Raw genomic sequence first — 46302 nt, 5'->3', positions numbered from 1 at the left:
ATTTTTTTGAACTAAATATGGCAGGAAAAAGGCAAAAAAATAGCTGAGACAGTTTTCTGTATCAGCTATTTTTATTAAGGCTTGAAGGTGACCAATAGATGGTCATAAACAAAGTTAGTTAAATAAACCTTTTAATGTTTTCTCTAAATCTTTTGCTTCTTCTTTTAAGTCACCCTTGGATATTTTTTTACCTGAAAGAATGTCTTTTGCTTTATCTTTGATGACTTGTTCTGCTTTATCTTTTACCGCTTTTTTAGTTGCGTCTATTTGCGCTTTTAATGCGCCTTCAGTATCTAAAGCAAAGGTTGGTTTTGCGAAAGTCCCTTTGATACGCAATGGTATAGAGATGCCATTTAGATCCACATAACTGGTACTTTCATCTGTTTTCGATAATGGTGTCACACCTAATTTATAGTCGATCGTTTGCTCAATAGTATTGGCAATGCCGGTACCATCTAAACGAATAACAGGAGATAACATGGTCAGTTTTTGATTATTAGCAATACCTTTTTCTAAGGTAAAGTCACCTAATAATGAAGCAAAATCTGTTTTCTTAACCAGTTTATCCGGTGCAATTGTTTTACCTTGTATTTTTGCTTTTAAAACACGTATTTCGTGAGAAAGGTTAATCCCATATAATTCTCCATCGAGTATTTTAAAGTCACCTTTGGCAACTATACCTTGTTGAATTTTGCTTGCTGTTAAACCTTGCCCACTAGCGACTAAGTTCATACTTGCATTACCACTTAATAGATCTACCTTGGCTGCATCTTTCAATAGTTGTATTAATGTTATATTGCTAATACTGGTTGTGGCTTTGTATGTGTTTTTACCACCGCTTTCATCAACCCAAGCATCAATATTTAATGAACCATCATAGAGTTTTGCAGTTAACGGTTTAAGCGTTGCTCTGCCATCTTTTACGGTTAAGTTATTGGTGATTTTACCGATTTTTATATCTTGATAAAGTACGCCAGCAATACTTAAATCACCTTTAATATCCAAGGTTTTTAGACTGCTTAAGTCAGGCTCAACTTCTTTTTCTGTGGTTGGTGCTTTTTCACCTGTGTTACCAGACTCTGTTGTTGTACTTGAAGCCAAATAGGGATTTAAGTCCCATACATTACCTTTCAAGTTATAACGGATAACAGGCACCGCTTGTTGGATGAAGCTTAATTCTCCGCCTAACTCTATATCATTAACTGTTGTTTGCAGCTTATTAAGGTTAAGTTTTTGCTTGGCAAGATCGTAGTTGATTTCACTGCTAATAGTACTGTTGATTTTTTCTTTACTGATGCTTGGGGCATTCAATTCACTGATCATTTTGAATTGATTAATTATGATTTTCTCAAAATTACTGACATTCATTTGTTTAAATGAAAGGTTCACATTGCCCTGTATTTGCTCACCTGTGATTTTATTTTTAAGTTCAAACTTATCTATCGTCGCTGTTTTTTTATTGATATCAGCTGCCAGATTTGTTTGTAAGTTAGTTTCTAACTTATTATTTTCTAGACTGCTGCCGGTTAAACTGCTGGTCATGATCAGTTTGCCCAGAGTGAGTTGGCTAAGGTCTTTAATATTAATATCACTACTGTTGATATAAATATCGCCTTCCAAGAATGACCCTGAAAATTGATTATTAATGGTGATAGCTTTGATATCTAATTGCTTGTTGCCAACTTGGTATTTTAAACCACTTTTAAATTTGGTATTTAAGGCGCTACCTGATAATGCGTCTGCAAGTACGTCACTTTCAATGGTTAAGTTAGTGAGTTCAACAACACTTAATGCGGCATCCACAAATAGATCTGTTTCTAATGATATATCTGCTTCAACTTGTGCATTTTTTAGGGTGCTGTTTAAGCTGAAATGAGCTGTTTGATCAAAAGCAAACTCGCTCAGTGTCATGCTATTAATGTCAACTTCCTGTGTTTCACTTTTTTGGTGGTCGATCACCTTTAATTGCGCATTAGTGATATTCAAGCCAGACAGTACAAATTGCGACAGATCTAAGGGAGCTGATGATTCGCTAGGCTCTTCTGTCGATATTTCTTCTTCTGGTGCGTTAACAGTTTGTGTTGCTTCTTCAGGTTGTAAGTTATCTAGATTTGATAAACCATCTTTATTGGTGATTAAGTTAAATTCGACACCATCTAAGATAATTTCGCCAACTTCTAATTTTCCTTTTAATAAAGGTAATACGCTGATAGAAATTGCAGTTTCTTTGACGTTTAATAGTGTCTTTTCTTTAAACTCTGGGCTATTGAATAGGGTAATTTGACCACTTTGGAAACCTAATAGAGGGTATAAACTCCAACTTAAATCGCCTGCGATGACCAAATCTCTATTTACTGACTTCTTAACTTGATCTTGAATCTGCTGTTTGTAATCATTAGGGTCAATGAAAGTGACAACAATAATGACGATTAATAATAAAAGCACAATCAAAGCTGCTGCTATCTTTAAAAATAATTTCATTAAACATATCCTCTTTAGGGAAGTGGTATTGATTGAATAAAGCATAGTGTAATGGGTTAAGCCGATATGATCATCATTTGATTATTTATTAGTGCTAAACTTGTGCGATTAATGAGCAGTTTTTTGTAAATAGTTGCATCTAATAGGTTTTTTGTGTCGTATTAGTCCGATATCTTTATAAGGCTTATTTTTACGCGCAATGTTTCCAAATTGTCATTCACTTACTATTTGTCATGCAGTTGTTAATTATATTGATGACTTATAGCCTTTTATATTGGTACTTATACCCATTTATATAGGGCTTAATTTTTGACTCTGGTTGCGCACTCATTGTTCCAGTTTCTGCCTTATTCACTAAGTTCAAAACTTCTTCTGCGCAGAGGTTATTTATAGCAATTATCGTAAAAGTTATTCACATTGTGCGATACTGCTGCCAATGATTATTAATAATGAGGATTTTGTGTCAAATAACTCTGTACCAATACCTAGTATAAGTGAAGCCTGCTCACTGCTACCTAATTCCAAGGTAAGTAATGAAGTGGCATATACAAAGATTAAAGTGGCGACCTTTAATCTCTTCAATTATTTAGCACCACCTGATGCTTTCTATGATTTTGACCGTATTTATTCCGCACAGCAGTGGCAAAAAAAGCAACAATGGATAACAACCTATTTAACAACACATGAGCCAGATGTGATTGGCTTTCAGGAAGTTTTTAGTGTCGAGTCGTTGCAGGCGTTAGTAAAAGAGGCGGGCTACCAATACTTTGCTGTGATTGATCAACCGACTGTGATAGATGATTTTATCTATCGTGATCCTGTGGTTGCTTTAGCCAGTAAATTTCCAATTAAAGTTATTTCTACCGTTGCTGTCGATACTGAACTTGCTCTGAAATTAGGATTAACAGCCGACTTTAGTTTTAGTCGCAAAGTGTTAAGAGCTACCGTTGAATTGCCTCATATAGGTGACAGTGATTGTTATGTGGTGCATTTTAAATCAAAACGAGCATCTTGGCAGGCACAAGTAGATAAATTAACCTCATTAGAAGGTAATGTGCTTGAGCAGTTTAAAGCACAAGTTGCAGGAGGGTGGGCGTCCTCTATTCAACGTGGTAGTGAAGCAACATTATTAATGATGAAAATGTTAGAGAGACGTGCAAAAAAGGGTAATGCGATGATATTGATGGGAGACTTTAATAACCCATTAAGCGATGGTATTTTAGCGCACTTAGTAACCCCGAATTTACTTTTTAATAATGACCAAACGCAGCAAAAGCTAGTCAAGTTTTATACGTTACGAGATGCCTGGGACTTATATAAAGACAATCATTCAGCTGATACTAAAGTACTGTTAACACGTGCCGCCACCCATTATTTTGGGCAAGGTAGTTCAGTGTTAGATTATATTTTATTATCCAGTGAGTTTGATGCTGCAGATCAATCCAGTTATTTCGAAGTAAGTGATTATATTAATACGGACAAACATTTAATTAATCCAAGTTTTGATATCGATGGAGAAAGCACTGACCATGCTGTGGTAAGTATTACGTTAACATTGCGTCAATAAATGAACGCTATCGGATTGGCGTCTTTTTAATGCAAAAAGCCAGAACAATTTGTTCTGGCTTTTTTAATCTAATGGTTGTTCTTTTTTGTTTTTTATAACAAATGAAAGACGATTGATTAAGCGTTATGCTTACGAATAACCGTTAACATTTCTTTTAAAAGTTTTGGATTAGCTGCAACAACATCACCTGATTTAAAGTAATCATTGCCACCGTTAAAGTCAGTCATCATAGCGCCAGATTCTTTTAATAATAATTCGCCAGCCGCGATATCCCAAGGTTTTAAACCAAATTCCCAGAAACCGTCCATACGACCAGCAGCAACGTAAGCTAGGTCAAGTGCAGCACTACCGCCACGACGCATATCAGCAACATCCTTAAAGAAATCTTGGAAGATGTTTAAGTACGTTTCTATGTTGTATTTTTGTTTGAACGGGAAACCTGTTGCTAACAAAGTACCGGTTAATTTTGGCACTGTGCTAGTACGTGTACGGTAACCATTGATTTGTGCGCTTTGGCCACGAGCTGCTGAGAATAATTCATTGCGGATAGGATCAAAAACAACGCCGACTTCAGTACGACCTTTGATTTTTAATGCAATTGAAACGGCAAAATGAGGAATACCGTGAATGAAGTTTGATGTCCCATCTAGTGGGTCAATAATCCATTGGTGATCGGTGTCTGCACCGTTATCAATACCTGACTCTTCAGCAATGATACTGTGGTCTGGGTATGATTTACGTAATGTACCAATAATTGCTAATTCAGCTTCTTTATCAACGCTGCTTACATAGTCGTTAAGTGATTTTTCTTCAACTTCAACAGACTCTAAATTTTCATAACCTTTTACAATTACTTTACCCGCATTACGCGCAGCACGAATCGCAATATTTAACATTGGATGCATAGGATCACCATTAGATTTTAAAAGAACATGAAGGGAGATTCCTTCGGCGCGAAATTATACACAGGTCACATAATTGTGCAATATTTTAATTGCTTGAAAATTCATCTATTAAATGGAGTTTTAGTTTAAAATGGCCAATTACAGTGGTTTAGTTGTTATACAAACAGTGCTAAACTTTGCGCTCAAAAATTTACTCTTCACGAAGGAAAAACGATGCTAGACAACGTTCGCATTATATTAATTGGTACCTCTCACCCTGGCAACATTGGCAGCGCTGCTAGAGCAATGAAAACAATGGGCTTGACTGATTTAGTGTTGATCGATCCTGAATGTGAAATCGATGGTAAATCGGTTGCTCTTTCAGCTGGTGCCAGCGATGTATTAAAAAATCATAAAGTCTATAAAACACTCGATCAAGGTATCGAAGATTGTGGATTGGTCGTTGGTGCAAGTGCTCGCCCTAGAACCCTTGATTGGCCTATGTTAGACCCAAGAGAAATGGGTGTTAAAGTGGCGAGCGAAGGGAAGAAACACAAAGTGGCATTAGTGTTTGGTCGTGAAAATAGTGGTTTAACCAATGATGAACTTCAGAAGTGTCATTTTCATGTGTTTATTCCTGCAAATCCAGACTATAGCTCACTCAACTTAGCAATGGCCGTTCAAACATTAAGCTATGAAGTACGAATGGCATTTTTAGCCTCAGAAGCATTTCCTGAGGTTGTCGAGGAGTACCCAAGAGCTGCTGACTTCGAAGGTATGCTGGAACACTTACAAAAAACATTGTTTCAAATCGGCTTTATCGTACCCGCTCATCCAGGCTTGGTGATGGATAAGTTACGTCGTTTTTTGAATCGTGCCCGTCCTGAAATCAATGAGTTAAGAATGCTTAGAGGTATTTTTAGTAGCATGCAAAAATCCATAGAAAGTGCAGAAAAAGATGTGCTAAAAGATGCAAGCATCAACAAAAAATAAAACCTACTAAAGTGTAGGGCTTTTTACTTGACTAAAATTGTCAGGTATTTATACTAAGTGCATTAAGTCATTCGTTTTAACCGATATGGTTGTAAAACACTTATTATAGCGAACTCTACTATGAAATTAACTTCAAAAGGCCGTTATGCGGTCACTGCGATGCTAGATGTTGCAATAAAAGAGCACAATGGCCCAGTGCCCCTTGCTGAGATCTCTGAGCGCCAAGGAATATCGCTTTCTTATCTGGAGCAATTATTTTCAAAGCTTAGGCAAAAAGAGCTGGTAAGTAGTGTGCGCGGCCCCGGTGGCGGTTATAAGTTGGGCAAAAGCAAGTCAGAGATTTCAGTGTCAATGATTATTGATGCCGTAAATGAAAGCGTTGATGTGCGTAAATGCTCAGGTAAAGGTGGTTGTCAAGAAGATGGCGTACAGTGCTTGACGCATTCTTTATGGGAACAATTAAGTACCAGAATTAGTTCATTTTTAGACGGCATAACATTAGATGAATTAATGGCTAGTGAACATGTACAGCATGTTTCTGAACAACAAAATAATAAATTTACTAATAACGAACTGCTTAATATTATCTCTAAATAAGGGCAGTGGAGAAAAAAATGAAATTACCGATTTATCTTGATTATTCAGCAACTACCCCCGTTGATCCTCGTGTTGTTGAAAAAATGGTGCAGTATTTATCAGTAGATGGCGACTTTGGTAACCCAGCGTCACGTTCTCACCGTTTTGGTTGGCAGGCTGAAGAAGCCGTTGATATTGCTCGTGAGCAAATTGCCGACTTATTAAATGCAGATTCTCGTGAAATAGTTTTCACATCAGGCGCTACTGAATCAAATAACCTTGCAATTAAAGGTGCTGCACATTTTTACCAGAAAAAAGGTAAACATATTATTACCGCTAAAACTGAGCATAAAGCCGTTTTAGATACTTGTCGTCAATTAGAGCGTGAAGGTTTTGAAGTTACTTACCTTGACCCAAAAGAAGATGGCATCGTAACACCTGAACAATTAAAAGAAGCATTACGTGACGACACGGTATTAGTAAGCTTGATGCATGTGAATAACGAAATTGGTGTTATTCAAGACATTGCAGCATATGGTGAATTATGTCGTGCCAATAAGACTATTTTACACGTGGATGCAGCACAAAGTGCCGGTAAAATTGAAATTGACGTACAAAAAATGAAAGTGGATTTAATCTCTTTCTCTGGTCATAAAATTTACGGTCCTAAAGGTATCGGTGCATTATATGTTAGCCGTAAACCGCGTATTCGTTTAGAAGCACAAATGCATGGTGGTGGGCACGAGCGTGGTATGCGCAGTGGTACATTAGCAACGCATCAAATTGTAGCAATGGGTGAAGCATTCCGAATCGCAAAAGAAGAGATGGCAAGCGAAAACGAACGTGTTCTAGCATTACGTAATCGTCTATTAAATGGCGTTAATGATATGGAAGAAGTGTATGTGAACGGTTCGTTGGAAAATCGTGTTGCAGGCAATATTAATATCAGCTTTAACTATGTTGAAGGTGAGTCATTAGTAATGGCACTGAAAGACTTAGCTGTTTCTTCTGGTAGTGCGTGTACTTCTGCGAGTTTAGAGCCTTCATATGTTTTACGTGCAATTGGTCGCGATGACGAATTAGCACATAGTTCAATCCGTTTTAGTATTGGCCGTTTCACTACTGAAGCTGAGATTGATTACGCTATTAAAATTATCCGTGAAAACATCGGCCGTTTACGTGATATGTCGCCGTTATGGGATATGTACAAAGAAGGTATCGACATAAACAGTATTGAATGGTCTCATCATTAATCAATACCGACGTAAACACTATTAAAAGAATATAAGGAATACAATCATGGCTTATAGCGAAAAAGTAATCGACCATTATGAAAATCCACGTAACGTTGGTTCATTTGATAAAGATGATAAAAGCGTTGCAACGGGTATGGTTGGCGCACCAGCTTGTGGTGACGTAATGAAGTTACAACTTAAAATTGATGCCAACGGTATCATCGAAGACGCTAAGTTTAAAACTTATGGTTGTGGTAGTGCAATTGCTTCTAGCTCATTAGTCACTGAATGGGTGAAAGGTAAATCATTAGAAGAAGCTGGAAAAATTTCTAACACTGAAATCTCTGCAGAGCTTGCTTTACCTCCTGTAAAAATTCATTGTTCTATTCTTGCAGAAGATGCAATTAAAGCGGCAATTGAAGATTACAAAAGTAAAAATGCTTAAAAAACATAGCTAAGTGATAGTGTTGTGCTATCAATTAGCGTGTTTATGAATTAAATAAACGGAGTCGATTTTGGCTATTACACTGACAGAACCTGCTGCAAAGCATGTATCAAATTTTTTAAAAAACCGTGGTAAAGGCCTAGGCTTACGGATCGGTGTTAAAACTTCAGGCTGCTCTGGAATGGCTTATGTACTTGAGTTTGTAGATGTTCTAAACGACGATGATGAAATGTTCACCGACCAAGGTGTCAATATTATTGTTGATAAAAAAAGCTTACTTTATTTAGATGGTACTGAGTTAGATTTTGTTAAAGAAGGTCTTAACGAAGGTTTTGAATTTAACAATCCTAATACCAATGGTGAATGTGGTTGTGGTGAAAGCTTTAGCGTATAAAAAACGCAAGTCTCGATATTATTGAAGTCTGACTAATACACTAGTATGGTCGGACTTTATTGTTTTATTATTATCAAGTTAGGAAATCGTTTTGGACTATTTTGATTTATTTTCTCTACCTGTTGAATTTTCTGTCGATCAAACTCGGTTATCTCAAACTTACCGTGACTTACAAAAACAATTCCATCCAGATAAATTCACCATGCAAGATGATCGCACGCGCCTGCAAGCTATGCAAAAAAGCACAGAAATTAATGATGCTTTTCAAACCTTAAAAGACAGTTGCTTGCGTGCTCAGTACATACTGAAATTGAGTGGGTTAGATATTGAATTAGAACAGCGTACCCTTCAGGATACTGGTTTCTTAATTCAACAAATGGAGTGGCGAGAAAAAGTTGCTAACTTCACCGAAGATGATGAACAAGCAATAGAAGAGTTCAATCAAGATATCTCTGCTTTAGTTAAAGGTTTAGAAGCAGAAATTGAAACTGCATTACAAGCAGAACAATTAGAAACTACGGCAAACCTTATCCGCAAATTAAAATTCATGCTAAAACTTCAAGTTGAGCTTGAGTTATTAGAAGAAAAATTATTCGATTAGTAATACTCGAAAAATAATAGGATTATCAACGCATGGCATTACTTCAAATTGCAGAACCTGGTCAATCAGCAGCACCCCATCAACATAAACTCGCAGCGGGTATTGATTTAGGTACCACCAATTCATTAGTCGCTACCGTGCGCAGCGGTGAAGCAACAACGCTTGAGGATATTGAGCAGCAAGATATGCTGCCATCAGTCGTTAACTATGCTTTATCTGCAGAAAATACGCCGCAAGTTTTAGTTGGTAAAAGCGCTTTAGAAAAATCGGTAAGTGATCCTCTTAATACCTTAGTGTCAGCAAAACGCTTAATGGGTAAGTCTTTGGCTGACCTAGATCAAACACATCTTCCCTATGAATTTTCTGCTCATGAAAGTGGCTTAGCACAAATCAATACCATATGCGGCCCTATCAATGCAGTACAAGCTTCTTCTGAAATACTTAAAGTGTTGGCACAACGTGCAACAGAATCTTTACAAGGTGACTTGAGTGGGGTGGTTATCACAGTACCTGCTTATTTTGACGATGCACAACGTCAAGGTACAAAAGATGCCGCTCGTTTAGCCGGTTTACATGTATTACGTTTGTTAAATGAACCCACTGCTGCCGCTATTGCCTACGGGTTAGACTCAGGTAAAGAAGGTCTGATTGCTGTCTATGACCTAGGTGGCGGTACCTTTGATATTTCAGTTTTACACTTACATAAAGGTGTTTTTGAAGTATTAGCTACGGGTGGAGACTCTGCATTAGGCGGCGATGATTTTGATGCTGAAATTGCAAAATGGATCCAAGTACAAGCGGGGATTGAAGGTAAAGTTTCTCCTCAGGTACAGCAGGAGTTATCAAAAGTTTCTCGCGCAGCTAAACAAGCACTTTCCGATGCAGATCAAGTTGACATTGCATTGCAACAAGCTGGTTGGACTGGCACGTTAAGTAAAGATGTTTTTGAAACCTTAATTGCTAAATTAGTTAAGAAAACAGTACGTGCGTGTAAACGTGCATTAAAAGATGCCAATGTTGTACTTGAAGACGTGGTTGAAGTGGTCATGGTGGGCGGTTCAACCCGAGTACCATTAGTACGTTCAGCTGTTTCTGAGTTCTTTGGTAGAACATTATTAACCAGTATTGATCCGGATAAAGTAGTGGCCATTGGTGCGGCTATTCAAGCTGATATTTTAGTGGGTAACAAACCTGATTCTGAAATGTTATTACTTGATGTTTTACCGCTATCCTTGGGATTAGAAACGATGGGAGGACTCGTCGAAAAAGTGATCCCTCGTAATACGACTATACCCGTAGCGCGTGCACAGGAATTTACTACTTTTAAAGATGGCCAAACGGCTATGATGATCCACGTATTACAGGGTGAACGAGAATTAGTCAGTGATTGTCGTTCTTTAGCTAAATTTGTATTAACTGATATTCCGCCAATGGCCGCGGGTGCAGCACATATTCGTGTTACGTTCCAAGTGGATGCTGATGGGTTATTAAGTGTGACTGCGATGGAAATATCATCGGGTGTTCAGGCTTATATTGAAGTCAAACCAACTTACGGCTTAAGCGATGAGCAGGTAATGACGATGTTGTCCGATTCAATGACATTTGCGGAAAAAGATATTCAAGCCCGTATGTTAGTTGAGCAACAGGTTGAAGCTAAACGCGTCGTTGAAAATTTACAAGCGGCAATGAAAAAAGATGGCGAGCAATTACTTAATGAGCAAGAGTATGAACAAATAACGATAGCAATTGATGCATTAATTACTCTCTCTGATGGCGATGATATCGATGCGATTAAAGAAGCTATTAAAGCAATCGATAAATTAACGGACCACTATGCAGAGCGCCGTATGGATGTATCAATCAAAGCTGCTTTAACGGGTCATACCGTTGACGAAATTTAAGCTAAATTCAATAAATTAGAAAGGTTTTAAGATGCCAAAAGTTATATTTTTACCGCATGCAGAGTTGTGTCCAGATGGTTTGGTTGTTGAAGCAAAGGATGGCGAAACCATTTTAGATGTGGCTTTAAAGAATAAAATTCATATTGAACATGCCTGTGAAAAATCATGTGCTTGTACAACTTGTCATGTCATTGTACGTGAAGGCTTTGATTCATTAGAAGAAAGTGATGAATTAGAAGATGATATGCTAGATAAAGCATGGGGCCTTGAGCCTGAGTCTCGCTTAGGTTGTCAAGCGTGTTTACATGGCGAAGACTTAGTAGTTGAAATTCCAAAGTATACGGTTAATATCGTGTCGGAAGGGCATTAATTTTTATCTAATAAATTAAACTAAAGTTAATGATTAAATTTTTGTTGTCGTATTATTTTTAGGAGCGCTGAAATGAACTTAAAATGGATAGACTCTTTAGATATTGCATTAGCGTTAATTGATAAATATCCAGAGCAAGATCCGCTAGCAATACGCTTTACAGATTTACGTGATTGGGTATTAGCTTTAGAGGAATTTGATGATGACCCTGAACATTGTAGTGAACGTATTTTAGAAGCAATTCAACTTTGTTGGATTGATGAAAATGATTAATGTAATCAATTAATAAACGCGAGCCTAGGCTCGCGTTTTTGCCAATTAAGGAATCTTATGAGCCAGCCATTTTTAGTTAATTTATCTGATCAAAAAGCGCATCCAATTTGGGGGGAGAGCGCTCTTTTATCTTTTGATCAGCAACAAGCGACGATACATATTGATTATATCAATGATGTTTTATCACAGGTACAAAGTGCAGCGCGTAAATTAGATAATATGTCATTACCCAATATAAAATTAACTGGAGAGCAGTGGAATTCTGATTTGTGTTGGGCATTTTGCCAAGGTTTCTATAATGCAAAAACAGGCGCTAACGTTGAATTTCCTGAATTAGATGATGAAGCAATTAGTGCGCTAAAAAACAAAAAATTAATCAGCGAATGGGTTAGAGAAACTATCAATCTAGGGCCTGCATTAGTTACTCCTGAAGTGTTGTGTGAAAAAGCGTGTCTATTATTAGAACAAGTTTGTGCTGATAAAGTGCCTTTAAAATACAAACTGATTTTTGGTGAACAACTCAATGCCGATGGTTATGTTGGTATTTATGAGGTAGGTAAAGGCAGTACTAATATGCCATGCATGTTGCAACTGGATTACAATCCAAGTGGAGATCAAGATGCGCCCGTTGATTTTGCGTTAGTGGGTAAAGGGATCACTTTTGATTCTGGTGGTTACAGTTTAAAACCAAGTGCATCTATGGCTGCCATGAAAAGTGATATGGGCGGCGCAGCAACAGTCACTGGTGCTTTAGCATTAGCAGCTGCCAATGGTTTACAAAAGCGCGTTAAATTGTATTTATGCTGTGCAGAAAATATGGTGAGTGGCACAGCCTTTAAACTAGGTGATGTAATTAATTATAAAAATGGTGTTAGCGTTGAAGTGTTAAATACTGATGCAGAAGGGCGTTTAGTGTTGGCCGATGGTTTAATTGCCGCACAAGAAGATGGTGCAAAGCTGATCATCGATGCAGCAACGTTAACAGGTGCGGCTAAAGCGGCTGTTGGGCGTGATTATAACTGTATTCTAAGTATGGACGATGAGTTCACTGAGTCTGCATTAGAAGCTGCAAAAGATAGCAATGAAAAATTATGGCGTCTACCACTAGCCCCTTTCCACTTGCAACAAATTAGTTCTGCATTTGCTGATATTGCCAATATTCATAGTGGCGGAGAAAGCATGGCAGGCGCTTCTACCGCAGCTGCATTCCTTGCTAAGTTTGTTGAAAAACCTGAGCAGAACTGGGTTCACTTTGATCTGTCTGGTAGTTACCAATTGGCTGCAAACGGCCTATGGTCTGTTGGTGGCAAAGGGCACGGAATTGAAACAATCAGTACTCTTTTATTAAAAGATTAGTTAACGTTTCTTGACTTGCTTTGGCTTGAAGCTGTAATTGCAAGCCAATGAAATAAAAGCCAATATCTTGTGCGAGGTATTGGCTTTTTTCGTTTTAAGACTCATATTTTTTGGGGCTTAAATATCGTTAATGTAAGTTATCCCTACCCCATTAAGACTGCGAATAATTATTGCACAGGAAAAATGAGCCAATTTAAAGTAGTCATGCGTAAAAAGTTGTTCTCTTTGCAAAATATCTAACGCAGAAAAGATGCATTTTAATCAGCAAGATTGAGCTACTATTTAGCGGAATCGATATCAAATATCTAACCAAATAAGCTGCGCGCATTTGTAAGAGTAAAAATGTCAAAGTTATTTAATATTTGTCATTGAATATTGATAATTTTTTTTTGACGCGTGGAATCTGCTTTAAAAGTACGTATAATGCGCGTTAATTTTAGGTATTTAACCTACATTAGTATTATTTAAGTGAGAGACGTGATTATGGTCAGTAAAGCATTGATTTTAATGTTCAGTATGTTGTATTTAGCGGGCTGTTCATCGGTTTCTATTGGTCCTATTGAGGCAGGGGAAGACAGTTATGTTATAAGCAAACAGCCTGCGACTTTTTCAAGTGAAGAAGATGATTTATTAGCCTCTATTCTGGCACAAGCAAACGCTTATTGTTTAGAGAAAAAGCTTAATATGGAAGTTAAACATCTCAATGAATACACCGGATTTTTTGGTAATGATACCAAAACAACCTTAGTTTTTGCTTGTTTGAGTGAAAAGAATGAAACCTATCAGCCTATTGCTCCCGTGGTTATTGCAACGCCCGTTGCGCCAGTTCAACCAACTACGCCGGTTCCTGAGCCAGAAGAACCTAAATTTTTTCCACAGGAAAAGTTAACTAACTACGCTTTTTAAATTGTTTTAGGGTTTAAGCTTTGGAACTTTTTATTTATTGTTTTTTATTAAGCACCTTAATATAAATTCGAGGTGTTTAATAATAGAACCTTTCCAGAGGCTCTAATCTAAGCCTCTGACTTAGTTATTTTAATGCACTGAATTTAGCATAAATGATTAATCTAGCGAATATCAACACCACTCCCAGCCCCATAAATAGGCAATAATTTTAATAGTAAAACTCCTATTTTATCATCTGTTTTACGGTTATTTATGCTATTATCTGAAGCTATTTTTTATCCCCCGTATATCATTAATAGATTAGAGCGTTTTACACATGATCCCAAATTTAAACCATCAAGAGAATATCAAGCAGGATACTTTTGCGTTTATCAAAGCATTAAGCGAAAGTGATTATGCAGGTGAAATTGCAAAAAGTTATGCTAGCCGCTTAGCTGTTGCAACGGATAACAGTGTTTATCAATGCCTTCCGCAGGCAGTTATTTACCCTAAGTCGACGCAAGATATTATTACCCTTTGCCAACTTGCCCAACAATCCGAATTTGCAGATATACGCTTTTCACCGCGCGGTGGTGGTACGGGAACTAACGGTCAGTCTCTGACTAATGATATTGTTTTAGATTTATCTAAGCATATGAATAACATCCTTGAGATCAATCCTAAAGGAGGTTGGGTTCGAGTACAAACTGGCGTTGTGAAGGATCAATTAAATGATTATTTAAAACCGCATGGTTTATTCTTCTCCCCAGAGCTCTCAACGAGTAATCGTGCAACGATTGGCGGTATGATCAGTAATGACGCATCGGGACAAGGGTCTTTGGCTTACGGTAAAACCAGTGACCATGTTTTAGCATTAACTTCGGTCCTTATTGACGGTAGTTTATTAAAAAGTAAACCTTTGGCCGCGGTTGATTTGATAGAGCAAGTCGAACGAGAAGACTCAATAGGTGCGATTTATCGTCAGGTTATCGAAACTTGTGAATCTCAGCAGGACAATATTGAAAACACTTTCCCTAAGTTAAATCGTTTTCTAACCGGTTATGATTTAAAGCATGTTTATGACCATGAATCTGGCACTGTGGATTTAACGCGTATTTTATGTGGAGCGGAAGGCTCTTTAGCTTTTATTACTGAAGCAACATTACATGTACAACCTATTCCTACTTATCGTACGTTATTCAATATTAAATATGATAGTTTTCAATCTGCATTACAAAATGCGCCTTTTTTAGTTAAAGCGGATGCATTATCTGTAGAAACAGTTGATTCAAAAGTTTTAAATTTGGCAAAACAAGATATTGTATGGCATAGCGTAAAAGACCTCATTACCGATGTGCCAGGACAAGTATTAGATGGTATTAATATTGTTGAATTTGCTGAATCGGATCAAACCATACAACAACAAAAAATTGATGCGCTTATCGTGATGCTGGACGGTTTAATTAGCAATAAAGAAGCGGGTGTTATTGGTTATCAAATTTGTAGTGATTTAGCAGATATTAATAAAATTTACGGTATGCGTAAAAAAGCGGTTGGGTTATTAGGTAAAGCAGATACTCGTGCTAAACCCATTCCATTCGCTGAGGATACTTGTGTTCCTCCAGAAAATTTAGCGCCTTATATCAATGAATTTCGCCAATTGTTAGATGACAATGGATTACATTATGGCATGTTTGGTCATGTTGATGCTGGTGTATTGCATGTTCGCCCAGCCTTAGATCTTTGTGATCCTGAACAAGAAAAGCTGATGCGTGAAATTTCAGATAAAGTGGTGGCATTAACGGCTAAATATAAGGGCCTGATGTGGGGTGAGCATGGTAAAGGGTTTAGAAGTGAATACGGCCCTGAATTTTTTGGTGAAGTGTTATTTAATGAGCTGCGAAAAATTAAAGCTGCTTTTGATCCAAATAATAGAGTTAATCCAGGTAAAATTTGTACCCCTTTAAATTCAACTGAACAGTTAGTGAGTGTTGACGCGGTTAAACGAGGCACATTCGACCGTCAAATCCCGATTGAAGTACGAGAAAGTTATTCGCAAGCACTTGATTGTAATGGTAATGGATTGTGTTTTAACTACGATACAAAATCGCCAATGTGCCCCTCGGTTAAAGTCACTAAAGATCGTGTACATTCACCTAAAGGCCGTGCTGGTCTAATGCGTGAATGGTTACGTCAATTAGCGAATAATGACATTGATGTATTAGCATTAGAAAGTGACCTTTATGCGGGTAAAAATGCCAGTATTTTCACTAAGTTTAAAAATACCTTAGCTAAACGTAACGGCGAATATGATTTCTCACATGAAGTGATGGAGGCAATGCAAGGTTGTTTAGCATGTAAAGCATGTACGTCCCAGTGTCCTATACAGGTGGATGTCCCGACGTTCAGGTCACGCTTCATTCACTTGTATCACGATCGCTATTTACGTCCTGTTAAAGACTACCTAGTCGCTTATGTTGAGCTATACGCGCCGATAATGGGCACTATGCCGAGATTTTTTAACTTCTTCACTGGGTTAAAAGTCACTTCGACTTTAACGGAGAAAGTAGTGGGTATGGTAGATATTCCACAACTCTCTACACCGACTCTAAAATCTACATTAAATCAACATGATATTACTGAGTTTGATTTAACTAAATTACAGGCATTAAGTGCAACTGAGCGTGAAAACTATGTGTTAATAGTACAGGACCCGTTCACTACTTATTATGATGCCGATGTGGTTCGTGATTTAATACTCACGGTCAAAAAGCTTGGTTATAAGCCAGTATTACTGCCTTTTAAACCAAATGGTAAAGCGCAGCATATTAAAGGCTTTTTGGGTCAATTCGCTAAAACAGCTAAAGACTCGGCCGCATTTTTGAATCAAATGGCTGAGCTGTCTATCCCTATGGTTGGTACTGACCCTGCAATGGTGCTTTGTTACCGTGACGAATATAAAAAAGCGCTAGGTAATGAGCGTGGTGAATTTAATGTTCAACTGTTTCAAGAATGGTTAAAACCACGTTTGAAGGGGAATGTTAAACCTGCTAGTAATGCAGACTTTTACTTATTAGGACATTGTACTGAAAAAACTGCAGAGCCAATGGCGGGCAATGATTGGGTGACGATTTTTAAACATTTTGGCGGTTCATTATCAGAAGTTGCAGTTGGATGTTGTGGTATGGCTGGTACTTACGGCCACGATGCAGGTAAACTAGCTGATTCAAAAGCAATTTATAGCTTAAGTTGGGAAGCTGAAATTGCTAAACGAGAACGTGCTCAATGCTTAGCAACTGGATATTCCTGTCGTAGCCAAGTTAAACGTATTGAGGGCGAAACACTAAAGCACCCAGTACAAGCTTTATTAAGTTTATTATAAATAACCTCAGTGCTAGATTTAAATAAAAAGGCACTTTTGTTATCTAGGATTGAGATAAAACATTAACGTTAAATGATAGCTAATATAATCACCAATAAATAATAGTTAATCTAAGGGGCACGATGAGTATTTGGAAGAAAAGCACTGATTTAGCTCGATTAAATGCAATCAGTAAAGATACGATTATTGCACTATTAGGTATTGAATATACTAAAATTGGTGACAATTTTATTGAAGCAGTTATGCCTGTTGATACACGAACACATCAACCTCATGGTTTGTTACACGGCGGCGCATCAGTTGTGCTTGCTGAAACACTCGGTAGTGTGGCTGCTAATTTAGTAGTTGCAGATGACAAGGTTTGTGTTGGCTTAGAAGTTAATGCTAATCATGTTAGAAGTATTAAAAAAGGCACTGTGACAGGGACTGCAACGGCGGTCCACATTGGTTACAGTACGCAGATTTGGCAAATAGAAATTTGTAATGAGCGCCAACAGTTAATCTGCACCTCACGATTAACTGTAGCGGTTATTGATAAACCCAAACAATAAACACCTCATACAATGAGGCGTATTTAAAAAGAGAGAATTATGATTAAAGTAGGCACTTATAACGAACTTAAGATCGTTAAAGAAGTGGATTTTGGCCTGTATTTAGATGCAGGTTCTCATTTAGGTGAAGTTTTATTACCTAAACGTTACGTCACTGAAAGTATGCAAATAGGGCAAACTATTTCAGTATTTTTATATTTTGATTCTGAAGACCGTTTGATCGCGACGACACAACATGTAAAAGCGATGGCGGGTGAATTTGCGTCATTAAAAGTAGTCGATACAAACCGCGCAGGTGCATTTTTAGATTGGGGCCTACCAAAAGATTTGTTAGTGCCATTCAATCAGCAGAAAGTAGCTATGAAAACGGGCTTAGGATACATAGTCTATGTATACCAAGACGATATCAGTGAGCGACTATTAGCTTCGTCTAAGTTGGATCGATTTTTAGATAAAGTGCCTGCAAACTATAAAGTGGGTGAAAAGGTTGATTTATTGATTGCAGATCGTACCGACATTGGCTTTAAAGCGATTATTAATAACTTACATTGGGGCGTTATTTTTGAAAGTGATGTGTTCGGTGATTTGGGTATTGGCAAAAAATGTAAAGGTTACATCAGACGTATTCGTGAAGATGGCAAAATTGACCTGAGTTTAACGCAAACTGGTTATGCAAAAATGGACGGATTGTCAGATCGTATTTTATTAACCATGAGACAACACGATGGATTCTTGCCATTATCAGATAAAAGTAGCCCTGAGCAAATTGCGAAAATTTTAAAAATGAGCAAGGGCAACTTTAAAAAGGCAATAGGTCAGTTATATAAAAATGGCGATATAGTGATTGCTGATAACGGCATTACTGTCTCTAATAAATAATCACTTTTTATAGCGGCCTGATGTTTGCACTGATTTTGCAACACTGGCGACGTCTGTTGTTGGGGCAGGTGGTTAATATTAAAGAAAAGCGCTGAGGCGATTTTTTGTTTGAAGTGATGTAGTAAAAAAAGGGAATACTAGTCCAGCTAGTAACCTGAGCATTGCTATTCATTAAACAGAGTATTTCTGTGTAGCATCACTTTTACCCAGTAATTACCTACTGGGTAAATTCCATTAATTTTAGCTAAGTTCCGGTGATTTCAATATAAATAAGTCATCGGCATAAAATCGCTCTGCACTACTTGCTTGCCACCATTGTTGCCAACACTTGTTGAGATCTTTATTTTCTATTAATGCATTTAATGTCAGTGGTTTTGCAAAGCTATTGACGGATATTTGACCGCCATTGGATGTGCGTTGCTTGATCATCTGAGGAATCAGTTTGGTAGGATCGTCTAGCCCCATACTACCCACCAGTTCAAAAAAACTAGCCATGGTATTGGTATGATAGTTTTTAACTCGTTCACTTTTTACTGCTATATCGAGAGCTTCAGATCTTGCTTGATCCTGTGTCGCAACTCCCGTTGGACAAAGGTTAGTATTACAATGTCTGGATTGGATACAACCTAATGCTAACATCATGGTTCGTGCCGCATTAACAAGGTCAGCCCCAGCTGCTATTTTAGCTAGTAGATCAAAACTAGACGCTGTTTTGCCAGAGGCAATAATCTTGATTTTGTCGCGTAATCCAACTCCTATTAAGGCATTATTAACGACACTAATTCCCTCTAAGCATACTAAGCCTAATCTATTTGAGAATTCAACGGGCGCGGCTCCTGTTCCACCTTCTGCACCATCAACAGTAATAAAGTCCGGCGTAATGCCGGTTTCTATCATTGCTTTACAGATACTGAGAAACTCCGCTGGATTGCCGACGCATAATTTGAATCCGACAGGTTTACCACCACTCAATTCACGTAATTGCTGAACAAAATTTAATAGCGCTTTAGGTGACGTGCATTCAGGATTAACAGCAGGTGAAACACAATCGTGATCTTTTGATATCTGTCTAATACGTGCAATTTCATCGGTAATCTTTGCCTTAGGTAATACCCCTCCGTGGCCAGGTTTTGCACCTTGAGAAAGCTTTATTTCAATCATTTTTATTTGTGTTAGTGAGGCTGTTTTTGTAAAACTGTCTGGGTTAAATCGACCATTTTCATCACGGCAACCAAATAAGCCAGAGCCAATTTGCCACACAATATCACCGCCATGTTTAAGGTGATAAGGGCTTGCTGCACCTTCACCTGTATTATGGTAACACCCTGCTTTTTTAGCACCTAGGTTAAGTGCTTCAATTGCATTGGGGCTTAGTGAGCCAAAGCTCATAGCAGAAATGTTGAAATATGATGTGGAGTAGGGTTGTTTGCAGTTTGCTTCTCCTATCAACACCCGCTTAGCGTCGGGTTTGACATGAGCAGGAGACAGTGAATGCCATAAGCTTAAATAATTATCTTCCATCAAATTGCGTTGGGTACCAAAAGCAATGGTATCGCGTTGGTTTTTAGATCGTTGATAAATAAGCGTGCGTTGTTCTCGGTTAAAGGGCATCTCTTCGGTGTCATTGGCTATAAAATACTGTTGAATTTCAACTCGGTAAGATTCTAGAAAATAGCGTAAATAGGCAACAACGGGATAAAGACGATTGAGTGTGTGCGGGCTACGAAAAATATCGTAGAGACCAATAGCAGTATATGCCAATGTAAATAGAAGTATGATCAAACTAAATACATTTTGAGTCTGCGTATAAAAGTAGACTGCTGAAAAATTACCAAGAGAGGCAATCAGCCAAAGCACTTTTTGCATTATGGTCATAGATTATTCCTATATGTATGAGGGGCAATTAACTTTAATAGCGAACTATAAAGCCAACTGAAACTAAGTTAAGTTGGCTAAGTATAAAGTATCTATCTAGGACGTTGCTATTTAAGGCTGTTTATTGGTTCGAAAATGTTAATTAAAACCACTAAACTATATTTTTAGCCTCAAACTAGCAGCAGTATTAAATAGTTAAAATATTAGTAAGTTATCTATATACCAATTATCCACCTAACTACTTAACTGACCACTAGCCATAATGCGACAAACATCATCATTGAACCGGCGATGCGGTTTAATATTTTTACGCTGCTTTGCTGTTGTAATAGATGGCGTAACGTTTTGCCACCCGTTGCATAAAGCAACATACAAATTAACTCAAAACATAATATTACGGCAATCAATTGGGAGGCTTGCGGTAATAACGCACTATCTGGATTAATAAAAGGAGGCAATAAAGAGATCATGAATGCCCAACCTTTAGGGTTCGCAATTGCTGTAATGAACCCTTGGCTTATTAGTGCGCTTCGCTTAATTGCTTGGTTATCGACGGGAGTGGAGGGGATCGCCATTTTACCGCGCGAGCGCCACATTTGAATACCTAGATATAATAGATACACACCACCTGCATATTTAAGGATTAAAAATAAGTTTGGTCTTGCTAATAATAGGGTAGCGACACCTATTAATGCTGATAATGCGACTAAACCAACACCAACTAATTCGCCCATCATCATCCATAAACTACGGCGAATACCAATCGTCATACCTAACGTCATTGCAAGTGTCATGCACATCCCTGGCGTGATAGAAACGGCAAAAAAAGTAGGAATAAATAAAAGCAGTAAATTGTTATCCATAAATATCTCGAACATATATTGAGGAGGTTAGTCGTAAATAGAATGACCCGTGTATTTTTTAAGTGATGTTTATTACCAAGATTGTACTTTAATCAGTAACTGAAGTCCTGCATAAATAATTGATTTAAAGCTTAAATGTTTGTTATTTTTTTCAGTAGAGCGCTCAACTTAACTATCCGCGATTACGTTGTTATTAGGTCATTAAATCGCTTTTTTTGTTAAATGATTCACCAAATCAGCTAGCTGATTAGGTTCTTTACTCACTTTGTATCTCGAAATATAAAAAAACCGACAATTTCCTCAAGCTTATTTGATTCTTATCGCATTATATTTTTAATCAGTCTCTACACTAACTATTACTTATTATTAGTTTTAGCAAAATTGAGTCGCTAGTTTGCTATTTTGAGCTAACACAGGAGTGTGCAGCTAATAAAAAGTGCCCAAAGATAATGGATACGATGGGCTTAGGCGATGAAGTGATTATTTCGGTTATTTACCAATATCTACAATCAACATATGGATTGGTAAGGGACCAAAGTACTTCAGTCGCACTATTAATCAAGGGCTTATATTAAAATAGAAGCTTAAAAAGGGAGGTTTGAATTATGATTGAATCAATCTTGAGAGATTGGGTTGAATGGTTTGGTTACTTTGCGTCATTGGTTGTATTAATTTCTCTTACTATGACCTCGATTATTAAATTACGTTTTATAAATCTTATCGGTTGTTTACTGTTTGCTACTTTTGCTTATTTCATTGACTCATGGCCTACCTTGGCGATGAATCTTGGCATCGCTGCGATTAACTTGTACTTCTTATATGGCATCTATTCCACTAAAGAACAATTTAAAATAGTGTCAACTAACATTGACTCAGAGTTTTTGTGGCACTTCATTCGTCATAATGAACAACAAATAATGATGCAAAGTTCTATTCAGCAGCTGTGCCAAGCGAATCAGGTTTTTTATCTACTGAGAGACAACAATATCGCTGGTTTATTGATTGGAACCGTTAAAAAAGATGGTTGTTTTGATATCTATTTAGACTATGTGCTACCACGTTATCGGGATTATAAATTAGGCGCTTATTATTTTAAAACTCATCGCCATTTTTTAAAGGAAAAAGGTGTTAAGTCTCTAAATGTGACGGTTTTAGATCCTGTGCATCAGGACTATTTAATTAAAATGGGTTTTACTGTGGATCCTGCTAATAATGCTCACTTCCAAAAAGTGTTATAGCTAGCCTCTGCTGGAGATTAATTTGGAGGTTAAGTTGGAGAATAAGTTGAAAGTTAAGCTCTAAATTAACCTCAAGATAAGCAAGGCGATTCAGCACAGTTAATTCTGTGGGTTCCTGTGCTAATCTATCTTCCAATAAGCCGTTATTGGTTTGATAGTTTGCCTTGAACTGTACGAATTAACCATGCTGATATATTCAAACTTAACGTGTTTAGATTTAAATATTAAAAATAGATTAAAATCATAAAAACGTTCTTTTCCGTTATTCCGAATTGAGGCTAAATAACCTCAATTTTTTCCCAAGCTTGTTCTCATTGAGCTGCCGAACTGTTAAGCCATCTATCAATGCCTGATAAGGTTTTAAAAATAGCTGATGTAATTTGTTTAGCTATCAACAGCACTGTTATATAATTATGATGTGAATTTAGGCATTGAAAAATCTAAGCTGTTATTTTGGTGATCATCAAAATGAACAGAGTTTTATGCTTAGCGGAATATCAAATTTATTTTTTAACACACTTTCGAGTGTGTTTTTTTATATCAATTTTTATGACTTAAATGTTGAATTCGCCCCGCATATAAGTGAAGAATGGAGAAACTTGTGGAAATACTGTTTGGATTTGTTGGCCTATTTTGCTTGATAGCGATTGCCGTGATGTTTTCAAGTGATCGTCATGCTATCAACTTTAGAACAGTCAGTGGAGCATTTATATTACAAGCATTTATTCCTGCATTAGTGATCTTTACGCCATGGGGGGCTAATTTTCTACAGGCGATGTCCGCTGCGGTTCAGGGTGTTATTGATAGCGCCAATGCTGGAGTTAGCTTTTTATTTGGTGGTTTAGTCTCGGGGAAAATGTTCGAAATCTTTGGTGCTGGCGGTTTTGTTTTTGCCTTTAGAGTCTTGCCTATTATCATTTTCTTCGCCTCATTGATGGCGGTGCTTTATTACCTAGGTATTATGCAGGTAATTATTAAAATTTTCGGCGGTTTTTTACAAAAAGTATTAGGTACCAGTCGCAGTGAGTCAATGTCTGCTGCGGCTAATGTTTTTGTTGGGCAAACGGAAGCACCATTGGTCGTTAAACCTTATATTAAAAATATGACTCGTTCTGAACTGTTTGCTGTTATGTGTGGTGGGTTAGCATCCGTAGCGGGATCTGTATTGGTAGGGTATGCGTCGCTAGGAGTGAGTTTAGATTACCTTATTGCCGCTTCGTTTATGGCTGCGCCCGGTGGTTTATTAATGGCAAAACTGCTTGAACCTGAAACAGAAAAAACCAAAATTGATTTTGATGAAGTTGAGTTACAAGATGAAGATAACCTTGCTCAACCCGTTAATGTGATTGATGCTGCGGCAAGTGGTGCTGCTTCAGGTCTTAAGCTTGCTCTTAATGTAGGTGCTATGCTGATCGCTTTTATTGCACTGATTGCTTTAATTAACGATATTTTGGGAGTTGTTGGTGGTGTGATTGGTATACAAGCATTAACCTTAGAATCTATTTTAGGTTATTTGTTTGCTCCAATCGCTATTATATTGGGGATCCCATGGTTTGAAGCACTAGAAGCAGGAAGTTTATTGGGGCAAAAGTTAGTGGTTAATGAATTTGTCGCTTATATCGAATTTATTAATGTGCGAGATATACTCAGCGAACATACACAGGTTATTTTAACCGTCGCATTATGTGGTTTTGCTAATTTGTCATCAATGGCTATATTGTTAGGTGGCTTGAGTGTTATTGCGCCTAGCCGTCGTGCTGATATTGCACGTCTAGGTCTAAAGGCAATATTAGCTGGTACGTTATCTAACTTTATGAGTGCGACATTGGTAGGTATTTTCTTTGCATTGAGTATTATTTAGTAGCGACCGAATAGAGCCGCTACATTGGATAACAATTAACCCCACCTCTTATTATTTTAATCTAAGATTTGAAAAAGTTGATGAGTTACTGTTGCAGTTCCTGTAATCGAATATCATCACGTCTGAACTCTTCAATTTTGGCGCTATAACGTGCTTGATCCAGCTTATTGTCTGCATAAGCTAATGCGCTACCCATTTGTTGTGACGCCTCTCTAAAACGGCCTAATAACGCGAGATATTCTGCTCGCATAGCATGCTCCTTTGATTTGTTTAACATTTTTTTGTAAAGAGTAATGGCTATCTTATGAGCGAGGACATGTTTAGGATGAGAACGTACAAAGAACTCTAATTTCTTTTCAGCTAATACATATTGTTGATCTTGCTGCAAAGCAATGACTAAGTTGAGCAGGATAACTTCATTACCTGACAAATTATTATCGTATGACATCAATAATTGTATTGCATCTTTTTCCTTATTGGTTGCTAAGGCAATATCTGCTGCTAAATCGATATAAAATAGATTATTAATATCATCATTCAACAACTTCTGATTAATTTCCTGTGCTTTGTCATAATCTTTGTTTTTAAAATAAGCCAATGCTAAACCATACTCTGCAGCCTGTTTAAGTTGATACTTGTGGTTTTGTAACTCACCTTGATACTTGTTAATTAAAACCGGAGCATTCAGGCGATAATACCTGACAAAGATGCGTGCCTTACTTAGCTGATAATTCAAGCTGTTATTGATATTTGTTTTTTTTAATTGGCTAGCGCGTAAACGTGCTTCGGACAAGCGAGCTTCTGGTAAAGGGTGAGTTGATAGCATTTGTGGAGGTAGACTTGCATATTTATACTTTTCAGCCAATTTACCAAAAAAATCAGCCATTCCATAGGGATCGTAACCCGCTGCGGCGAGGGTTTGAATACCGATCCGATCCGCTTCAAACTCATTTTGGCGAGTATAGTTAATTTGGCTTTGCATGTTGATGGCCATTGTCGATGTTAATGCGGCGATACCTGCGGCGGGAGAGACTAAAGCGAGTAAAATAGAACCCGCCATGGCGGCCATAGAAGCGGGGTTGCTAATCGATTGTTGCTCTAACATTCGTGCTAAATGGCGTTGTGTAATATGCGCTACTTCATGTGCAATTACGCTGGCAAGTTCACTTTCCGTTGCTGCATAGAGGAATAACCCTGTATTGATTTTTACATTTCCGCCTAAAAAAGCGGCTGCATTAATTTCATCATCCTCGACTAGAAAGAATTTAAAGGGGAGCTTTACTGAATCTGCGTTGGCCACAATATTTTGCCCAAGCGTTGCAATATAATTATTTAAAACTGGATCATCAATAATGGGTAATGATTGGTTTGCCATCATATTAAAAGCCCAACCATACTGTTTTTCTTTTTCGATAGTGAGCACACCAGAGCCAACCGTTCCTATTTCAGGTAGGTCATTGTTGGCTAGGCTATTAGGAGACAGGCATAAGAGAAAAAAACACACCGCAAATAGTTTTAATTTGTAAAGCATTCTTTACTCCAGTTTATTTTATTTATTTAAAAGTTATTTAAATTAGCCTATTACAACATTCTCGATATCAAAGATGTTGATAGCATCATATCATCCAACTCGATTAATGGGTGCCTTACACATTAAAAAAGAGGGCTCTCATTATTTTACAAGCAACCTATTTTGTTTTTTCCTGAGTATTTATTGGCAACTATTTAAATTAACAAGATGGTACAATTAATGTTTTATAACGTTATAAGTTACTTCTATGTACTGTTTAGATTTACGTAATATACGTTGTCCATTAGCATTAGTTTTATTAAAGCAAACTTTAATTAAGACTGAGCATTCAGTGGACATTAAAATTCTTTTCTCTAACCAAGCTGCAATGCAAGATCTACGATTATATTTGGATAAAAAAAACTATTGCTATAGCTGCGATCAAACTACATTATTAGTTAAGTTGAGTGATTAATCGTACTTGCACATGTTAGATAACTTGTGGCTTGTTTTAAGCTCTGCGATTCAGGTTATTTTTAAAGCGCATCACCAGTGTCTATTACTCTGTAAAATGACACCTTGTAATTAATATAAGGATCAATATTGAATGTTTATGCAACTATTTCAATGGTATAAGACACGTTTCTCTGACCCCAATTTAAGTGTTTTGTTCCTTTTATTACTGTTTTCTTTTATCGTCATCTACCTTTTCGGGAATATACTGACTCCGTTATTTGTGGCGATTGTCTTGGCTTATTTATTAGATTGGCCTGTTACTCATTTAATGCGTTTCAAAATCAATAGAACATTAGCGACCTTGATAGTGATGGTGTTATTTATTTCAGTTGCTATGTTTGCTTTTTTGGGGGTGTTACCGACTATATTCAAACAAGGCGCCGCCTTTATTCGTGATTTACCGACCATGTTAAACCAGGGACAGGCTTATATTTTAACGTTGCCAACGCAATATCCCGAAGCTATTGATCCGGTGACTATTACGCATATTATTGGCACTATAAAAAGTTATTTATTAGAGCGTGGTGGGTTTCTCCTATCTCAATCATTTGCGTCTTTATTAGATATTGCCGCACTGTTAGTTTATGCCATTTTAGTACCATTAATGATGCTATTTATGCTTAAGGATAAAAACCAATTAATTAAAAGTAGCACGCGTTTCTTGCCTAAAAATCGCAAATTAGCTGCACAAGTCTGGTCGGAAATGAATGGTCAAATAATGAATTATATTCGCGGTAAAATAACCGAGATCTTGATCGTTGGAGTCGCGACTTATTTTACCTTTTTTATTATGGACTTAAGATACTCTGCTTTATTAGCGTTATTGGTCGGACTTTCGGTGCTCATTCCTTATATCGGTGCGGCAGCGGTTACAGTGCCTGTTGCAGTGGTGGCTCTATTCCAATGGGGGATCTCTCCTGAATTTGCCTATTTGATGATAGCCTATGGCATTATTCAAGCGCTTGATGGTAACTTAATTGTACCGATTCTATTTTCAGAGGCGGTTAACTTACACCCTGTTGTGATTATTATTTCTGTACTTATTTTTGGTGGGTTATGGGGATTCTGGGGAGTGTTTTTTGCTATTCCTTTAGCCACATTAGTTAAAGCGGTTTTAAATGCATGGCCGAACACGCAAACTGAAATAGAAGAAGGTTTATCTCTTGAATCGTCAACAATTATTAAATAAATGTTAAAGAATATGAATAACTTGCCGCTAAGCTAGTGCAGGCAAAAAGTGTTTCTTATTCAAATATTTAAATCGATAGAAATAAAGAATAATAAATAGAAAAATTAAAATTAATCATTAGTTTACAAGGAAAATTGTATGTTAGAAATCGGTAGCAGCGCGCCAAATTTTTCATTACCAGATCAGAATAATTCAATTGTTAATTTAAGTGATTATCTTGGTAAAAAAGTGTTGGTGTATTTTTATCCTAGAGCATCAACACCTGGCTGTACGACACAAGCTTGTGCCTTAAGAGATAGTAAAGATGAGCTAACGGATTTAAATGTTGTGGTATTAGGTATCAGCCCTGACACGCCCAAAAAATTAACAAACTTTATCAATAAACAATCGCTAAACTTTACCTTACTTGGCGATGAAGATCATAGCACCTGTGAAGACTATGGTGTTTGGCAGTTGAAGAAGTTTATGGGTAGAGAGAATATGGGCGTAGTGAGAACATCATTCTTAATCGACGAACAGGGAAATCTTGAGCATATCTTCAACAAGTTTAAAACTAAAGACCATCACGAAGTTGTCCTCAACTATTTAAATTCAAAAGCATAAGTCAGTTACTTAAATTCTAAATATGAAGTAAGCAACGTGTCATTATTTGTGTTGCTGCTTTAAGTAGCAGTTCAAATAAATAGTTAAGCAGTGACTTAAACAATTATCTCAACACTAAAGCCATAAATAATTATTTATGGCTTTAGTGTTATTAGTAGGGGCGTATTTACTGGTTTATTCTAATCTGCAAAGCATCTAAAAAACTATTCAATCCATAAAATTATAATTATATGAAGAGTCACTCGTAAAACTCTTCAGGGAAAAAGCATGACTGTAAAAGCTAAAATGTTGTTGTTAATAGGGTTGCTATTTGCAACTTCAATATTATTGGTATCGGGGGTTGGTTTTAATAATTTCAAATCATCTTCTACGGAAAATTATATTGCTAAACTCGATAATCAATCGTTTTTAATTTCTAAAGCCGTCGAACAAAAAATGGAACGTTATTTTGATGTGCTAAATTTGATCGCGAATGATATTGAAATTGATGAAACAGGGTTACTCGATATAGATAAGACAGTTTCAACGTTACATCTGATGAAAAAGAATCTAGGGGTGCTTGAAGCTTACGTTGCGACTAAGGATGCAAAAACTTATTCCGATGCAGCCGATGGTTTGATTGAAGGGTTTAACGCAAAAGAACAAAAGCGTGAATGGTACCTTCGTGCATTTAATGGCGAAGAAAAAATTATTACTACACCCTATATGAGTAACTTTGGCGGTGCAGTGATGGCATTAGTGGTGCCTGTAAAACGTAATGGAAAAATAATAGGGGCATTATGCGTTGATATTGGTATTAATCAGGTGACCGATTTCATTAAAAAATTAACTCCTGAGAATAATATTTTTGTTAGTCGTGAAGATGGTTACTTATTGGCGGCAAAAGATAGTGAGTTAATTGGGAAAAATATATATCACATTCGTCCTTCTTATCAAGAATTTAAAAATGATCGCGTAAGCCACCATGATTATAGTTTTGAAGGCGCTGAGTATGACGTAGCCGCAACACGTATTGAAGGTATGAACTGGACAGTTTGGGCATGGAGTAGTTGGGATAATATCAATGAAGCATCGAATGATAATCTTGCAACCAGTTTATGGATGGCATTAGCTTTTATCATTATTTCTCTATATAGCATTTATCTCATTATTATTAAGTTAATGTATCGTCCTATTGGTGGAGAACCTGCTGATATCGAAGCGATTGTACAAAAAATAGCGAGTGGCGATCTAAAATCAATTACCCCTGCTAATGGCCAAGAAACAGGTGTATATAGAGCCGTATTAACCATGGTAAGTAGCCTGAAGGGAATTATTGAAAATATTAATCTCTCATCAGGACAGCTTAATAGTGTGTCAACTATGATGTCAGAGTCGGCTTTGAGTGTTAATAGCAGTTCAGAGTCGCAGATGGTGCAATTAGAGCAAACATCCACGGCGATGAATGAAATGACGGTTACAGTTGATGAAGTAGCACGTAACGCTTTGCAAGCTTCTTCAGCTGCTGATGAAGCAAATCATCAATCTACCCAAGGCATTAACGTTGTGCTTGATATGAATACTGATATTTCAACCTTAGTTAGCGGTATTACCAGCGTGCAACAGGTGATGACTAAATTAGAAGGTGAAATTGATGATATTGGCAGTATTATTGAGGTTATACGTAGTATTTCTGATCAAACTAACTTATTAGCGTTAAATGCAGCCATTGAAGCGGCAAGAGCCGGTGAGCATGGGCGAGGGTTTGCCGTGGTAGCTGATGAGGTTAGAAGCCTTGCAAATAGAACACAGGAAAGCACTACAGAAATTCAAGCGATGATAAGTAGCTTACAAAATGAGTCTAAAAACTCAGTTGAGTTGATGCAAGTGAACGTGAATAATGCGCAGATGACGGCTGAGAAATCACAACAAGCGAATAATGCTTTAGAGCAAATACGCCAAGCGATTTCAGTGATTCAAGATATGAATAATCAAATTGCTACTTCTGCAGAAGAACAAACCTTGGTAGCCGGTGATATAAACGAGAGTATTGTTGAAATAAATGATATTGCTAAAGTCACTTTTGAAGGTTCTGCGAATAATAGTAAAAGATCTGAAGAGTTATCAACCATTGCTACGGTATTGAGCAAGTCAGTTGAAGTATTTAAAATCTAGGCGATCTTATTTAACGTAAAAGATCCTAGAAAAAATAAAGCCCAACAAGCGAAAATTTTGTTGGGCTTTATATTTGCGATTTATTGCAGTTAGTTTTTAATTTAATTAGCTGTTTAAATACTAACGATGACTATCAACTATCAACTTCGACGACTACTAATTATTGTCAGTCAACAGTGCAATTTCAGACCTAAAAGTCTAGTCATGCTTATTCAAGTTTGATTGGACTAACAAAACCTTCTGGTTTAAGTGCTAGTAAGTCACAGTCTAATTTATCAATTACTTGTTCTGCGGTATTGCCGAGTAATGTTAATCCTAAACCTGAGCGGCCCACAGTGCCTAAAATAACTAATTCTGCTTTAATATCACAGGCAACAGAGCTGATCACATCTTCTGGTAAACCTTGATGCAAGTGGATATTTTTTTCATCTACTTGGTATTTTCGAGCATAATCACTCAAGGTTTGTTGATGGAATTTTTTTAATCCATCTTCATAATGAATAGGATCAAATTCAGGTAGCTCCATCATAATATTCATAGGAGGGCTTGGGTAAGCATTAACTACATGAATATTTGAATTGATCATCGCTGCAATGTCATTCGCTTCACTTAAAATTGTTTCATTAAGATCATGGTGCTCGGTATCTTGAATACTTTTACAGTCAATAGCACATAAAATTTTACCATTTTCAGGCCATGATTTAGCTTTAACTAATAAAAGTGGTACTGGGCATTTACGTAATAAATTCCAATCCGTCGGCGTGAATAAAATAGCACTAAGACGAGAGTGAGGGTGTGTTGATTTAATTAATAAATCATAACCTTCTTTTAATATTGATTGAATTGCTGCTTGGAAAGGTCGGTTATGCCAGTGTACCTGGCAACCAATGCTTAATCCTTGTTCACGATAAGGCGCAGCTAGCGTTTCTAACCATTCTCTGTTGTCACGTATAACAAGCGACTGCATGGCATGTCGTTCTTCCATGGAGCTTAAAGAGGTCATTTCATAGGTAAGGTCATAGCAACATAGGAATAATGTTATTTTTGCATTTTTTCCTTTTTGTGCAATTTCGACTGCACGTTGCAATGCGGGTTGTTGCTCTTGAGTTGGATCTATATAAACTAAAATATTACGGTATTTGAGCATGTTAGCCTCCGAGATTTAATAAATCACTTAACTCTAATTTAGAACAAATGGAGGCAAACATATAGTGATATTAGCCAGAAAAATCAAATTAAATCAGTTTCTGGCTATTTAAAATTGGAAATGGAGGAGATGTTAAATTTATGTTATTGGCCTGCTAACTCAGCGAGTTGCGGTTCATCTAATATTGTGATGTATTTACCTTTAACTGCAATCATGCCATTTTTTTGGAAACGACCTAACAAGCGACTGATAGTTTCTACAGTTAACCCTAAGTAGTTACCAATATCGCCACGTGTCATTGATAATCTAAATTCTCTTGGAGAGAAACCGCGAGCAGAATAACGCACTGATAAATTATGAATGAATGAAGCTAATCTTTCTTCTGCATTTTTCTTCGAAAGCAGTAAGATCATATTTTGATCGCCAACGATTTCATTACTCATTAAACGCAAGATTTGTTGTCTTAGTTTAGGCATCGTCGTTGATAAATCATCTAGCGTATCGTAAGGTATTTCGCATATCATTGCCGTTTCAAGAGCTTGTGCAAAACTTGGATGACTACCAGAACTAATACCATCAAAACCTACTAAATCTCCAGCTAAATGAAAAGCCGTAATTTGCTCATCGCCTTGTTCAGTAATTGTGTAAGATTTTAAAGTCCCTGAGCGAATGGCATATAAACACTTCATATCTTCGCCAGCTTTAAAAATTTCTTGTCCTTTTTGAATCGGTTTTTTACGTTCTATAATGTCATCTAAACGATCTAATTCAGACTCATTAAGAGAGTAGGGAATGCATAGCTGACTAATACTACAATCTTGACAATGTATTGAACTACCAGCGGCTTGTACTCGACCTGAGTTATTTTTTTCCATATTCCACTCTTAAATTTGTTGATTTCAATCAATTATAACATCTTATAGCGGTTATTATAAAGTGACTTTGAATACCTAAAGCTACATAAAGGCTTGTCTTAATCGATGCTGTGATGAATCTCTACCTAATTCGATGCAGATTAACTTAATTGTTTGTAGGCAATATACAGTGTTTGTAAGGCAAATAGGGCAAGTATAAGCCCGCTGCTATACCTAAACCATTGCTTGTTGAGGATCGTTTTTAATCGATGACTTAATGAGCCAACTAACATCATGGCTGGTAAAGTACCAAGGCCAAAACCTAGCATTATTAAAAAGCCATTGACGGCATCCGCAGTACTGATTGCCCAGACCAAAGTAGAATAAACTAAACCACAAGGTAGCCAACCCCACAAAAAACCCAGAGGAAATGCTAAAAGAGGGTGCTTAAGAGGTAAAAAATATTGTGCCAGCGGTTTAATGAAACGCCATATTAATTGCCCTGCTCTTTCTACAATTATCAGTCCATTCCATAGGCGTGCAATATAACATGCCAGTAATAACATCATTATTGCCGCAAAGATGCGCAGATAAATAAGTGATTCTTTACCACCCATCCAGATGATGAGGACACTACTACTTGCAGCAAAGATAAAACCAGCAATAGAATAACTGCTAATGCGGCCTAAGTTATACAAGAGTAATGATAACAATCCATTTTTTTGTGTAGGACTGATTGAAAAGCTTAAGGCACTAGCAATACCTGAGCACATACCGATACAGTGTCCTGCCCCTAAAACTCCAATTAAGAAGGCGCTGAAAAAGTCATTAACGAGCATCGGAAGGTTTACCACTTTTTTTCTTCGCCGTACTTATCGTTGCGCTTATCGTTGTATTCATTGGCGTGTTGTTTTCAGTACTCTGTTCACTATTTTCTGTATCAGTAAGGTCTGCTTGTGGAGTTTTACTCGGGGTCATATCCTCATCAAAAAGAATATTTACACCTTCTCTATCTAAATCATCATATTGATTAGATTTTACTGCCCAAAAAAAGACCAGTACAGCGATTGCAACAAAGATCATGGCAATCGGTATCAACACATAAATTATACTCATTTTAGTAACCTTAAAGAGTTGCTCACTACAATTAGAGAGCTAAAGGACATACCTAACACTGCTACATAGGGGGGAACTAAGCCCATGATGGCAAGTGGAACAATAATAATATTGTAGCCGATTGCCCAACCGAGATTTTCTTTAATAATGGTTGTCGTTTTTTTAGCGTTCGTTGTTAATAAGCTTATCTTCTGTAAATCTGAGCCGAGTAGGATCACATCTGCACTATTTTTTGCAATATCAGTACCACTAGCAAGCGCAACTGAAACATGCGCGCCAGCTAATACCGGAGCATCGTTGATTCCATCGCCAATCATCATTACTGGTTGTGATTGTTGTAATGTTTGAATATAAGCTAATTTTTGTTGTGGGCTGACCCCCTTTACAACATGTTTAATATTTAACTGCTTAGCTACTTCTTCACTTTTGTTAGAAATGTCACCGGTTAACAAGGTGACATCTAAATGTTTTTGTTGGCAAAAATTTATTAACCCAGCCGCAGAATCTCGTAATTGATCTCCCAACTCAAATATCGCTGCTAATTGGTCATCAATAGTTAAATAAATTAATAACTCTTGGCTCGATAATGCATGCTCTACTTTACAAAACTTAGCATGACCTAACTTAATATTATGTACTTCTTGTAGCTGGCTCCAAGTTGCTTGCATACCTTGGCTTGGCATATTTTTAATGTTGTTTAGTGACAATTTCTGACTTTGTAATTGTGTAAAAGCAATCGCGATAGGGTGTTCTGAATTAGCTTCTAAATTAGCTGCTAAATCGATACATATTTGTTGTTGATTAACCGATTTTGGAAAGCACTTATGATTGAGGGTATGGGTATTTAAGAGTTTAAAGTTACCCTGTGTCAATGTGCCCGTTTTATCCAATACAACATGTTTAATATTATTAACCGTTTCTAACACATGGTGCTGTTTGATGAGAATGCCATGTTTGTTTAATTGAGCTGTAGCACAGGTCAGTGCAGTGGGGGTCGCGAGCGATAATGCACAGGGGCAGGTTGCTACTAAGACTGATAAGGTGATCCAAAAAGCTTGTTCTGAATCAATGATACTCCAGCCAATATAAGTGAGTGTAGCGGTCACTAACAATGCACCAACAAAATAACGAGACACTGTGTCTGCCATTACTTCAATACGTGGTTTACACAATTGAGCACTATTTTGTAATGCTATGATGTCAGAAATAAGTGTGTTGTTACCGACTTTAATTACTTCAATGGTCAGAATGCCGTTGATATTAACCGTACCAGCATAAACATTATCCTGTGACTTTTTAAATACAGGTAAATGCTCACCAGTTAACATGGATTCTTCGATGTTACTCTGTCCATCAATAATTTTTCCATCAATAGCAATCGTTTCTCCAGGCTTAACTAATATATGTTGCCCTGGTTGTAACGTCTTCGCGGGTATTAATTGTTGTATCGCCTCGCCATTATTTGTTTCTAATAATGTCGCCATGGCGGGTAACAAACGCAATAAGTTACTGCTGGTTTCTGATGCTTTACGACGCGCCCTTAACTCTAGTAGTCGCCCCAATAAGAGTAAAAAAGTAAACATAGAAACAGATTCAAAATAAACCTCTCCACGGCCCATAATTGTTGCATAACCAGACGCGCTATAAGCACCTAACAATGCAATTGAAATAGGAATATCCATGCCCAATGTTTTATTACGAATATTACGCCATGCATTGGCGTAGAAAGGTTGAGCACTGTATAACAGAACGGGGGTCGCTAAAATAAAACTTACCCATCTAAAATAGTGAATAAATTCTTCTTCCATACCGGAAAAAAAGTCCGCATATAAAGCAATCGCAAACATCATTACTTGCATGGTAGCTAAGCCCGCAAGACCTAAACGACGTAAATAAGACTTTACTTGTTGAGTATAAAAAAGTTCTTGCTGATTGACTTGGAAGGGGTACGCTTTATAACCAATTTTTTGGATTTGTTGTAAAATTTTACTTAAAACAAGTTGTTCATTATCCCATCGAATAACTGCACGATTTAAGGTGGTATTCACATTGACAAAAACCAGCCCGGGTAAAAAACGAAGTTGTTTTTCAATTAACCAAGCACAGGCTGCACAACTTATACCTTCTATGGTTAGGGTTATTTCAGTGCTTGACCCCGTTGATTTTGTAAAGTCCGATTGAATTTGTTCAATATCATAATGTTCGAGCTGTTGTAGCTCTTCAGGGATCAGTGATTCCCCTTTACTTGCTACTTCTGTTCTGTGTTCATAATAAGAGCTCAACCCACTGTCAACAATGGTTTGTGCTACAGCTTCACAGCCGGGACAGCACATTTTTTGTTGTACGCCGTTAATGGTTACCTTGAAAGGCGTATTGTTTGGGTTAGGCTCTCCACAGTGAAAGCACTGACTGACACTTTGCATTTTATAGTGCTATTTTAGCATTTGGAAATTTTACTGACTTTTGCAAGCGCCATTTTTTATCAAAAGGCTCTAAGCGTAGTGTCCACTTACCATCTAACGCTTGATCGGTTTCAAAGTGATAACTACCATCAGCGGCCGCTGTAAGCATGGTTATTTTATCGCGCTTAGCTTGGGTTGAATGAAAGAGTGAAAAGCTGATTGATGTATTACTGTCTAAACCAGTTAAGGTAATTAATAATCCATCTTGTTGCTGTTCGACAATAGCAGATATGCCCAACTCTTTGGCTTTTTTAAGTAAACTTAAATCGGCATTGATTGCTTTACCTGTTTTGTAGTAATCATCGATAACCATTTCAGGCTTATTGTCAGAGGCAATCATTAGTGTACTGATCCCGGCAACAACCGCTGCCAATGGTAAAATAATTAAAAACCAAGGCCAAAATTGTTTAAACCAAGATTTTTTTTCTTTTGTTTGCATGGTTGTTCCTGTTATTAAAAAAGGGGGACTTGATGGGCGATAATCTAGCATTTACAGTAAATTTTAGCTATAAAAAAGCCTCGATAAAACGAGGCTTTTTATTTTATTAACCTAGTTTATAGGTTAATTTGTTGTCTATTTATTTATTAGATAAAGAGTAAACAAAAGCAGAGATAAGATGTACTTTATCTTCACCTAGTACTTCACCCCATGCTGGCATCACACCATTTCGACCATTACGAATAGTATCTTCAACAGCTTTACGTGAACCACCGTACAACCAAATTTTATCGGTTAGGTTAGGTGCTCCGAATGCTTGACCACCCGTACCATCTGCACCATGACATGCTGCACAAACAACAAAACGTTCTTTACCAGCTTGCGCATCAAGATCATTTACACGACGACCACTTAGTTGTAATACATAAGTAGCAACTTCTTTAACGCCATCTTCACCTAAGATATCTTTCCAAGCAACCATCACACCATTACGACCATGCATTAGTGTTTGTTTGATAGTAAGCGCTTCACCACCATATAACCAATCATTATCAGTTAAGTTAGGAAAACCTTTACCACCACGGGCATCTGAACCATGGCATTGGGCACAGTTTTGTAAGAATAAACGTTGTCCTACTTTTACTGCTTCAGGATCTTGAGCGATTAATTCAATATCTTTATAAGTATCAGCATCGGTATAAACTAATTTTTTAAAAACTTCACCGTACTTTATCTCAGCTTCATTCATTTCACGCTGGTACTGTGAATGTGATGTCGCAGCTGCTTCTGCCGATTCTTCTTTTGATTTAACACTTTGCTCAGAACTTGACCAACCTAATAAACCATTCCAATTAGCGGTATAACTTGGGAAAGCGAATGAATAAATCAGCGCGATAACAATCGTAAACCAAAATAGACCAACCCACCATTTAGGCAGTGGATTATTAAGTTCTTGAATACCATCAAAGGTATGAGGCATTGGATCGCCTTCTTTAACGCCTGTATTATTTTTATTCGCTGCTCTCAGAAGAACTGCACAACCGATAATGACAGTTAACGTGATCGCAGAGATCCATATTGTCCAAAAAATGCTCATTATTTTTTAGCTCCTGTATGTTCGCTTGAGGTGCTTTCATACTGTTTTGAGTCCAGATCATCTTCAAAAATAGAATTACCCATTTCTTCAAATGTCTGTTTTTGTTTTTTACTGTATGCCCATAAAATCAACGCAACGAAAATAATAATTAAGAATAATGTATATAGTCCGTTAAATGTTGCAAAATCCATATAGCCTCCAGTAGCCGAAGTGCCTATTGCTAGGCACTATTTTTATTATTTAAATGCATGACCTAGTGATTGTAAGTATGCAATTAATGCCTGCATTTCAGTTTTACCCTCAACAGCAGCTTTAGCACCAGCAATATCATCATCAGTATAAGGCACACTAAAATGGTCTTTAAATATAGACAGTTTTGCAGCGGTATCTTCACCCGTTAACAAATTAGTTGCTAACCATGGGAAGCCAGGCATATTTGATTGAGGCACTACATCTCGAGGATTCAGTAAGTGAACTTCATGCCACGCATCTGAATAACGACCACCAACACGTGCTAAGTCAGGACCAGTACGTTTAGAACCCCATAAGAATGGATGTTCCCAAACATGCTCACCAGCCATACTGTAGTGACCGTAACGTTCAGTCTCAGCACGGAAGGGGCGAATCATTTGGCTATGACACACATGACAGCCTTCACGGATATAAATATCACGACCTTCCATCTCTAAAGCGGTGTAAGGACGTAAAGTATCCACAGGCTCATTGGTTTCTTTTTGGAATATTAACGGTGTAATTTGAGCTAAACCACCAAAGCTAATCGCGATGATGATAAAAATAGCTAATAAACCAACGTTTTTTTCTATAAATTCATGTTTCATTAGTAACTCCCTCTAACCTAGTTCTTGAGGCTTGATAGAGCCTTCTTCAGCAGAAACTGTTTTGTATGTATTGTAAGCCATAATAAACATACCAGTTAAGAAGATCGCACCACCTACAAAGCGGATTGTATAGAACGGGTAAGATTTTTCTAATGATTCTACGAAGGTATAAGTTAAGGTACCGTCTTCATTAACAGCACGCCACATTAACCCTTGCATTACACCAGAGATCCACATTGCAACAATGTATAAAACAGTACCGATAGTTGCTAACCAGAAATGTAAGTTAACTAGTGCAGTGCTATACATGCCTTTTTGACCGAATAATCGAGGAACCAAGTGGTAAATTGAACCAATTGATACCATTGCAACCCAGCCAAGCGCACCTGAATGTACATGACCAATTGTCCAGTCAGTATAATGTGATAAGGCATTAACTGTTTTAATTGCCATCATTGGACCTTCAAAGGTAGACATACCATAGAAAGATAATGAAACAACTAAGAAACGTAAAATAGGGTCTGTACGTAATTTATGCCACGCGCCTGATAGCGTCATAATACCATTGATCATGCCACCCCAAGATGGAGCGAATAAGATCAGTGACATCACCATACCTAATGATTGTGCCCAATCTGGTAAAGCAGTGTAATGAAGGTGGTGTGGACCAGCCCAAATATAAACTGCAATCAATGCCCAAAAGTGGATGATCGATAAGCGGTATGAATAAACAGGGCGGTTAGCTTGTTTCGGTACGAAGTAATACATCATACCTAGGAAGCCTGCCGTTAATAAGAAACCTACGGCATTATGACCGTACCACCACTGCACCATGGCGTCTACTGCACCTGCATAGACAGAGTATGATTTCATTGATGACATAGAAACAGGAATTGCCATACTATTAACAATATGCAATACCGCAACGGTTAGAATGAATGCACCAAAGAACCAGTTAGCAACGTAAATATGCGAGGTTTTACGTATTGCCATGGTGCCAAAAAATACAGTGGCATACACAACCCAAATAGCTGTGATAAGCAAATCGATTGGCCACTCTAGTTCTGCATATTCTTTAGAAGTTGTGTAGCCTAACGGTAAAGAAATAGCAGCTGATAATATAACTAACTGCCATCCCCAGAACACAATTGAGGCTAACGGACCACCAAACAATCTTGTTTGACAGGTACGTTGTACAACGTAAAAAGAAGTTGCCATTAACGCAGACGTACCAAATGCAAAGATAACTGCATTAGTATGAAGGGGACGTAAACGACTATAAGTAAGCCAAGGAGTATCAAAGTTTAAAGCTGGCCATATAAGTTGGGCTGCAATAAGCACCCCGACACTCATGCCCACGATACCCCAGAGAATGGTAGTAAGTGTAAACTGACGAACAACTTTCATGTTGTAGTCAGGTTGAATATTGGTTGCGGTTGTCATTGTGTTGATTCCATGCATGTATTTACAATGTACGTTCGTTATGACGTAAAAATAAGTATTCAATATAAAAATTTTAAAATATCACTTAAAACATCTATATTTGGCGGGAAGTTTACGCGACAATTAAAAAAATGAACAGATTTGCATTGCTTTAATGTTAATAAAATTACTGGATATGTTAAAAAATGCGCGTTAACCACTATTTTTACAAGGAATTGCAATGTTAACAAAAAGCAGATTGATTCAATTAGTTATTATGCTTAGCTTACTAATTGGTTTATTTATATGGAGAACCATTGAACTATCACCTGTTATTGAAAAAAATCAGGAAGAGAGTGTGCAGAGCGATAAGGTTGAAGAGGTTTTGTGTGATTTCTCTGAGCCCTGTGTTTTTAATTCTCTGTGGGGGGCGTTCAGTTTATCTGTAGAGGGCGGGAAGATTATCCCTGAGCAGTGGTTCCACTTAACTCTAGAAAGCAAGGTTGAAAACTGGCAGGTAAGCAGTGCTAAAATAATAGGTAAAACCATGTTTATGGGTAAGATACCTATCAAATTTACTGAAGTGACTAATATAGCAGGTAAACAACAATCGACGGGAAAAAGCATGTTAGGTGTTTGTACTGAAGATAAAATGCTATGGCGACTTGACATAGTAGTTGAGGTTAATGGTCAGCCGGTTAATTTATATTACGATTTTTTAATTGTGAAATGATGGCATCTATTGTGCGAATTTAGAAATGAATTACTTTCAGTAATAAATATTATCACTCTACTTGTAAAAGGCCTTGTCAGAAACAAGCTCGAATATCTGTACAAGGCCGCTACAAACATTACCTTACGTTATGTATGTAGCTTTAATTATTAAAACGAGTGTGCTTCTAATAATTAAAACGCCGGCGCATGTTCAAAGGCTTGATGGCCTTATTAAGCGTTCGCTTTTTTCTTTAATAAATAATCTAATGAAATATTACCTGCTCCCCACATAACATTCATCAAAATAAGTGCGCCCCAGAATTGATGGTCAAAGAATCCTCCCTCCCAGATCACTGGGTAAGAAATCACTGCCACGATGTTGAATACAAATAAAATAGCGGCCATTGGGCGTGTTAACAAACCTAGCACCAAAAATACTGGTAATATTAATTCTGCAGCAGTGCCAAGATAAGCGGCTAATTCCCAAGGAATAATGGGCACTTGATATTCTTCTTCAAATAAATACAGGGTACTGTCCCAAGTGGTAAACTTTAAATAGCCTGACTTGAAAAATACGCTGGCTACCCATAAACGTGCTGCAAGTAATACTAAGGGTTGTATATATTGCAGCAATGCTTGCACGCTTTGCTGATAATAATTAATTAATGTATTCATTGGTTCTCCTTAACTTTAACGATACTAAAATCACTGATTAAATTGGCTGTTATTAAATAATTTAATTGTTCCTGTAAAGTACTTGGCTGTAATGCCCCAAGTAGCACTTTCTGTTGTAGTTGTTGTATTAATTGCCATTGCTGCTCGGATAGCTCAGTTACTTTTATAGTAAAGTTAGGTTCTTTTTCTAATAATAAGTAACACGGTTGATCTAAATTCGTTGCTTCAACATTGTTATTAATGAGCATTTGATACAACAAGTTTATATTTTGTGAACTCTCAAAAATTAGGCAATGCGATGGAATTGAAAATTGTATGTATTCAAAGTCATCGGGATTAACTTGTTGTAGTGATTGCAGATCAAACTCAATCGGTTGTTGTACTGTTTTTTGGCATTGCTCATATAACCATTCAAATTTTGCCATTTCTGCGACGTAAGGCATGTCTGCTAGCTGTGTTAAATTTGATAAGTAAAATGGAAATTGTTCGCCGTAAACAATGATGTTATTAATCGCCGGTGGTTGCCGTAAAATAAATTGTCTCGCGACACTGTCAAAAAAATCTGCGCCAACTAATTGCTCGGTATACTTGAACGTACTTTTTAAACTTTCGGTTACACTCATCACAAAATTGTTGCGGTGAATTTGTAGTAATTGTTGAGATGTAAAACCTTGTTTTTCTTTAAGTTGCAACGCGATATCAGATTCTTGATACAACAGACTTTGACTAAATTGTTGTTGTAACTGTTTAAGGTTTAAAGAAGAGGGGGCAAGGTTGTCTTGATTAGGAGGTTTAATCATGAGTAACCTCTCTTAAGAATTGGTTGGCTTTATCTCTTTCACCTAATAGTACAGAAAGGGCTGGTAATTCAGCATCCCATTCAATTAAAGTGACTGCATTCTTGATTTTATCAATATTTGCAGAGTACAGCTGCCACACTGGATCACTGATTAATTTGCTGTGCGTATCAATTAATATCTCACCTTCTGCAAATTGTTTACGTATATGCCCTGCAAGGTGGATTTCTTGTACTTTATTAAAGTTAATTTCATCTAAGTACTGTTGTGCTGAAAAATTATTATTGGTTGCACTGACGTAAACATTATTGATATCAAGTAACAGCCCACAACCTGTACGTTCACTAATTTCATTAAGAAAAGTTGCTTCATCATAATCAGTATTTTTATACTCTAAATATGACGATGGGTTTTCTACGATTATTTGTGTTTGTAAATGATCTTGAACCTGATTGATATTGGTAATAAAACGAGACAGCGCTTCTTTTGTGTAAGGGACAGGCAGTAGATCATTAAAATAGGTCCCTTGCCATGAACTCCAACTTAAGTGGTCTGATATTAAAAAAGGATTAAATTCTGCTACTAGTGTTTTTAATTGTTTTAAATGATCTTTAGAGACAGCCTCTGCACTACCTAAGGAAAGTCCGATTCCATGAAAACTAAGTGGATACTGTTCACTTAATTGTTGTAAATAAAAGTAATTCAGCGAATTTTTATCAAAGTAATTTTCGCTGTGGACCTCTAAAAAGTCTATGACAGGCGACGTTTGGTGTATCTCTTGATAGTGTTCAGCTCTTAAACCTATGCCTACATTGGTTATACTCATATTATTCACATAAACCCTTGTAAAAAATTAATACTACTCACTTCCTTTCAGAGTAGTATTAATGGCAGCTTTTTATTGTCAAAAAATAAAGTGAACAATCAAAATTAGCTGAAATGACTGGTTTAACTTGATGAAGTGCTATTATTAACCTTCAATTGGTTTTAAGCTACCACCTGATAATTTATCACATAAACCTTTTGGCACTGCGATGAACGCATCGCCTTGGTTATCTACTTTAGATGTGCCAGCACAAGAGCTTGATTTAGTTGCACAGTCATTTTGACCCGCTGCAGCAACGCCATAGCACTTTTCTTTACCTGCCGCCATCGCTGGAGAAGAAACTAGCGTACCGATAGCTAGAATAGAAGAAACTGTTGCTGCCAATGCTATATTTGATTTTTTCATAATGTAGATCCTTTATATTTAATGTAAAAATGCACGCATTGCGTGATTTAATGATGTGTCCAATAATAGATACCGACTTTAAGTAAAAAAAATTTCAAAAATAATAAAATTAATTTATAAACATTCAATGTTAGCTATGTCGTCGATAGTTTTATGCACAAGCATAAAGTTAAAGAGTGTAGGACTAAATCAGTAATTAAGGAAACAAATGAATTTTTTTACATCAAAACGAAATAAAAGTTCATCGTCGACGGTCTATAAGGATATGGACAGAAAACAAAAAAGATATGAATCATTAGTGAATGTATATAGTGCAGATTTGTACCGTTATGCATTTTGGATTTGCCGAGATCCTGAGGTTGCTCAAGATCTAGTGCAAGAGACTTGCCTGCGAGCATGGAAAAGTATAGATAGCTTATTAGATGATAAATCAGCTAAAGCGTGGTTGTTTACGATTTTAAGACGAGAAAATGCAAGACGTTTTGAGCGAAAACAACTGGCTTTAGTCGATATTGATGATTATGAAATAGCAGCAGAAGAAAATAGTAGTCCCTATGATAAAGAGTTAATTCAGCAAAAAATTGCAGCTTTGCCATCAGACTATAAAGAACCATTACTATTACAGCTGATAGCTGGTTTTACCGCTGAAGAAATAGCTATTCAATTGGACTTAAATAAAAATACTGTCCTAACACGGTTATTTAGAGCAAAAAACTTGCTCAAAACCAACCTAAAAGTAGAAATTAATAATAACGGAGAAGCGCATGGATGATATTTTATTCCGGCACTCAGCGATAGCGACACCTAACGATAAAAGCGATGCATTTTTATCTCGAGCTGCAGCTTCTGATAGTGCTAAAAACTTGGTTGAAGAATCAAAAGCCTTTGATAAATTCTTGAAAGATAGTTTGCAAGTTGATGTACCAAGTGATCTCACTGATAAAATCTTACTAGAACAAAGTTTTGCTCTAGAACATGATAAAACGGTCAGTGCTCGTTGGCATATTGCTATCGCAGCATCAATCGCGTTTGTGATCGGTATTAGTGTGCCAATGATGGGACAATTAACGAACTCGCCTGCGGTTGTTAATACCGCGAGTACGGTGCCATTAGTAAAGCCACATTCAGATATTGGTAGTGTTGCGTTACAACATGTCAAACAAGAGTATTTTTTAACTGCAAAAGCAAATGAAAATGCCACCTTACAAACAGTCAATGCCAAATTAGCCGTATATGGTGCTAAAGCGATGGATAATTTTGGTGAAGTATTATTTGTTAACTATTGTAGTTTTGAAGGGACTTCAGCTTTACATATGATATTAAAAGGTGAAAAAGGACGCGTTACTGTTTTTGTGGTTCCTGAAGATGCTGGGTTTAAGCCTTCCTCTTCATTTAAAGATCAACACTTAAAAGGGATTTCAGAGCATATCGGTAAGGCAAGCCTTGTTATCGTTGGTGAACCAGATGAGCCGCTTGAAGTAATGAAAGAGAAGTTAGCTGGCAGTATTAAGTGGGATATTTAATTTGCTTTAATTATGAGCGAAAAAGGGCTAATTAACAAATAACGAACATTGGTTGCTTGATTTATCAGCAACCAATTTTTTTATCACCCTTTTTTGTTGACATGCGGAAACGCAAAAAATATACTGCGCCCGTCTTTAACGAGACTGAAAAAATAAATCTTAGTTACACTATCAATTAACAAATCAATTGATATGATAGCAAGTTGAAATTAAAACTCATCGTTGGTTTAGTTAGTAAGAACGATAGAGGCACTGTTAATTAGTTTTTAAATTTTACAGTAAAAAAATCACTATTCCTCTTTGGTTCGGTTAGTAGAACTATAGAGACACTGTTAATCTGTATTTATATTTTTCAGTGAGAAAATTACAATTCCTCTTTAGCTCAGTTGGTAGAGCAACGGACTGTTAATCCGTGTGTCGCTGGTTCAAGCCCAGCAAGAGGAGCCACATTTAGTTAAGCCTTCGAGTTTAACAAGTCTACAAGTTGTAAAACTTGGTGACTTAAAAAGTTAATTCCTCTTTAGCTCAGTTGGTAGAGCAACGGACTGTTAATCCGTGTGTCGCTGGTTCAAGCCCAGCAAGAGGAGCCACATTTAGTTAAGCCTTCGAGTTTAACAAGTCTACAAGTTGTAAAACTTGGTGACTTAAAAAGTTAATTCCTCTTTAGCTCAGTTGGTAGAGCAACGGACTGTTAATCCGTGTGTCGCTGGTTCAAGCCCAGCAAGAGGAGCCACATTTAGTTAAGCCTTCGAGTTTAACAAGTCTACAAGTAAAACTTGGTGATTTAAAAAGTTAATTCCTCTTTAGCTCAGTTGGTAGAGCAACGGACTGTTAATCCGTGTGTCGCTGGTTCAAGCCCAGCAAGAGGAGCCACATTAAAAAGCCTGAACATTATTGTTCAGGCTTTTTTTTGGCTAAAATTAATAGCTTGTCTAATAGACTGGTAAAAAACAATTCCTCTTTAACTCAGTTGGTAGAGCAACGGACTGTCCTGTTTATAAAATATAGCGTGTGTCGCTGGTTCAAGCCCAGCAAGAGGAGCCACATTAAAAAGCCTGAACATTCACACACATTGTTCGGGCTTTTTTTTACCTAAAATTTATGATCTACTTATACATTAGCAAAATAAGGAATTCCTCTTTAGCTCAGTTGGCAGAGCAACGGACGGTCCTGTTTATAAGGGATAGCGTGTGTCGTTGGTTCAAATCCAGTAAGAAGGAGCAACTTTAAAAAAGCTATAGTTGTATTGTTTGAAGTCCAGCCATATAGGCTATATTTGGTGAGCTTCAAATGTAATAAACCTCAGGCAGTCATACTTGGCGACTTAAAAAGTTAGCCCTTCTTTATCTCAGTGCTCGCTCTATAAAGACTCGTATTTAGGTTTTTTAGTGAGAAATTTACAGCT

At 37.1% G+C, this 46302-nt stretch carries 43 protein-coding genes and 6 tRNA genes; 30 read left to right on the top strand and 19 right to left on the bottom strand.

Translation table 11 applies throughout. The features are described 5' to 3' along the window. Positions 1 to 114: 114 nt before the first annotated feature. Positions 115 to 2481 (bottom strand): AsmA family protein, encoded by a 2367-nt coding sequence (locus MT391_RS12555; RefSeq protein ID WP_499498329.1) that lies wholly within the window; start codon positions 2479 to 2481, stop codon positions 115 to 117. A gap of 460 nt (positions 2482 to 2941) precedes the next feature. Here MT391_RS12555 and MT391_RS12550 point away from each other — a divergent pair, with 460 nt between their 5' ends. Beyond that, a complete protein-coding gene (locus tag MT391_RS12550) occupies positions 2942 to 4048 on the top strand; it encodes an endonuclease/exonuclease/phosphatase family protein (RefSeq protein ID WP_499498328.1) in 1107 nt (368 codons plus the stop codon). Between the two features lie 116 nt (positions 4049 to 4164). On the opposite strand, the gene suhB is transcribed toward MT391_RS12550, so the two are convergent. Next, entirely contained in the window at positions 4165 to 4953 is a 789-nt protein-coding gene (gene suhB / locus MT391_RS12545; protein ID WP_299665491.1) for an inositol-1-monophosphatase, read from the bottom strand. 213 nt (positions 4954 to 5166) lie between these two features. On the opposite strand from suhB, the gene trmJ reads away from it, so the two are divergent. The 14 genes from trmJ (at position 5167) to MT391_RS12475 (ending at position 18773) form a co-directional block, all read left to right on the top strand. Next, on the top strand, positions 5167 to 5925 hold the full coding sequence (gene trmJ, locus MT391_RS12540; RefSeq protein ID WP_499498326.1) for a tRNA (cytosine(32)/uridine(32)-2'-O)-methyltransferase TrmJ: 759 nt from the start codon (positions 5167 to 5169) through the stop codon (positions 5923 to 5925). Positions 5926 to 6045: 120 nt separating this feature from the next. Beyond that, positions 6046 to 6522: a Fe-S cluster assembly transcriptional regulator IscR gene (gene iscR, locus MT391_RS12535; RefSeq protein ID WP_028868611.1), complete on the top strand. Its 477-nt coding sequence runs from the start codon at positions 6046 to 6048 to the stop codon at positions 6520 to 6522. A gap of 17 nt (positions 6523 to 6539) precedes the next feature. Then, positions 6540 to 7754 (top strand): IscS subfamily cysteine desulfurase, encoded by a 1215-nt coding sequence (locus MT391_RS12530; RefSeq protein WP_166370615.1) that lies wholly within the window; start codon positions 6540 to 6542, stop codon positions 7752 to 7754. 46 nt (positions 7755 to 7800) lie between these two features. Further along, entirely contained in the window at positions 7801 to 8181 is a 381-nt protein-coding gene (gene iscU, locus MT391_RS12525; protein WP_028868609.1) for a Fe-S cluster assembly scaffold IscU, read from the top strand. 70 nt (positions 8182 to 8251) lie between these two features. Then, a complete protein-coding gene (iscA, locus tag MT391_RS12520; protein ID WP_166370613.1) occupies positions 8252 to 8575 on the top strand; it encodes an iron-sulfur cluster assembly protein IscA in 324 nt (107 codons plus the stop codon). A gap of 91 nt (positions 8576 to 8666) precedes the next feature. Further along, positions 8667 to 9176 carry a co-chaperone HscB gene (gene hscB, locus MT391_RS12515; protein ID WP_499498324.1) on the top strand — a complete coding sequence of 170 codons (510 nt, stop codon included), beginning with the start codon at positions 8667 to 8669 and terminating at the stop codon, positions 9174 to 9176. A 32-nt stretch (positions 9177 to 9208) separates the two neighbouring features. Beyond that, positions 9209 to 11077 (top strand): Fe-S protein assembly chaperone HscA, encoded by a 1869-nt coding sequence (hscA, locus tag MT391_RS12510; RefSeq protein WP_499498323.1) that lies wholly within the window; start codon positions 9209 to 9211, stop codon positions 11075 to 11077. A 31-nt stretch (positions 11078 to 11108) separates the two neighbouring features. Continuing rightward, positions 11109 to 11447, top strand: coding sequence for an ISC system 2Fe-2S type ferredoxin (gene fdx, locus MT391_RS12505; protein ID WP_166370607.1), 339 nt, complete (start codon positions 11109 to 11111; stop codon positions 11445 to 11447). A 72-nt stretch (positions 11448 to 11519) separates the two neighbouring features. Continuing rightward, positions 11520 to 11720, top strand: coding sequence for a Fe-S cluster assembly protein IscX (gene iscX / locus MT391_RS12500; RefSeq protein ID WP_166370605.1), 201 nt, complete (start codon positions 11520 to 11522; stop codon positions 11718 to 11720). A gap of 57 nt (positions 11721 to 11777) precedes the next feature. After that, positions 11778 to 13076: an aminopeptidase PepB gene (gene pepB / locus MT391_RS12495; RefSeq protein WP_499498321.1), complete on the top strand. Its 1299-nt coding sequence runs from the start codon at positions 11778 to 11780 to the stop codon at positions 13074 to 13076. Positions 13077 to 13559: 483 nt separating this feature from the next. Beyond that, entirely contained in the window at positions 13560 to 13982 is a 423-nt protein-coding gene (locus MT391_RS12490) for a hypothetical protein (RefSeq protein ID WP_499498319.1), read from the top strand. 316 nt (positions 13983 to 14298) lie between these two features. Beyond that, the gene (ydiJ, locus tag MT391_RS12485; RefSeq protein WP_499498318.1) at positions 14299 to 17343 is read left to right on the top strand and encodes a D-2-hydroxyglutarate dehydrogenase YdiJ; all 3045 of its coding nucleotides are present in this window, start codon (positions 14299 to 14301) and stop codon (positions 17341 to 17343) included. 122 nt (positions 17344 to 17465) lie between these two features. Next, positions 17466 to 17894, top strand: coding sequence for a hotdog fold thioesterase (locus tag MT391_RS12480; protein ID WP_166370597.1), 429 nt, complete (start codon positions 17466 to 17468; stop codon positions 17892 to 17894). 39 nt (positions 17895 to 17933) lie between these two features. Continuing rightward, positions 17934 to 18773 (top strand): CvfB family protein, encoded by an 840-nt coding sequence (locus tag MT391_RS12475; protein WP_299665522.1) that lies wholly within the window; start codon positions 17934 to 17936, stop codon positions 18771 to 18773. Positions 18774 to 19013: 240 nt separating this feature from the next. On the opposite strand, the gene MT391_RS12470 is transcribed toward MT391_RS12475, so the two are convergent. Both MT391_RS12470 and MT391_RS12465 read right to left on the bottom strand, forming a co-directional pair. Next, positions 19014 to 20648 (bottom strand): FMN-binding glutamate synthase family protein, encoded by a 1635-nt coding sequence (locus tag MT391_RS12470; RefSeq protein WP_499498317.1) that lies wholly within the window; start codon positions 20646 to 20648, stop codon positions 19014 to 19016. 242 nt (positions 20649 to 20890) lie between these two features. Then, complete coding sequence (locus MT391_RS12465; protein WP_499498315.1) at positions 20891 to 21511, bottom strand: LysE family translocator; 621 nt, start codon at positions 21509 to 21511, stop codon at positions 20891 to 20893. Between the two features lie 605 nt (positions 21512 to 22116). Between MT391_RS12465 and MT391_RS12460 the strand changes: the two genes are divergently transcribed. Together MT391_RS12460 and MT391_RS12455 are read left to right on the top strand one after the other, a co-directional pair. Continuing rightward, complete coding sequence (locus MT391_RS12460) at positions 22117 to 22749, top strand: hypothetical protein (RefSeq protein WP_205962992.1); 633 nt, start codon at positions 22117 to 22119, stop codon at positions 22747 to 22749. A gap of 601 nt (positions 22750 to 23350) precedes the next feature. Next, positions 23351 to 24610: a NupC/NupG family nucleoside CNT transporter gene (locus tag MT391_RS12455; RefSeq protein ID WP_499498313.1), complete on the top strand. Its 1260-nt coding sequence runs from the start codon at positions 23351 to 23353 to the stop codon at positions 24608 to 24610. An 85-nt stretch (positions 24611 to 24695) separates the two neighbouring features. Here MT391_RS12455 and bepA read toward each other — a convergent pair whose 3' ends face one another. Continuing rightward, positions 24696 to 26141: a beta-barrel assembly-enhancing protease gene (bepA, locus tag MT391_RS12450; RefSeq protein ID WP_499498311.1), complete on the bottom strand. Its 1446-nt coding sequence runs from the start codon at positions 26139 to 26141 to the stop codon at positions 24696 to 24698. 247 nt (positions 26142 to 26388) lie between these two features. Here bepA and MT391_RS12445 point away from each other — a divergent pair, with 247 nt between their 5' ends. The 4 genes from MT391_RS12445 (at position 26389) to MT391_RS12430 (ending at position 30582) form a co-directional block, all read left to right on the top strand. Then, on the top strand, positions 26389 to 26595 hold the full coding sequence (locus tag MT391_RS12445; RefSeq protein ID WP_166370585.1) for a sulfurtransferase TusA family protein: 207 nt from the start codon (positions 26389 to 26391) through the stop codon (positions 26593 to 26595). Between the two features lie 132 nt (positions 26596 to 26727). Next, complete coding sequence (locus MT391_RS12440) at positions 26728 to 27825, top strand: AI-2E family transporter (RefSeq protein ID WP_166370583.1); 1098 nt, start codon at positions 26728 to 26730, stop codon at positions 27823 to 27825. A gap of 138 nt (positions 27826 to 27963) precedes the next feature. Then, positions 27964 to 28428, top strand: coding sequence for a thioredoxin-dependent thiol peroxidase (gene bcp, locus MT391_RS12435; RefSeq protein ID WP_166370581.1), 465 nt, complete (start codon positions 27964 to 27966; stop codon positions 28426 to 28428). 267 nt (positions 28429 to 28695) lie between these two features. Further along, complete coding sequence (locus MT391_RS12430; RefSeq protein ID WP_166370579.1) at positions 28696 to 30582, top strand: methyl-accepting chemotaxis protein; 1887 nt, start codon at positions 28696 to 28698, stop codon at positions 30580 to 30582. A 208-nt stretch (positions 30583 to 30790) separates the two neighbouring features. Here the strand turns inward: MT391_RS12430 and uspE are convergent, their stop codons facing one another. The 10 genes from uspE to ccoN form a co-directional block, all read right to left on the bottom strand. Then, a complete protein-coding gene (uspE, locus tag MT391_RS12425; RefSeq protein ID WP_166370577.1) occupies positions 30791 to 31729 on the bottom strand; it encodes a universal stress protein UspE in 939 nt (312 codons plus the stop codon). A 143-nt stretch (positions 31730 to 31872) separates the two neighbouring features. Continuing rightward, entirely contained in the window at positions 31873 to 32604 is a 732-nt protein-coding gene (locus tag MT391_RS12420; protein ID WP_499442478.1) for an FNR family transcription factor, read from the bottom strand. A gap of 140 nt (positions 32605 to 32744) precedes the next feature. Next, entirely contained in the window at positions 32745 to 33422 is a 678-nt protein-coding gene (locus MT391_RS12415) for a sulfite exporter TauE/SafE family protein (RefSeq protein WP_499498334.1), read from the bottom strand. Further along, positions 33412 to 33699, bottom strand: a complete 288-nt coding sequence (gene ccoS / locus MT391_RS12410) for a cbb3-type cytochrome oxidase assembly protein CcoS (RefSeq protein WP_499498309.1) — start codon at positions 33697 to 33699, stop codon at positions 33412 to 33414. Before ccoS ends, MT391_RS12415 begins: the two co-directional genes overlap by 11 nt. Next, positions 33696 to 36122: a heavy metal translocating P-type ATPase gene (locus tag MT391_RS12405; protein WP_499498308.1), complete on the bottom strand. Its 2427-nt coding sequence runs from the start codon at positions 36120 to 36122 to the stop codon at positions 33696 to 33698. Before MT391_RS12405 ends, ccoS begins: the two co-directional genes overlap by 4 nt. A 1-nt stretch (position 36123) precedes the next feature. After that, positions 36124 to 36600 carry a FixH family protein gene (locus MT391_RS12400; RefSeq protein WP_299665565.1) on the bottom strand — a complete coding sequence of 159 codons (477 nt, stop codon included), beginning with the start codon at positions 36598 to 36600 and terminating at the stop codon, positions 36124 to 36126. A 139-nt stretch (positions 36601 to 36739) separates the two neighbouring features. Continuing rightward, a complete protein-coding gene (ccoP, locus tag MT391_RS12395) occupies positions 36740 to 37696 on the bottom strand; it encodes a cytochrome-c oxidase, cbb3-type subunit III (RefSeq protein ID WP_299665567.1) in 957 nt (318 codons plus the stop codon). Then, positions 37696 to 37887, bottom strand: coding sequence for a cbb3-type cytochrome oxidase subunit 3 (locus MT391_RS12390; RefSeq protein WP_028870405.1), 192 nt, complete (start codon positions 37885 to 37887; stop codon positions 37696 to 37698). The genes ccoP and MT391_RS12390 overlap by 1 nt, the downstream gene beginning before the upstream one ends. Positions 37888 to 37932: 45 nt before the next feature. After that, a complete protein-coding gene (ccoO, locus tag MT391_RS12385) occupies positions 37933 to 38535 on the bottom strand; it encodes a cytochrome-c oxidase, cbb3-type subunit II (RefSeq protein WP_166370565.1) in 603 nt (200 codons plus the stop codon). A 12-nt stretch (positions 38536 to 38547) separates the two neighbouring features. Then, positions 38548 to 39978, bottom strand: coding sequence for a cytochrome-c oxidase, cbb3-type subunit I (gene ccoN, locus MT391_RS12380; protein ID WP_166370563.1), 1431 nt, complete (start codon positions 39976 to 39978; stop codon positions 38548 to 38550). Positions 39979 to 40198: 220 nt separating this feature from the next. Between ccoN and MT391_RS12375 the strand changes: the two genes are divergently transcribed. Continuing rightward, entirely contained in the window at positions 40199 to 40690 is a 492-nt protein-coding gene (locus tag MT391_RS12375) for a hypothetical protein (RefSeq protein WP_499442488.1), read from the top strand. Positions 40691 to 40902: 212 nt separating this feature from the next. On the opposite strand, the gene MT391_RS12370 is transcribed toward MT391_RS12375, so the two are convergent. The 4 genes from MT391_RS12370 to MT391_RS12355 all read right to left on the bottom strand — a co-directional run bounded on the left by MT391_RS12370 (position 40903) and on the right by MT391_RS12355 (position 43374). Then, positions 40903 to 41346, bottom strand: coding sequence for a DoxX family protein (locus MT391_RS12370; protein ID WP_166370559.1), 444 nt, complete (start codon positions 41344 to 41346; stop codon positions 40903 to 40905). After that, positions 41343 to 42146, bottom strand: a complete 804-nt coding sequence (locus MT391_RS12365) for an HvfC/BufC N-terminal domain-containing protein (protein ID WP_499498306.1) — start codon at positions 42144 to 42146, stop codon at positions 41343 to 41345. Before MT391_RS12365 ends, MT391_RS12370 begins: the two co-directional genes overlap by 4 nt. Continuing rightward, complete coding sequence (bufB, locus tag MT391_RS12360) at positions 42139 to 42969, bottom strand: MNIO family bufferin maturase (protein WP_499498304.1); 831 nt, start codon at positions 42967 to 42969, stop codon at positions 42139 to 42141. The genes MT391_RS12365 and bufB overlap by 8 nt, the downstream gene beginning before the upstream one ends. 144 nt (positions 42970 to 43113) lie before the next feature. Continuing rightward, positions 43114 to 43374: a BufA1 family periplasmic bufferin-type metallophore gene (locus MT391_RS12355; protein WP_166370553.1), complete on the bottom strand. Its 261-nt coding sequence runs from the start codon at positions 43372 to 43374 to the stop codon at positions 43114 to 43116. A 208-nt stretch (positions 43375 to 43582) separates the two neighbouring features. On the opposite strand from MT391_RS12355, the gene MT391_RS12350 reads away from it, so the two are divergent. The 8 genes from MT391_RS12350 (at position 43583) to MT391_RS12315 (ending at position 46118) form a co-directional block, all read left to right on the top strand. Continuing rightward, complete coding sequence (locus MT391_RS12350; RefSeq protein ID WP_166370551.1) at positions 43583 to 44146, top strand: sigma-70 family RNA polymerase sigma factor; 564 nt, start codon at positions 43583 to 43585, stop codon at positions 44144 to 44146. Further along, positions 44139 to 44897, top strand: a complete 759-nt coding sequence (locus MT391_RS12345; protein ID WP_499498303.1) for a DUF3379 family protein — start codon at positions 44139 to 44141, stop codon at positions 44895 to 44897. Before MT391_RS12350 ends, MT391_RS12345 begins: the two co-directional genes overlap by 8 nt. 371 nt (positions 44898 to 45268) lie before the next feature. Beyond that, positions 45269 to 45344, top strand: a tRNA-Asn gene (locus MT391_RS12340). 67 nt (positions 45345 to 45411) lie between these two features. Next, a tRNA-Asn gene (locus MT391_RS12335) sits at positions 45412 to 45487 on the top strand. A gap of 67 nt (positions 45488 to 45554) precedes the next feature. After that, a tRNA-Asn gene (locus MT391_RS12330) sits at positions 45555 to 45630 on the top strand. 64 nt (positions 45631 to 45694) lie between these two features. After that, positions 45695 to 45770 (top strand) — tRNA-Asn (locus tag MT391_RS12325). An 82-nt stretch (positions 45771 to 45852) separates the two neighbouring features. Next, positions 45853 to 45941 (top strand) — tRNA-Tyr (locus MT391_RS12320). A gap of 90 nt (positions 45942 to 46031) precedes the next feature. Then, positions 46032 to 46118 (top strand) — tRNA-OTHER (locus MT391_RS12315). Positions 46119 to 46302: the final 184 nt, after the last annotated feature.

Source organism: Vibrio sp. 1-Bac 57 (genome assembly GCF_037546855.1).
GTDB lineage: Bacteria > Pseudomonadota > Gammaproteobacteria > Enterobacterales > Psychromonadaceae > Psychromonas.
This window is presented reverse-complemented; position numbering and strand designations above follow the sequence as displayed.

Excerpts from the sequence above, each read along its gene's own strand:
- MT391_RS12400 (WP_299665565.1), bottom strand. The coding sequence starts at position 36,600 with ATGCAAACAAAAGAAAAAAAATCTTGGTTTAAACAATTTTGGCCTTGG.
- ccoP (WP_299665567.1), bottom strand. The coding sequence starts at position 37,696 with ATGAGCATTTTTTGGACAATATGGATCTCTGCGATCACGTTAACTGTC.
- MT391_RS12460 (WP_205962992.1), top strand. The coding sequence starts at position 22,117 with ATGATTGAATCAATCTTGAGAGATTGGGTTGAATGGTTTGGTTACTTT.
- MT391_RS12375 (WP_499442488.1), top strand. The coding sequence starts at position 40,199 with ATGTTAACAAAAAGCAGATTGATTCAATTAGTTATTATGCTTAGCTTA.
- MT391_RS12365 (WP_499498306.1), bottom strand. The coding sequence starts at position 42,146 with ATGATTAAACCTCCTAATCAAGACAACCTTGCCCCCTCTTCTTTAAAC.
- fdx (WP_166370607.1), top strand. The coding sequence starts at position 11,109 with ATGCCAAAAGTTATATTTTTACCGCATGCAGAGTTGTGTCCAGATGGT.
- hscA (WP_499498323.1), top strand. The coding sequence starts at position 9,209 with ATGGCATTACTTCAAATTGCAGAACCTGGTCAATCAGCAGCACCCCAT.
- ydiJ (WP_499498318.1), top strand. The coding sequence starts at position 14,299 with ATGATCCCAAATTTAAACCATCAAGAGAATATCAAGCAGGATACTTTT.
- uspE (WP_166370577.1), bottom strand. The coding sequence starts at position 31,729 with ATGCTCAAATACCGTAATATTTTAGTTTATATAGATCCAACTCAAGAG.
- MT391_RS12370 (WP_166370559.1), bottom strand. The coding sequence starts at position 41,346 with ATGAATACATTAATTAATTATTATCAGCAAAGCGTGCAAGCATTGCTG.
- MT391_RS12405 (WP_499498308.1), bottom strand. The coding sequence starts at position 36,122 with ATGCAAAGTGTCAGTCAGTGCTTTCACTGTGGAGAGCCTAACCCAAAC.
- MT391_RS12530 (WP_166370615.1), top strand. The coding sequence starts at position 6,540 with ATGAAATTACCGATTTATCTTGATTATTCAGCAACTACCCCCGTTGAT.
- MT391_RS12470 (WP_499498317.1), bottom strand. The coding sequence starts at position 20,648 with ATGACCATAATGCAAAAAGTGCTTTGGCTGATTGCCTCTCTTGGTAAT.
- bcp (WP_166370581.1), top strand. The coding sequence starts at position 27,964 with ATGTTAGAAATCGGTAGCAGCGCGCCAAATTTTTCATTACCAGATCAG.
- MT391_RS12480 (WP_166370597.1), top strand. The coding sequence starts at position 17,466 with ATGAGTATTTGGAAGAAAAGCACTGATTTAGCTCGATTAAATGCAATC.
- MT391_RS12390 (WP_028870405.1), bottom strand. The coding sequence starts at position 37,887 with ATGGATTTTGCAACATTTAACGGACTATATACATTATTCTTAATTATT.
- iscX (WP_166370605.1), top strand. The coding sequence starts at position 11,520 with ATGAACTTAAAATGGATAGACTCTTTAGATATTGCATTAGCGTTAATT.
- pepB (WP_499498321.1), top strand. The coding sequence starts at position 11,778 with ATGAGCCAGCCATTTTTAGTTAATTTATCTGATCAAAAAGCGCATCCA.
- bepA (WP_499498311.1), bottom strand. The coding sequence starts at position 26,141 with ATGCTTTACAAATTAAAACTATTTGCGGTGTGTTTTTTTCTCTTATGC.
- ccoN (WP_166370563.1), bottom strand. The coding sequence starts at position 39,978 with ATGACAACCGCAACCAATATTCAACCTGACTACAACATGAAAGTTGTT.
- MT391_RS12355 (WP_166370553.1), bottom strand. The coding sequence starts at position 43,374 with ATGAAAAAATCAAATATAGCATTGGCAGCAACAGTTTCTTCTATTCTA.
- suhB (WP_299665491.1), bottom strand. The coding sequence starts at position 4,953 with ATGCATCCAATGTTAAATATTGCGATTCGTGCTGCGCGTAATGCGGGT.
- bufB (WP_499498304.1), bottom strand. The coding sequence starts at position 42,969 with ATGAGTATAACCAATGTAGGCATAGGTTTAAGAGCTGAACACTATCAA.
- MT391_RS12555 (WP_499498329.1), bottom strand. The coding sequence starts at position 2,481 with ATGAAATTATTTTTAAAGATAGCAGCAGCTTTGATTGTGCTTTTATTA.
- MT391_RS12465 (WP_499498315.1), bottom strand. The coding sequence starts at position 21,511 with ATGGATAACAATTTACTGCTTTTATTTATTCCTACTTTTTTTGCCGTT.
- ccoO (WP_166370565.1), bottom strand. The coding sequence starts at position 38,535 with ATGAAACATGAATTTATAGAAAAAAACGTTGGTTTATTAGCTATTTTT.
- MT391_RS12430 (WP_166370579.1), top strand. The coding sequence starts at position 28,696 with ATGACTGTAAAAGCTAAAATGTTGTTGTTAATAGGGTTGCTATTTGCA.
- MT391_RS12475 (WP_299665522.1), top strand. The coding sequence starts at position 17,934 with ATGATTAAAGTAGGCACTTATAACGAACTTAAGATCGTTAAAGAAGTG.
- MT391_RS12445 (WP_166370585.1), top strand. The coding sequence starts at position 26,389 with ATGTACTGTTTAGATTTACGTAATATACGTTGTCCATTAGCATTAGTT.
- MT391_RS12415 (WP_499498334.1), bottom strand. The coding sequence starts at position 33,422 with ATGCTCGTTAATGACTTTTTCAGCGCCTTCTTAATTGGAGTTTTAGGG.
- MT391_RS12490 (WP_499498319.1), top strand. The coding sequence starts at position 13,560 with ATGGTCAGTAAAGCATTGATTTTAATGTTCAGTATGTTGTATTTAGCG.
- MT391_RS12420 (WP_499442478.1), bottom strand. The coding sequence starts at position 32,604 with ATGGAAAAAAATAACTCAGGTCGAGTACAAGCCGCTGGTAGTTCAATA.
- MT391_RS12350 (WP_166370551.1), top strand. The coding sequence starts at position 43,583 with ATGAATTTTTTTACATCAAAACGAAATAAAAGTTCATCGTCGACGGTC.
- ccoS (WP_499498309.1), bottom strand. The coding sequence starts at position 33,699 with ATGAGTATAATTTATGTGTTGATACCGATTGCCATGATCTTTGTTGCA.
- iscR (WP_028868611.1), top strand. The coding sequence starts at position 6,046 with ATGAAATTAACTTCAAAAGGCCGTTATGCGGTCACTGCGATGCTAGAT.
- MT391_RS12440 (WP_166370583.1), top strand. The coding sequence starts at position 26,728 with ATGTTTATGCAACTATTTCAATGGTATAAGACACGTTTCTCTGACCCC.
- iscU (WP_028868609.1), top strand. The coding sequence starts at position 7,801 with ATGGCTTATAGCGAAAAAGTAATCGACCATTATGAAAATCCACGTAAC.
- MT391_RS12345 (WP_499498303.1), top strand. The coding sequence starts at position 44,139 with ATGGATGATATTTTATTCCGGCACTCAGCGATAGCGACACCTAACGAT.
- trmJ (WP_499498326.1), top strand. The coding sequence starts at position 5,167 with ATGCTAGACAACGTTCGCATTATATTAATTGGTACCTCTCACCCTGGC.